Annotated in this window: 53 protein-coding genes and 1 tRNA gene (2 of these 54 cut by a window edge); 36 read left to right on the top strand and 18 right to left on the bottom strand. The window is 69.2% G+C overall.

The genetic code is table 11. The annotated features are described in order from the left end of the window. The 6 genes from ncot_RS18415 to ncot_RS18390 all read left to right on the top strand — a co-directional run. Positions 1-979, top strand: the 3' portion of a protein-coding gene (locus ncot_RS18415; RefSeq protein ID WP_168618911.1) for an acyl-CoA desaturase. The gene continues 263 nt to the left of window position 1, outside the view; 979 of the gene's 1,242 nt are visible here — the last part of the coding sequence; its start codon lies beyond the left edge, outside the window; it ends in the stop codon at positions 977-979. A gap of 65 nt (positions 980-1,044) precedes the next feature. Then, positions 1,045-2,475: an NAD(P)/FAD-dependent oxidoreductase gene (locus ncot_RS18410; RefSeq protein WP_168618910.1), complete on the top strand. Its 1,431-nt coding sequence runs from the start codon at positions 1,045-1,047 to the stop codon at positions 2,473-2,475. Positions 2,476-2,744: 269 nt separating this feature from the next. Next, on the top strand, positions 2,745-4,262 hold the full coding sequence (locus ncot_RS18405; protein ID WP_240937971.1) for a DEAD/DEAH box helicase: 1,518 nt from the start codon (positions 2,745-2,747) through the stop codon (positions 4,260-4,262). 205 nt (positions 4,263-4,467) lie between these two features. After that, the gene (locus tag ncot_RS18400) at positions 4,468-4,662 is read left to right on the top strand and encodes a CsbD family protein (protein WP_168618908.1); all 195 of its coding nucleotides are present in this window, start codon (positions 4,468-4,470) and stop codon (positions 4,660-4,662) included. Between the two features lie 148 nt (positions 4,663-4,810). Next, positions 4,811-5,986 (top strand): acyl-CoA dehydrogenase family protein, encoded by a 1,176-nt coding sequence (locus tag ncot_RS18395; protein WP_168618907.1) that lies wholly within the window; start codon positions 4,811-4,813, stop codon positions 5,984-5,986. A 99-nt stretch (positions 5,987-6,085) separates the two neighbouring features. After that, positions 6,086-7,687, top strand: coding sequence for a DUF222 domain-containing protein (locus ncot_RS18390; protein WP_168618906.1), 1,602 nt, complete (start codon positions 6,086-6,088; stop codon positions 7,685-7,687). A 54-nt stretch (positions 7,688-7,741) separates the two neighbouring features. Here ncot_RS18390 and ncot_RS18385 read toward each other — a convergent pair whose 3' ends face one another. Then, complete coding sequence (locus ncot_RS18385) at positions 7,742-8,584, bottom strand: prephenate dehydratase (protein ID WP_240937970.1); 843 nt, start codon at positions 8,582-8,584, stop codon at positions 7,742-7,744. Positions 8,585-8,735: 151 nt separating this feature from the next. On the opposite strand from ncot_RS18385, the gene ncot_RS18380 reads away from it, so the two are divergent. Next, positions 8,736-9,875, top strand: coding sequence for a luciferase family protein (locus ncot_RS18380; RefSeq protein ID WP_168618904.1), 1,140 nt, complete (start codon positions 8,736-8,738; stop codon positions 9,873-9,875). Between the two features lie 152 nt (positions 9,876-10,027). On the opposite strand, the gene ncot_RS18375 is transcribed toward ncot_RS18380, so the two are convergent. Continuing rightward, the gene (locus ncot_RS18375; protein WP_168618903.1) at positions 10,028-10,765 is read right to left on the bottom strand and encodes a MerR family transcriptional regulator; all 738 of its coding nucleotides are present in this window, start codon (positions 10,763-10,765) and stop codon (positions 10,028-10,030) included. Between the two features lie 167 nt (positions 10,766-10,932). Here ncot_RS18375 and ncot_RS18370 point away from each other — a divergent pair, with 167 nt between their 5' ends. Both ncot_RS18370 and ncot_RS18365 read left to right on the top strand, forming a co-directional pair. Beyond that, a complete protein-coding gene (locus tag ncot_RS18370; RefSeq protein WP_168618902.1) occupies positions 10,933-12,144 on the top strand; it encodes an acetyl-CoA C-acetyltransferase in 1,212 nt (403 codons plus the stop codon). Positions 12,145-12,172: 28 nt separating this feature from the next. Next, positions 12,173-14,383 (top strand): 3-hydroxyacyl-CoA dehydrogenase NAD-binding domain-containing protein, encoded by a 2,211-nt coding sequence (locus tag ncot_RS18365; protein WP_168618901.1) that lies wholly within the window; start codon positions 12,173-12,175, stop codon positions 14,381-14,383. A gap of 85 nt (positions 14,384-14,468) precedes the next feature. On the opposite strand, the gene ncot_RS18360 is transcribed toward ncot_RS18365, so the two are convergent. Continuing rightward, a complete protein-coding gene (locus ncot_RS18360; RefSeq protein WP_168618900.1) occupies positions 14,469-15,008 on the bottom strand; it encodes a hypothetical protein in 540 nt (179 codons plus the stop codon). Between the two features lie 66 nt (positions 15,009-15,074). On the opposite strand from ncot_RS18360, the gene ncot_RS18355 reads away from it, so the two are divergent. Genes ncot_RS18355 through ncot_RS18340 form a run of 4 tightly spaced genes read left to right on the top strand, consistent with a single transcriptional unit; the run spans position 15,075 to position 18,931 of the window. Next, positions 15,075-16,322, top strand: a complete 1,248-nt coding sequence (locus tag ncot_RS18355) for an acyl-CoA dehydrogenase family protein (protein ID WP_168618899.1) — start codon at positions 15,075-15,077, stop codon at positions 16,320-16,322. Next, complete coding sequence (locus ncot_RS18350) at positions 16,319-17,167, top strand: SDR family NAD(P)-dependent oxidoreductase (RefSeq protein ID WP_168618898.1); 849 nt, start codon at positions 16,319-16,321, stop codon at positions 17,165-17,167. The genes ncot_RS18355 and ncot_RS18350 overlap by 4 nt, the downstream gene beginning before the upstream one ends. Position 17,168: 1 nt before the next feature. After that, complete coding sequence (locus ncot_RS18345) at positions 17,169-18,251, top strand: phosphotransferase family protein (RefSeq protein ID WP_168618897.1); 1,083 nt, start codon at positions 17,169-17,171, stop codon at positions 18,249-18,251. Continuing rightward, the gene (locus tag ncot_RS18340) at positions 18,251-18,931 is read left to right on the top strand and encodes a histidine phosphatase family protein (RefSeq protein WP_168618896.1); all 681 of its coding nucleotides are present in this window, start codon (positions 18,251-18,253) and stop codon (positions 18,929-18,931) included. Before ncot_RS18345 ends, ncot_RS18340 begins: the two co-directional genes overlap by 1 nt. 165 nt (positions 18,932-19,096) lie before the next feature. Here the strand turns inward: ncot_RS18340 and ncot_RS18335 are convergent, their stop codons facing one another. Next, entirely contained in the window at positions 19,097-19,846 is a 750-nt protein-coding gene (locus tag ncot_RS18335) for an SDR family oxidoreductase (RefSeq protein ID WP_168618895.1), read from the bottom strand. 29 nt (positions 19,847-19,875) lie between these two features. Here ncot_RS18335 and ncot_RS18330 point away from each other — a divergent pair, with 29 nt between their 5' ends. The 9 genes from ncot_RS18330 to ncot_RS18290 all read left to right on the top strand — a co-directional run bounded on the left by ncot_RS18330 (position 19,876) and on the right by ncot_RS18290 (position 30,222). After that, a complete protein-coding gene (locus ncot_RS18330; RefSeq protein ID WP_168618894.1) occupies positions 19,876-20,250 on the top strand; it encodes a VOC family protein in 375 nt (124 codons plus the stop codon). 81 nt (positions 20,251-20,331) lie between these two features. Next, entirely contained in the window at positions 20,332-20,976 is a 645-nt protein-coding gene (locus tag ncot_RS18325; protein ID WP_240937969.1) for a TetR family transcriptional regulator, read from the top strand. Further along, positions 20,973-21,788, top strand: coding sequence for a TIGR03084 family metal-binding protein (locus ncot_RS18320; protein WP_168618893.1), 816 nt, complete (start codon positions 20,973-20,975; stop codon positions 21,786-21,788). The genes ncot_RS18325 and ncot_RS18320 overlap by 4 nt, the downstream gene beginning before the upstream one ends. After that, positions 21,785-23,530 carry an acyclic terpene utilization AtuA family protein gene (locus tag ncot_RS18315; protein WP_168618892.1) on the top strand — a complete coding sequence of 582 codons (1,746 nt, stop codon included), beginning with the start codon at positions 21,785-21,787 and terminating at the stop codon, positions 23,528-23,530. The genes ncot_RS18320 and ncot_RS18315 overlap by 4 nt, the downstream gene beginning before the upstream one ends. Then, on the top strand, positions 23,527-24,669 hold the full coding sequence (locus ncot_RS18310) for an acyl-CoA dehydrogenase family protein (protein WP_168618891.1): 1,143 nt from the start codon (positions 23,527-23,529) through the stop codon (positions 24,667-24,669). The genes ncot_RS18315 and ncot_RS18310 overlap by 4 nt, the downstream gene beginning before the upstream one ends. After that, positions 24,666-25,136, top strand: coding sequence for an SRPBCC family protein (locus ncot_RS18305; RefSeq protein ID WP_206065039.1), 471 nt, complete (start codon positions 24,666-24,668; stop codon positions 25,134-25,136). The genes ncot_RS18310 and ncot_RS18305 overlap by 4 nt, the downstream gene beginning before the upstream one ends. Beyond that, positions 25,133-26,779: an acyl-CoA carboxylase subunit beta gene (locus tag ncot_RS18300; protein ID WP_168618890.1), complete on the top strand. Its 1,647-nt coding sequence runs from the start codon at positions 25,133-25,135 to the stop codon at positions 26,777-26,779. The genes ncot_RS18305 and ncot_RS18300 overlap by 4 nt, the downstream gene beginning before the upstream one ends. Before the next feature lie 153 nt (positions 26,780-26,932). Next, positions 26,933-29,056 carry a biotin carboxylase N-terminal domain-containing protein gene (locus ncot_RS18295; protein ID WP_168618889.1) on the top strand — a complete coding sequence of 708 codons (2,124 nt, stop codon included), beginning with the start codon at positions 26,933-26,935 and terminating at the stop codon, positions 29,054-29,056. Then, the gene (locus ncot_RS18290) at positions 29,053-30,222 is read left to right on the top strand and encodes an acyl-CoA dehydrogenase family protein (RefSeq protein WP_168618888.1); all 1,170 of its coding nucleotides are present in this window, start codon (positions 29,053-29,055) and stop codon (positions 30,220-30,222) included. Before ncot_RS18295 ends, ncot_RS18290 begins: the two co-directional genes overlap by 4 nt. Positions 30,223-30,486: 264 nt before the next feature. Here ncot_RS18290 and ncot_RS18285 read toward each other — a convergent pair whose 3' ends face one another. Then, complete coding sequence (locus ncot_RS18285; protein WP_168618887.1) at positions 30,487-31,863, bottom strand: HNH endonuclease signature motif containing protein; 1,377 nt, start codon at positions 31,861-31,863, stop codon at positions 30,487-30,489. Between the two features lie 483 nt (positions 31,864-32,346). Between ncot_RS18285 and ncot_RS18280 the strand changes: the two genes are divergently transcribed. Continuing rightward, positions 32,347-32,901 carry a protein-L-isoaspartate O-methyltransferase gene (locus ncot_RS18280; protein WP_168618886.1) on the top strand — a complete coding sequence of 185 codons (555 nt, stop codon included), beginning with the start codon at positions 32,347-32,349 and terminating at the stop codon, positions 32,899-32,901. Here the strand turns inward: ncot_RS18280 and ncot_RS18275 are convergent. The 10 genes from ncot_RS18275 to ncot_RS18230 form a co-directional block, all read right to left on the bottom strand. Beyond that, the gene (locus ncot_RS18275; RefSeq protein WP_168618885.1) at positions 32,877-33,290 is read right to left on the bottom strand and encodes an MmcQ/YjbR family DNA-binding protein; all 414 of its coding nucleotides are present in this window, start codon (positions 33,288-33,290) and stop codon (positions 32,877-32,879) included. The two genes, ncot_RS18280 and ncot_RS18275, sit on opposite strands and share 25 nt — an antisense overlap. 79 nt (positions 33,291-33,369) lie before the next feature. Continuing rightward, positions 33,370-34,482, bottom strand: a complete 1,113-nt coding sequence (locus ncot_RS18270) for a hypothetical protein (RefSeq protein WP_168618884.1) — start codon at positions 34,480-34,482, stop codon at positions 33,370-33,372. Between the two features lie 49 nt (positions 34,483-34,531). Then, entirely contained in the window at positions 34,532-35,299 is a 768-nt protein-coding gene (locus ncot_RS18265) for a DUF1295 domain-containing protein (protein ID WP_240937968.1), read from the bottom strand. Further along, entirely contained in the window at positions 35,293-36,534 is a 1,242-nt protein-coding gene (locus tag ncot_RS18260) for a cyclopropane-fatty-acyl-phospholipid synthase family protein (protein ID WP_240937967.1), read from the bottom strand. Before ncot_RS18260 ends, ncot_RS18265 begins: the two co-directional genes overlap by 7 nt. Next, positions 36,531-37,832 carry a cyclopropane-fatty-acyl-phospholipid synthase family protein gene (locus ncot_RS18255; RefSeq protein WP_240937966.1) on the bottom strand — a complete coding sequence of 434 codons (1,302 nt, stop codon included), beginning with the start codon at positions 37,830-37,832 and terminating at the stop codon, positions 36,531-36,533. The genes ncot_RS18260 and ncot_RS18255 overlap by 4 nt, the downstream gene beginning before the upstream one ends. Positions 37,833-37,905: 73 nt before the next feature. Then, a complete protein-coding gene (locus ncot_RS18250) occupies positions 37,906-39,888 on the bottom strand; it encodes an FAD-dependent oxidoreductase (RefSeq protein WP_168618882.1) in 1,983 nt (660 codons plus the stop codon). Next, positions 39,885-40,628 carry an anti-sigma factor gene (locus ncot_RS18245; RefSeq protein ID WP_168618881.1) on the bottom strand — a complete coding sequence of 248 codons (744 nt, stop codon included), beginning with the start codon at positions 40,626-40,628 and terminating at the stop codon, positions 39,885-39,887. The genes ncot_RS18250 and ncot_RS18245 overlap by 4 nt, the downstream gene beginning before the upstream one ends. Beyond that, positions 40,625-41,224, bottom strand: a complete 600-nt coding sequence (sigK, locus tag ncot_RS18240; RefSeq protein WP_206065038.1) for an ECF RNA polymerase sigma factor SigK — start codon at positions 41,222-41,224, stop codon at positions 40,625-40,627. Before sigK ends, ncot_RS18245 begins: the two co-directional genes overlap by 4 nt. Before the next feature lie 30 nt (positions 41,225-41,254). After that, positions 41,255-41,938 (bottom strand): fasciclin domain-containing protein, encoded by a 684-nt coding sequence (locus ncot_RS18235; protein ID WP_168618879.1) that lies wholly within the window; start codon positions 41,936-41,938, stop codon positions 41,255-41,257. 136 nt (positions 41,939-42,074) lie between these two features. Continuing rightward, positions 42,075-43,700, bottom strand: coding sequence for a molybdopterin-dependent oxidoreductase (locus tag ncot_RS18230; RefSeq protein WP_168618878.1), 1,626 nt, complete (start codon positions 43,698-43,700; stop codon positions 42,075-42,077). A gap of 60 nt (positions 43,701-43,760) precedes the next feature. Between ncot_RS18230 and ncot_RS18225 the strand changes: the two genes are divergently transcribed. Genes ncot_RS18225 through ncot_RS18205 form a run of 5 tightly spaced genes read left to right on the top strand, consistent with a single transcriptional unit; the run spans position 43,761 to position 48,235 of the window. After that, on the top strand, positions 43,761-44,906 hold the full coding sequence (locus ncot_RS18225; RefSeq protein WP_206065037.1) for an aminotransferase class I/II-fold pyridoxal phosphate-dependent enzyme: 1,146 nt from the start codon (positions 43,761-43,763) through the stop codon (positions 44,904-44,906). A gap of 23 nt (positions 44,907-44,929) precedes the next feature. Further along, positions 44,930-45,679 (top strand): enoyl-CoA hydratase family protein, encoded by a 750-nt coding sequence (locus ncot_RS18220; RefSeq protein ID WP_346766627.1) that lies wholly within the window; start codon positions 44,930-44,932, stop codon positions 45,677-45,679. 46 nt (positions 45,680-45,725) lie between these two features. Next, entirely contained in the window at positions 45,726-46,274 is a 549-nt protein-coding gene (locus tag ncot_RS18215) for a SigE family RNA polymerase sigma factor (protein ID WP_168618875.1), read from the top strand. Beyond that, a complete protein-coding gene (locus ncot_RS18210; RefSeq protein WP_168618874.1) occupies positions 46,271-47,566 on the top strand; it encodes a hypothetical protein in 1,296 nt (431 codons plus the stop codon). Before ncot_RS18215 ends, ncot_RS18210 begins: the two co-directional genes overlap by 4 nt. A 39-nt stretch (positions 47,567-47,605) precedes the next feature. Further along, positions 47,606-48,235, top strand: a complete 630-nt coding sequence (locus ncot_RS18205) for a rhomboid family intramembrane serine protease (protein ID WP_168618873.1) — start codon at positions 47,606-47,608, stop codon at positions 48,233-48,235. A gap of 16 nt (positions 48,236-48,251) precedes the next feature. Here ncot_RS18205 and ncot_RS18200 read toward each other — a convergent pair whose 3' ends face one another. Then, positions 48,252-48,665: a DoxX family protein gene (locus ncot_RS18200; protein WP_168618872.1), complete on the bottom strand. Its 414-nt coding sequence runs from the start codon at positions 48,663-48,665 to the stop codon at positions 48,252-48,254. 149 nt (positions 48,666-48,814) lie between these two features. Here ncot_RS18200 and ncot_RS18195 point away from each other — a divergent pair, with 149 nt between their 5' ends. After that, positions 48,815-50,965 (top strand): UvrD-helicase domain-containing protein, encoded by a 2,151-nt coding sequence (locus ncot_RS18195; protein WP_168618871.1) that lies wholly within the window; start codon positions 48,815-48,817, stop codon positions 50,963-50,965. A 197-nt stretch (positions 50,966-51,162) separates the two neighbouring features. On the opposite strand, the gene upp is transcribed toward ncot_RS18195, so the two are convergent. Next, complete coding sequence (gene upp, locus ncot_RS18190; RefSeq protein ID WP_168618870.1) at positions 51,163-51,804, bottom strand: uracil phosphoribosyltransferase; 642 nt, start codon at positions 51,802-51,804, stop codon at positions 51,163-51,165. A gap of 113 nt (positions 51,805-51,917) precedes the next feature. Between upp and ncot_RS18185 the strand changes: the two genes are divergently transcribed. Beyond that, positions 51,918-52,400 (top strand): tRNA adenosine deaminase-associated protein, encoded by a 483-nt coding sequence (locus ncot_RS18185; RefSeq protein WP_168618869.1) that lies wholly within the window; start codon positions 51,918-51,920, stop codon positions 52,398-52,400. Between the two features lie 34 nt (positions 52,401-52,434). Then, a complete protein-coding gene (locus tag ncot_RS18180) occupies positions 52,435-52,878 on the top strand; it encodes a nucleoside deaminase (RefSeq protein ID WP_206065418.1) in 444 nt (147 codons plus the stop codon). A gap of 77 nt (positions 52,879-52,955) precedes the next feature. Here ncot_RS18180 and ncot_RS18175 read toward each other — a convergent pair whose 3' ends face one another. After that, entirely contained in the window at positions 52,956-53,747 is a 792-nt protein-coding gene (locus ncot_RS18175; RefSeq protein ID WP_240937965.1) for a helix-turn-helix transcriptional regulator, read from the bottom strand. Between the two features lie 87 nt (positions 53,748-53,834). On the opposite strand from ncot_RS18175, the gene ncot_RS19760 reads away from it, so the two are divergent. From ncot_RS19760 to ncot_RS18145, 5 genes are all read left to right on the top strand, one after another. Next, on the top strand, positions 53,835-54,251 hold the full coding sequence (locus tag ncot_RS19760) for a hypothetical protein (protein ID WP_168618867.1): 417 nt from the start codon (positions 53,835-53,837) through the stop codon (positions 54,249-54,251). Between the two features lie 499 nt (positions 54,252-54,750). Next, positions 54,751-54,840: transfer RNA gene (locus ncot_RS18160), tRNA-Ser, on the top strand. Positions 54,841-55,038: 198 nt separating this feature from the next. After that, a complete protein-coding gene (locus ncot_RS18155; RefSeq protein ID WP_168618866.1) occupies positions 55,039-56,220 on the top strand; it encodes a glycoside hydrolase family 6 protein in 1,182 nt (393 codons plus the stop codon). Between the two features lie 35 nt (positions 56,221-56,255). Continuing rightward, positions 56,256-57,134: a MoxR family ATPase gene (locus ncot_RS18150; protein WP_168618865.1), complete on the top strand. Its 879-nt coding sequence runs from the start codon at positions 56,256-56,258 to the stop codon at positions 57,132-57,134. 3 nt (positions 57,135-57,137) lie between these two features. Continuing rightward, a protein-coding gene (locus ncot_RS18145; RefSeq protein WP_168618864.1) for a VWA domain-containing protein crosses the window boundary here: on the top strand, positions 57,138-57,456 show its 5' end (the start). Its footprint extends 1,064 nt past the window's final position; only the first 319 of its 1,383 coding nucleotides appear in the window; the start codon lies at positions 57,138-57,140; its stop codon lies beyond the right edge, outside the window.

The following is a 57,456-nucleotide window of genomic DNA, read 5'->3' as shown; positions in this document are numbered from 1 at the left end:
CATGGAGATCGGGCACAACGTCATGCACGGCCAGTGGGACTGGATGCGTGACCCGAAGATCCACTCCACCACGTGGGAGTGGGACAACGCCTCGACCGCCGAGGGCTGGAAGCACTCGCACAACCAGGTGCACCACACCTACACGAACATCGTCGGCAAGGACAACGACCTCGGCTACGGCATCATGCGCGTCGACGAGGACCAGCGCTGGTCGCCGTTCCTGCTCGGCCAGCCGCTGTGGAACTTCGTCAACGCCTGCTTCTTCGAGTACGGCATCGCGGCCTACGACCTCGAGCTGGGCAAGAACCTGCGGATCCCGAAGCAGAAGCGGAGCGACGCGTTCAAGCGCAACGCGAAGAACACGCTGAACAAGATCCGCAAGCAGGCCACCAAGGACTACGTCGTCCACCCTGCGCTGTCGATCCCGACCGGCTCGTTCCTGCCGACCCTGGCCGCCAACTTCACCGCCAACCTGGTCCGCAACCTGTGGACCCACTCGGTGATCATGTGCGGTCACTTCCCCGAGGGCGTCGAGACGTTCGAGAAGAAGGCGATCCCCGCCAATGAGACCCGCGGTGAGTGGTACGTGCGCCAGATGCTCGGCTCGGCCAACATCTCCGGCTCCAGGGCGATGCACCTGATGACCGGCAACCTGAGCTTCCAGATCGAGCACCACCTCTTCCCGGACCTGCCCTCCAACCGGTACGCCGAGGTGGCACCGAAGGTGCAGGCGCTCTTCGAGAAGTACGACCTGAACTACCACTCGGCCTCGCTTCCGAAACAGGTCGCCAGCGCCTGGCACAAGATCGTGCGCCTCTCGCTGCCGAACGGCTGGCTGGCCGAGACCAACGTGAAGAACGCCCCCAAGCAGGTCGCGCTCCTCTACAAGCTCTCGACCGGTGGCCCCAAGGTCCGTCGGGCGTACGACGCGATGCAGCGCCGCGCTGAGAACCAGAAGCGCGAGACCGTCGCCGCCTGACGACCTCAGGTGGTCGGGTCGGTCGGGCCTACCGCAATTGAACAATATTCAGTAACCTCGACCATGTGACGGAACATGTCGACGTACTGATCATCGGAGCCGGCCTCTCGGGGATCGGTGCCGCGGCAACGCTCGCCTCGCGGCAGCCCGGCAAGAGCTACCTCGTGCTCGAGGGGCGTTCGGCCAGCGGTGGCACCTGGGACCTCTTCCGCTACCCGGGCGTGCGCTCCGACTCCGACATGTACACGCTCGGCTACCGGTTCAAGCCGTGGCTGGGCGACAAGGCACTGGCCGACGGTGCCTCGATCCTCGACTACGTGCGCGAGACCGCGGTCGAGCACGGCGTCGACGAGCACATCCGTCATGACCAGCACATCTCTGCCGTCGACTGGGACTCCGAGACCGCCACGTGGACGGTCACCGCCGAGAGCGGCGAGGTCTGGACGTGCTCGTTCCTGTGGTCGTGCACCGGCTACTACAACTACGACCAGGGCTTCACACCCCACTTCGAGGGCCGCGAGCGGTTCCGTGGCGAGATCGTGCACCCGCAGCACTGGCCCGAAGATCTCGAGTATGCCGGCAAGAAGGTGGTCGTGATCGGCTCGGGTGCGACGGCGGTGACCCTGGTGCCGGCCATGGCTGACGAAGCCGCCAAGGTCACGATGCTGCAGCGCTCGCCGACCTACATCCTGTCGCTGCCGGCCAAGGACCCGATCGCGCTCGGGGTGCGCAAGGTGCTGCCGCGCCAGGTGGCCTACAACGTGACCCGGTTCAAGAACATCGCCCAGGCCAGCGCGCTCTACAACGTGAGCCAGAAGCAGCCGAAGCTGGTGCGCAAGGCGATCCGCAGGATGACGATGAAGCAGCTGCCCGAGGACTATCCGGTCGACGTGCACTTCAAGCCGAAGTACGGCCCCTGGGACCAGCGCCTCTGCCTGGTGCCCAACGGTGACCTCTTCAAGGCGATCCGCTCCGGCAAGGCCGACGTGGTCACCGACACCATCGAGACGTTCACCGAGACCGGCATCAGGCTGGCGTCGGGTGACGAGCTCGAGGCCGACATCATCATCACCGCGACGGGGCTCAACCTGCAGCTCTTCGGGGGCATCGAGGTGACCATCGACGGTGAGAAGCTCGACGCGCCCAACACGATGGCCTACCGCGGGCTGATGCTCAGCGACCTGCCCAACTTCGCCTACACGATCGGCTACACCAACGCGTCGTGGACGCTGAAGGCCGACCTGGTGGCGGAGTTCGTGTGCCGGGTGCTCGAGCACATGGACGAGGTCGGGGCGCGCACCGTCGTGCCGGTGCGCCAGGAGGGTGTCGCCGAGGAACCGTTCATGGACTTCGAGGCCGGCTACGTGCTCCGCTCGCTCGACGATCTGCCGAAGCAGGGCGACGTCGAGCCGTGGAAGCTGAAGCAGAGCTGGTTCCACGACGTACGAGCCATCCGCAACAGCAGGATCGACGACGGCGTGCTCGAGTTCAGCTGAGCCCTGGTCGCGGCCCGGGCCCGGCCTTCCGGGGCGTGGGGGCGAACGTGTGACTGGTCACTGAATGCAACGAATGGGGTTGCTGTGCCCTACAGTTGTAGTCAGCAACCCGTTCAGTCTTGCCTCGGGTCGCCGGCGCGCAACTCGCGCAGTTGCCGATGCGCCGCCTTCGCAGATCCCGTTCTTCGGGTCCGCGATCGCATGGTTTCCTTCCCCGTCGACCGACGGGACGGCTTGGTGAGACACACCAACGGATTGCGACTTCTCTCTTGTCCACAGACACACTTGCGCCCACGTCCTTCGGCGCCCTCGGCACGCCCAAGAACCTCGTGGCCGTGCTCGACCAGCTCGGCATCACCACCCCCACCCCGATCCAGGCAGCGACCCTGCCCGACTCGTTGGCCGGCCGCGACGTGCTCGGCCGAGGCCGCACCGGCTCCGGCAAGACGTTCGCGTTCGCGCTGCCGCTGGTCGCGCGCCTCGAGCTGACCGGCCGCAAGCCGCGCAGCAAGGCGCCGCGTGCGCTGATCCTGGCCCCCACCCGTGAGCTCGTGGGCCAGATCCACGACGTCATCAAGCCGCTGGCCAAGGCCGCCGGCCTGACCACGCAGACCGTCTTCGGTGGCGTCGGCCAGAACCCGCAGGTCCAGGGCCTGCGCAACGGCGTCGACATCGTCCTGGCCTGCCCCGGCCGGCTCGAGGACCTGATCCAGCAGGGCCACTGCACCCTGGGCGACGTCGAGGTGACCGTGCTCGACGAGGCCGACCACATGGCCGACCTCGGCTTCCTGCCCGCCGTACGCCGCCTGCTGAAGGCGACGCCCACCGACGGACAGCGCCTGCTCTTCTCGGCCACGCTCGACAACGCGATCGACACGCTGGTCAAGCAGTTCCTGCACGACCAGGTGACCCACCAGGCCGACTCGGCGCAGTCGCCGGTCGCCAAGATGAGCCACCACGTGCTGCACCTCAACCGTGAGCACCGGGTGCCCGTGCTGGCCGACCTGGCCAGTGCCCCCGGCCGCACGGTGATCTTCACCCGCACCAAGCACGGTGCCAAGGCGTTGGCCCGCCAGCTGAACAAGAACGGCATCCCGACCGTCGACCTGCACGGCAACCTGTCGCAGAACGCGCGCACCCGCAACATGGACGCGTTCCACTCCGGCAAGGCCACCACGCTGGTCGCCACCGACGTCGCCGCTCGCGGCATCCACGTCGACGACGTCGCGCTGGTCGTCCACGCGGACCCGCCGGCCGAGCACAAGGCCTACCTGCACCGCTCGGGCCGCACGGCGCGAGCTGGTGCCGAGGGCACAGTGATCACGTTGATGACCGACGAGCAGGTGCGCGACGTCCGTGCGCTGACCCGCGCGGCCGGCATCAAGCCGACCACCACGCGCCTGAATGGTTCGGCCCACCCGATCCTCGTCGAGCTCGCTCCCGGCACGCGCTCCACGCCCGGTGGCCTGGTCATCGAGGCTCCGAAGCAGACCGGCGGTGGCGGCAAGTCCACCGGTGCCAACGCCCAGCGCAAGCGCGCCCGCAAGAGCGGCCAGACCAACGGCCAGTCACGTCGTGGCAACCCGACAGGTGGCGGCAACGGTGGCGGGGGCCAGCGCGCTGAGGGCGACAGGGCCGGTTCGCGCTCCGGTGGCTCGCGCAACGGCGGCGGCAACGGTGGCGGGAACCGCTCGCGCGGTGGCCAGGGTGGCGGCGCCAACCGCTCCCGTGGCGGCCAAGGTGCCGGTTCACACAGCGCCGCCTCGTTCAGCAGCGGTCGTCGCTGACCCTCGCTCCACTCCTCGACGACGTCCTGCGTCGCGGTTGCTCCGGCAGCCGTGACGCAGGACGTTGTGCGTCGTGGCCTGCGTGGCGGTCGTTCTGGCGGCCGCGTCACAGGACGTCGTGCTTCGGTCGGACCGCCGTCGCATGAGCCGGAACGGGATGGGTACTGGCATGGCCCACCGAGTGACGCGACGAGAGGAGCCAAGGATGAGCTTCGCGGACAAGGCCAAGAACACTGCTCAGGATGCCAAGGGCAAGGCGAAGGAAGCCACCGGCAAGGCGAGCGACGACGAGAGCCTCGAGGCCGAGGGCAAGGGCGACCAGGCCGAGGCCAGCTTCAAGAACGCGGGTGAGAAGGCCAAGGACGCCGTCGACGACGTCAAGGACGGTTTCAAGTCCTGACCCGCTGACTTCGTTCCACTCCTTGACGGCGTCCTGCGTCGCGGCTGTTCCAGCGGCCGCGACGCAGGACGTTGCGCGAGCACCGCTCGAAGCGGGGTCCCAGCCGGCTGACTCGGGGGGCGACGAGCCTCGGTGAGATGCTGGGAGCGTGACCACGCCCCTGGAGTTCTTCGACACCGATTCCCTGCTCTCCGATGAAGACAAGGCGATGCGCGACACCGTGCGCAAGTACGTCGAGTCGAAGGTCAAGCCGCAGCTGGCGGGGTGGTACGAGTCGGCGTCGATCCCGGCCCGTGAGCTGGCGCGTGAGCTGGGCGATCTCGGGGTGCTCGGCATGCACCTGGAGGGCTACGGGTGCGCGGGCACCAGCGCCACGGCATACGGCCTGGCCTGCATGGAGCTGGAGGCGGGCGACTCCGGGCTGCGGTCGCTGGTGTCGGTGCAGGGGTCGTTGGCGATGTTCGCGATCTGGAAGCACGGATCCGAGGAGCAGAAGCAGGAGTGGCTGCCGCGGATGGCGGCCGGTGAGGCGATCGGTTGCTTCGGGCTGACCGAGCCGGGCTTCGGCTCCAACCCGGGTGGGATGATCACCCGCGCCCGCCGTGACGGCACGGACTGGGTCATCAAGGGCAACAAGATGTGGATCACCAACGGCTCCGTGGCCGACGTGGCGGTGGTCTGGGCCCGTGTCGATGACGGGGCCGACGAGGGCGTGCGCGGCTTCGTGGTGCCGACCGATACTCCCGGTTTCGAGGCTCCGGAGATCAAGCAGAAGATGTCGCTGCGGGCGTCGGTCACCTCTGAGCTGGTGCTCGACGACGTGCGACTTCCGGCCGATGCAGTGCTGCCGAACGTGGTGGGACTCTCCGGCCCGCTGTCGTGCCTGAACGAGGCGCGCTTCGGGATCGTCTTCGGTGCACTGGGCGCGGCCCGCGACTGCCTGGAGACCGCGATCGCCTACGCCAAGGAACGTGACATCTTCGACAAGCCGTTGGCCGGTTTCCAATTGACGCAGGCGAAGCTCGCCGACATGACCCTCGAGCTGGGCAAGGGGATGCTGCTGGCCATCCACCTCGGCAAGCTCAAGGACGAGGGCAGGCTGGACCACCGCCAGGTGTCATTGGGCAAGCTGAACAACACCCGCGAGGCGATCGCGATCGCCCGCGAGTGCCGCACGATCCTCGGCGCCGCCGGGATTACGCTGGAATACCCCCTGATGCGGCACGCGAACAACCTCGAGTCGGTGCTGACCTATGAAGGCACCTCGGAGGTGCACCAGCTGATCATCGGACAGGCGGTGACTGGCGAGTCGGCCTACCGCTGAGGCCGCTCGCCGGAACTGTTTTCCGCAGTTGTCAGCATGCTGAGACCACGGGGTGGTTTCCGCGCTGCGTTGTCGGTGGTCAGGTGTTGGGTCGAGGACATGACGACAGCGATGGCAGGTCTCGACACCGGTGACACGCTCACCGTGGTCGATGCTGCCGTGGCTGCACGTCGCGGTGCCGAGGTGAGCGTGCTGCACAGCGCGGCCCACTGGGCGGACCTGCACGGCGACCACGAGGGCGTCACCCGTGGGCATGGTGCCACCGATGAGCCCGGTGCGCGGCGGGAGCACCCAGTGTTCCGGCGCTGGGGCGGTGAGGGCACTCCGGTGGTGGCACAGTTCGCCACGGCCGAGCTGGCGGTGTCCTTGGGGGTGCACCCGGAGTCGGCGCGCAGGCTGATTGCCGATGCCCTCGACCTGCGTCACCGGTTGAGCCCGTTGTGGCAGCTGACGTGCACCACCACCACGGTCGAGGTGTGGGTGCTGCGCCGCATCGCCGCGCTCACCCGTCACCTCACGCCCCAGTCGGCTCACCTGATCGCCACCGACCTGGTCGACCTGGTCGGGTCGCTGCCGACCGGGCGTCTGCTCGAGCGGCTCGAAGCGCTGGTGCTGCTCGCCGAGACCGCCGAGGCCGAAGCAGCCGATGCGGGGTCCGGCGCTGAGGGCTCCGGTGACGAGGGCTCCGGGGACGACGAGGGTGCCGGTGGTTCCGGGGGTGATGGTGACGGGGGTGGGTCCTTTTCCGGGGACGAGCGCGACGAGCCGGACCCGCGTTTCGTGACGTTCAATCCCTCCACGCGGCGCGGCTTCAAGGGCCTGTATGCCAAGCTCACCGCGGCCGAGGCCATCGTGGGTGATGCCCAGGTCCAGCGGCTGGCCGAGAAGTTGCTGGCCACCGACCTGGCTGCCGGTGTGCCCCGCCGAGACCTCGACTCCATCTCGGTGGCCCGGTCCCGGGCGTTGGGCCTGCTGATCGGCAGCCCGGAGTCCGCGCTGGCCATCCTGGCCGACTCGACCGAGCCGGTGCCGTCGCGTGCCAGGGCCACCACCATCGTCCACCTGCACCTGTCCGAGGATGCGGTGCAGGCGATGGCCCGGGCGAGCACGAGCGGCACCGTTGCTGGGGGTGTGGCCAAGGTCGAGGGCCACGGCCCGGTCACCCTGGCCGAGGCACTGGCGGTGCTGCGGCTGACCGAGGTGAGCATCCGACCGGTGCTCGACCCCTGGGCAACCCGACCGGTCGACTCCTACGCGTTCACCGGGGCCCTTCGTGAGGCCGTGCTGACCCGGTCGCCCGCCGATTGCTACCCGCACGCGGTCAACACCACCCACCACATGGACATCGACCACACCATCCCCTACGACCCGCACGGCCCGCCGGGTCAGACCCGGGTCGACAACGCCGGCCCGATGAGCCGACACCACCACCGCATCAAGACCGCCGGAGTCCTGGCCGTGCGACAACCCGTGCCCGACCTCTACGTCTGGCGCACCCGACATCACCGCTACCGACTGGTCGACCAGACCGGCACCCACCACCTGCCGCCGTGGCTCGGCGCACTGGTCTTCTCAGACCACCACGACGACCACGAGCTCGCCATCGACCTGCTCACCACCGGTGACGACCACGGCCTCGGAGCAGACCTCGGCCTTGTGCACCCCAACCAGCCACCGACCTCCTTCACACTCACAGCGTGATCCCGGCCGCCCGACACAGCGCGTGATCCCGGTCGCCTGACCCAGCGCCTGGCCTCAGCGTTGGGCGCGGAACGGGTGGGCCCGATAGACGCCGAGGATCCGGATCTCGGTGGTGAAGAACTCCAGCTCCTCCAGTGCCCGAGCCAGCGGGGCTTCGTCGGGGTGGCCCTCGACGTCGGCCAGGAACACGGTGGCGTTGAACTCACCGTCGACCATGTAGGACTCCAGCTTGGTCATGTTCACGCCGTTGGTCGCGAAGCCGCCGAGCGCCTTGTAGAGCGCGGCCGGCAGGTTGCGCACCCGGAACACGAACGTGGTCACGGTCAGCTCGTCGGAGACCGGTGGCACGACGTACTCCCGGGAGAGCACCACGAAACGCGTCGTGTTGTGCTCCTCGTCCTCGACGTCGGTCGCCAGGGTCTCGAGGCCGTAGATCTCGCCGGCGAGAGCGGTCGCCAGTGAGGCGCGGGTCGGGTCGCCGGATTCGGCGACCTCGCGGGCAGACCCGGCCGTGTCCCCAGCGGTCACCGGCTTCGCGTCGAGCTCGTGGATGATCCGGCGGCACTGGCCGAGCGCGTGGATGTGGCTGTGCACGGTCTTGATCGATTCGCGGGTGGCCCCCGGGACGGCGAGCAGCTGGAAGTGGATCGGCAGGAAGTACTCGCCCACGATGTGCAGGCCGGAGCCCGGCAACGCGTGGTGGATGTCGGCCACCCGGCCGTTGCTCGAGTTGTCGATCGGGATCATCGCCAGGTCGGCGTACCCGTCCTGAAGAGCTGCGAAGGCATCCTCGAACGAAGCGCAGGGGAGCGGCTCCCAGTCGGGGTGGACGTCGCGGCAGGCGATGTCGGAGTTGGCGCCGGGCTCGCCCTGGTAGGCGATCTTCTTCGCAGTCACCCGGGGCATTCTTCCAGCCCGCTTCGGTCCACGCCCGGAATGTTCACCCAGTGCACCTGCGGCTCCCTGCCGGTGCGGCGCCGCGTAATCTGACCCCGGAGTCCGGTTGCCCCGGCTCCCACCGTCGCGCAGAGAACGAGGAATCCACCAGATGAGCTTCGAGGCACCAGTCGTCACCACCGCCGGATCCACCGACCCGTCCGCACCGCTGGTGGTGCTGCTGCACGGTCGTGGCGCCGACGAGTCCTCGATCCTCGCGCTCTCCGAGCAGCTCCCCGAGGGCCCGGCGTACGCCGCGGTGCGGGCGCCGATCGCCGAGGGCGGCGGCTACGCGTGGTTCGAGAACCGCGGCATCGGCCGTCCTGTCGAGGAGTCGCTGAGCGAGGTCATCGCCTGGTTCCGCACGTGGCTCGACGAGGTCGCCCCCCAGGGACGCACCGTCATCCCGGTCGGCTTCAGCGGTGGCGCCGCGTTCGCCGGGGGTCTCGTGCTCAGCGACCCGAAGCGCTTCTCGGGCGTGGCGATCCTCAACGGCACCCTGCCCTTCGACGCCGGAGTCCCGGTCGACGTGGCCCGCCTCGCCGGGCTGCCCGTCTTCGTGGTCCAGGGCGAGCAGGACCACGTCATCCCGGCCGAGCTCATGGGCCGGACCTGGGACTACCTCACGGGTGACTCGGGCGCCTCCACCCTGGCGCGTCGCGACCCGGATGGTCACACCATCTCCCACGAGACCGCGAACGACCTCGCCGACTGGATCTCCCGTCGGTTGCACCACCTCGAGACCGTCGGAGCCGCCGCGGTCGGCGTGCCTGACACCGCCGCCTGGCCCACGATGCCCGACGGGCTGCCGGTCCGTCCGGGTGCGCGTCCGCTGGTGAGCTGGGCCTACCCCCAGCAGCAGTTCTCCGACCAGTCCTCCCACGAGCTCCAGACCGCGCTCTTCGAGCGGATCGAGCGCAGCGAGGGCGTCAGCGTGGGCGAGTCGCAGGTCGCCGTGCCCGGCTCCCGCGCGTTCTTCCTGGCGGGTGCGGCGGGCCCGGCCGAGGCATTCGTGGTCGAGGACGACAAGGAGTTCGCCCACCTGCACCCGCTTTACGACACGTCGCTGCACCTCACCCTGCCCACGGACCTCGCGGCCGACGCGATCGCCAAGGGCTGGGCGCAGCCCCACATGCACGCCGGCACCCGCAAGTCCCCGGGCTTCGTGCTGGTCTATGCCCCCCGCACCGAGGCCGAGGTCGAGACCGTCGCCGGCATCGTCGAGGCCTCGCGGCTCTACGCGCTCGGCTGAGCCGGCCTCGGGCCGCGATTCCGAGACTTACGCGCGATTCACTGTCATGTGGTGACAGTGAATCGCGCGCAAAGGGCGCGGGCCTCGGTGTGGTCTCGGCCGACGGGGTGGTTTCGAGACGGCTCGTTCCTCGCCTCCTCAACCACCGGGGGCTAGGTGCCTTCGTCGCCGGCCCGGCGGGCGATCTCCTCGCGCATGTTCTCGTTGACCGCGCGTTCGTACGACGACACGAGGGCCGCGATCGACAGTGGCTTGAGCAGCTCGACGGCCTCGGTGAGGTCCTCGTCGCTGGCGCCGGACTGGCGCAGGGCGGGCCAGATCTTCTTGCGGAACAGGTCGAGCATGTCGCTGGCCATCGCGTGCGCGTGCTCGTCGTAGAGATCCTTGGCTGCCTCGGCGGACTCGTGCGGATAGCCGAACCGGACCAGCCGCAGGCCGGCATCGAGGTGGGCCACCGCCACGTCGTACGCGCCGTCCGGGCCAGGGGTGATCGCGCCGAGGACGGCCAGGGTCTGCAGCTCTTCCTCGGTGAGCTCGCGTGAGGCACGCTCGTTGAGCTGCGCGAGGGTCATCCGCTCGGGGTGCTCGGCCATCCACGGAGCCAGCAGGGCGCGGTGCAGGCTGATCTTCCCGGCTGGTGCCTCGTCCGGGATGCTGGCGACGTAGCGCTCGATCGCAGCCAGGGTGAAGCCGTGGGCCTGCAGCTCGGAGACCAGCTCCAGACGGGCAGCGTGGTCGTTCGTGTAGTAGCCGGAGCGGCCGCGACGAATGGGGGACGGCACCAGGCCTCGGGTGGTGTAGAAGCGCACGTTGCGGACGCTCATCCCGACGCGCTCGCACAGCTCGTCGAGGGTCATCAGCCCCGACAGGGAATCGACTGATTCCTGCATTCGTCACCGTCCTCCGGAAGGTATGAGTCGAATCACATGGTGGTCCGTCTTGACCACCATGACAGTAATGGTGTCACAATCAAGGTGTCGACCCACGCACCCGCCACGGGTCGGCGACCACGCAGAACTTACCCAGACACGAGACTTACGTAGAACAAGGGACGGTCATGGCTGAAGCATTCGTGTACGACCACATTCGTACGCCGCGCGGCAAGGGCAAGGCGAACGGCTCACTGCACGAGGTGAAGCCGGTCGACCTGGCTTCCGGGCTGATCGAGGAGATCCAGAGCCGGAACCCCAACCTCGACCCGAACCGCATCGACGACGTCGTGCTCGGCGTGGTCTCGCCGATCGGTGACCAGGGTGGCGACATCGCCAAGACGGCCGCGCTCAAGGCCGGTCTGCCCGACACGGTTGCCGGCGTCCAGCTCAACCGCTTCTGCGCCTCCGGCCTGGAGGCCGTCAACCAGGCCGCCTCCCGCGTGCGTGGCGGCTTCGAGGAGCTCATCCTCGCCGGCGGGGTGGAGTCGATGAGCCGTGTCCCGATGGGCTCCGACGGTGGCGCCTGGGCCATGGACCCGGCCACCGCACTGGCCACGGGCTTCGTGCCGCAGGGCATCGGCGCCGACCTGATCGCCACCATCGAGGGCTGGAGCCGCGAGGACGTCGACGCCTTCGCCGCCGAGTCGCAGGCACGTGCCGCCAAGGCCCAGGCCAACGGCTACTTCGACAACGCGATCATCCCCGTCAAGGACATCAACGGCCTGACCATCCTCGAGAAGGACGAGTTCATCCGTCCCGGCACCACGGTCGAGAGCCTCTCGGGACTCAAGCCGAGCTTCGCCTCGATCGGCGCCGACGCCGGCTTCGACGACGTGGCGCTGGAGAAGTACCACTGGATCGAGAAGATCAACCACGTGCACCACGCCGGCAACAGCTCCGGCATCGTCGACGGCGCCGCCCTCGTTGCCATCGGCAGCGAGCAGGTCGGCACCGACCTCGGTCTCGAGCCACGGGCGCGCATCGTCTCCGCCGCCGTCTCCGGCGCCGACCCGACGATCATGCTCACCGGCCCCGCCCCGGCCGCTCGCAAGGCCCTCGCCAAGGCGGGCCTCGAGGCCAAGGACATCGACCTCTTCGAGATCAACGAGGCGTTCGCCGCAGTCGCCATGCGCTTCATGCGTGACATGGGCATCAGCCACGACATCACCAACGTCAACGGTGGCGCGATCGCGATGGGTCACCCGCTCGGCGCCACCGGCGCGATGATCCTCGGCACGCTGATCGACGAGCTCGAGCGCCGCGACCAGAAGCGCGGCCTCGCCACGCTCTGCGTCGGCGGCGGCATGGGCATCGCCACGATCATCGAACTCGTCTGACCGCGACCTCTCGAACAGGATTCCTGAAATGACTGAAACCCAGACCCAGACCGCGGTGCGCTACGAGCGGGACGCCGACGGCATCGTCACCCTCACCCTGGACGACCCGACCGCGGGCGCCAACACGATGAACGAGCTCTACCAGGAGTCGATGGCGGCTGCCGTCGAACGACTCCACGACGAGCTCGACTCTGCCGATGGCGGGGTCACCGGCGTCGTCATCGCCTCGGCCAAGAAGACCTTCTTCGCCGGCGGCAACCTCAAGAACATGGTCACCACGACCAAGGACCAGGCTGCGGACGTCTTCGCCATGGCGGAGGAGATCAAGGCCGGGCTGCGCCGGATCGAGACCTACCCGCGTCCGGTCGTGGCGGCGATCAACGGCGCCGCCCTCGGTGGTGGCTTCGAGATCTGCCTGGCCAGCAACCACCGCATCGCCGTGGACGGTTCCTACAAGGTCGGCCTGCCCGAGGCGTCGCTCGGCCTGCTGCCCGGCGGCGGCGGCGTGACCCGCATCGTGCGCCTGCTCGGCATCCAGTCCGGCCTGATGGACGTGCTCCTGCAGGGCGTCCAGTTCTCCCCGGCCCAGGCCCTGGAGAAGGGCCTCATCGACGAGGTCGTGGCCAGCCAGGACGACCTGGTCCCCGCCGCGAAGGCGTGGCTGAAGGACAACAAGGACAACGCCGAGGCCGCCTCCAACCCGTGGGACCGTGCCGGCTACAAGATGCCCGGCGGCGCCCCGTCCAACCCGAAGCTCGCTGCCTTCCTGCCGGCCTTCCCCGCGCTGCTGCGCAAGCAGCTCAAGGGTGCCGACTACCCGGCGCAGAAGGCGATCCTCTCGGCTGCCGTCGAGGGTGCCCAGGTCGACTTCGACACCGCTTCGCGCATCGAGTCGCGCTACCTGACGAACCTGATCATCAACCAGGGCTCGAAGAACATGATCCAGGCGTTCTTCTTCGACCTCCAGGCGATCGGCTCCGGCTCGCTGCGCCCCGACGGCTTCGAGCGCTTCAAGGCCACCAAGGTCGGCGTGCTCGGTGCCGGCATGATGGGCGCCGGCATCGCGTACTCGTGTGCTCGTGCGGGCATGGAGGTCGTGCTCAAGGACGTCTCCGACGACAACGCGGCCAAGGGCAAGGCCTACTCCGAGAAGCTGCTCGACAAGGCGATCTCGCGTGGCAAGTCCACCGAGGAGAAGAAGGCCGAGCTGCTCGGTCGGATCACCGCCACCGCCGACCCGGCTGCGCTCAAGGGTTGCGACCTGGTCATCGAGGCCGTCTTCGAGGACCCGTCCCTGAAGGCCAAGGTGATCGGCGAGATCATCGATCACGTCAACCCCGATGCCCTGCTCTGCTCGAACACGTCGACGCTGCCGATCACCGAGCTCGCCGAGGGGGTGGCCCGCCCCGCCGACTTCATCGGCCTGCACTTCTTCAGCCCGGTCGACAAGATGCCGCTGGTCGAGATCATCCGCGGCAAGGAGACCTCCGACGAGGCGCTGGCCAAGGCCTACGACGTGGTCCAGCAGATCAAGAAGACCCCGATCGTGGTCAACGACAGCCGCGGCTTCTACACCTCGCGCGTCATCGGCGTGCAGATCAACGAGGGCCTGGCCATGCTCGGCGAGGGCGTCCACCCGGTCTCCCTCGAGCGTGCCGCGACCCAGGCCGGCTTCCCGGTCGGTCCGCTGCAGATCAGCGACGAGCTCAACATGGAGCTGATGACCAAGATCCGCAAGGCCAACAACGACGCCGCCGCGAAGGCCGGCATCGAGGTCGGCCCGGACCCGGCCGGAGACGTCATCGCGAAGATGATCGAGGCCGGGCGTCCCTCGCGCCTGAAGGGTGCCGGTTTCTACGAGTACGTCGACGGCCGGCGGCAGGGCCTCTGGTCCGGCCTGGCCGAGGCGTTCCCGGTGGCCGAGGAGCAGATCCCGTTCGAGGACATCAAGGACCGGATGCTCTTCGCCGAGGCGCTCGAGACCGCGAAGACCTTCGAGGAGGGCGTCATCACCTCGGCGGCCGCTGCGAACATCGGCTCGATCATGGGCATCGGCTTCCCGGCCAACACCGGTGGCGCCGCGCAGTTCATGACCGGCTACGTTGGCGCCGACGGTGAGGTCGGGCTGGCCGCCTTCATCAAGCGCGCCGAGGAGCTGGCTGCGTCCTACGGCGAGCACCTTGCCCCGACGCAGTACCTCCAGGACATGGTGGCCAAGGGCGAGTCCTTCCCCGCCTGATCCGTCCACGAGGGCCCGTCGACCACGTCGGTCGGCGGGTCCTCTGCGTTGCCGGGAGGGGCTGAGCCGCTCGGCAAGCGGGGGGCTACTTCCTGCCGGGCTGGCCGAGGACCTCGGCGCACCTGCGGGTCTTGGCGGCGTAGGTCCTGGTGGCGGGGTCGGGGGAGTGCATGGCGGAGGCGACCACCGCGTTCTTGAGCAACGCCTTGTCGATGTCCTCGACGCAGGTCACGTAGTCGTCGACGTCGGCGTCGGTGGCCTTGGGGTAGCGATCGCGTCGGCTCTCGACCTCGCCACGCACGTCGCGGCACGCGAGGACCGCTTCGGCGTACGCCTCGGCAACCTGCTCGTCCTTGACACCGGACCGGGACTTCCGAACGGTGAGGTCGTCGTGGAGCATTCCGCCGGCGACCAGCCTGTCAGTGCCCAGGTCGTTGACCAGGTGCTTGCCCATGCAGACCCCGACGTCGCGCTCGAAGTCGGACGGATCCTCGCCCCGGAACTCGACGGAGAGTGCTTGGGCGGCCTGCTGCTCGTCGTCGTCCAAGGTCTGCGCGGAGTCGTTGCCACAGCCGGCCAGTGCCAGCATGACGGCAACGCCCGTGAGCATCCGTCGCATCCGCATGCGCTCCATGATGGCAGGAATGGGGAGGCGGCGTGCCGACCGTGACCTGCGCGGTAGTTTCACGGCATGGACTTCTCACCCTCGCCCCGTGCCGCCGACCTCATTGCACGGGTGGCAGCGTTCATGCGCGACGAGATCAGCCCCGTCGAGGCCGACTACGAGCGTGACCTCGCCGAGGCGCGCCGGACGGGTGATCCGTGGACGCCGCTGCCGATCCTCAAGGAGCTGCAGGGCAGGGCTCGTGCCCAGGGTCTGTGGAACCTCTTCCTGCCCAAGGAGCACGCGGGCGAGTACGCCGCCCGGTTCGGCACCGTTGGCGGCGAAGGACTGACCAACGTCGACTACGCGCCCATCGCAGAGCTGACCGGTCGCTCGGCGATCGCCCCTCTGGTGTTCAACTGCAACGCGCCCGACACCGGCAACATGGAGGTGCTGCTGCGCTACGGCACCGACGAGCAGAGGGCCGAGTGGCTGGAGCCGCTGCTGGACGGGCGGATCCGCAGTGGGTTCGGGATGACCGAGCCGGCCGTGGCCTCCTCCGACGCCACCAACATGGCCGCGACAGCGGTCGTCGACGGCGACGAGGTGGTCATCAACGGCACCAAGTGGTTCACCACCGGCATCGGCAACCCGGACTGCAAGGTGATCGTGTTCATGGGCCTCACCGATCCCGACGCAGACCGCCACCACCGGCACACCATGGTGCTGGTCCCGCGGGACGCCCCCGGCGTGAAGGTGGAGCGGATGCTCACCACGATGGGCATCCACGACGAGCCGCTCGGCCACGGCGAGGTGTCGTTCACCGACGTACGCGTCCCGATCGGCAACATCATCTCCGGGCCCGGGGAGGCCTTTGCGATCGCGCAGGGCCGCCTCGGGCCGGGACGGGTGCACCACTGCATGCGGTTGATCGGGCTGGCCGAGGCCGCCCTCGAGCTCGCCATCCGCCGAGGGCTCGAGCGGACCGCCTTCGGCAAGCCGATCATCAACCTGGGCGGCAACCGCGAGCGCGTCGCCGATGCGCGGATCGCGATCGCCCAGACCCGACTGCTGGTGCTGGACGCGGCGTGGAAGCTCGACCAGGGCGGGCCGGTCAACGCCCTCTCCGAGGTCAGCCAGATCAAGGTCGCGGCCCCACGGATGGCCCAGCAGGTCATCGACTTCGCGATCCAGGTCCACGGCGGAGCCGGGATGACCGACGACTTCCCGCTGGCCGCGGCCTGGACCGGAGCCCGGTCGCTGCGTCTGGCGGACGGACCCGACGAGGTGCACCAGGGCATGGTCGCGCGCCTCGAGCTGGGCCGGTACCTGTGAGGGTCCTGGTCACCGGCGCCGCTTCCGGGCTGGGTGCGGCGCTGTCGGATGCCTTCGAGGCGCGAGGCGACGAGGTGCTGCGGACCGATGTGGTGGCCGAGAGTGGTTTCGAGATGCTCGCTGGCGCTCGCTCCTCAACCACCGAAGGGACCTCGGTGGTTGAGGAGGGCGAGGAACGAGCCCGTCTCGAAACCACTCGCCCCACGATGAAGCTCGACGTCACCTCGGACGAGGACTGGGCGGCGGCCCGCGGGTGGGTCGAGCAGGAGTGGGGCGGGCTCGATGTCCTGGTCAACAACGCCGGTGTGGCCGGTGGGGGACGCCTGGACGTGGCCACCCTCGACGAGTGGCAGTGGATCACCGAGATCAACCTCTTCGGCGCGGTCCGTGGCACGCGCACCTTCGTCCCGATGTTCAAGTCCCAGCGCTCCGGGCACATCGTCAACATCGCCTCCCTCGCCGGGCTCGTCCACCCCGCGGGCATGGCGTCGTACAACGCGGTCAAGGCGGCGGTGGTGGCGCTCAGCGAGACCACCGGCCACGAGCTCGCGTCCTACGACGTGCGCTGCTCGGTGGTCTGCCCGTCGTACTTCCGGACCAACCTGATCGACGGCATGAGGGGCTCCGACGAGGCGCTCGGGGCGGTGATCGGGCAGCTGATCGAGAGCTCGCCCTTCAGTGCCGCCGACATTGCCGCGGCCGTGCTCGAGGGGATGGAACGGGGCGAGGACGTGATCATTCCTGACGAAGCCGCACGCGAAGCATGGAAGCTGAAGCAGAATGACCGCCGGGGGTACGACGCGGTGATGCGCAAGCAGGCCGCACGACTCGACCGGATGGGATGACGTGACCGAGAGCGACGCGGGCAACCCGGCCCGTTCCGTGCGTGACGAGGACGCCTTCGACGTCGAGGCGGTCTCGGCCTGGCTGCGTGCGAACGCCGCCCCCGAGTTCGCCGACACCGTGGCTGCCGACCCTGAGGTGCGCCAGTTCCCCGGTGGTGCGTCGAACCTGACCTACTTGCTGCGCTACCCCGATCGCGACCTGATCCTGCGCCGTCCTCCCGTGGGGCGCAAGGCGGCCGGAGCCCACGACATGGGTCGCGAGTTCCGGATCCAGTCGGCGCTGGCACCGGTCTTCCCCTACGTCCCGGCGATGGTCGGGCTCTGCCGGGACGAGTCGGTCCTCGGCTCCGACTTCTATGTCATGGACAAGGTCGAGGGCACGATCCTGCGCCAGGACTTCCCCGACAGCATCGAGCTGGAGCCCGCTGCGGTCACCACGTTGTGCCGCAACGCGGTCGACGTGCTCATCACGCTGCACCAGGTCGACGCCAGCCGTCCGGACCTGGCTGCCTTCGGCAAGGGCGAGGGGTACGTCGCTCGCCAGGTCGCCGGCTGGTCGACCCGCTTCCGCGCGGCCCGCACCGAGGACATCGGCGACTTCGAGCAGGTGATCGCCTGGTTGGACCGGCACCAGCCCACCGACGTCGCCACCTGCGTGATCCACAACGACTTCCGCTTCGACAACCTGGTGCTCGACGCCGACGACCCGCTCCGCGTGGTCGGCATGCTCGACTGGGAGATGGCCACGCTCGGTGACCCGCTGATGGACCTCGGGGGCGCGGCGGCCTACTGGGTACAGGCCGACGACGACGAGTTCTTCCAGCTGTTCCGTCGGCAACCGACGACGGCTCCGGGGATGTGGTCCCGGCAGGAGCTCGTCGACCACTACTGCGAGCAGATGGGCTTCGAGATGACACCCGAGCGCTGGCGGTTCTACGAGGTGTTCGGGCTGTTCCGGCTGGCCGTCATCGCCCAGCAGATCTACTACCGCTACTTCCACGGCCAGACCCACAACGAGGCCTACGCCGTGTTCGGGGACGCCGCCAGGTACTTGGAACGACGCTGCCTGGAGGTCCTTCGCTGATGGGTCAGATGCTGTTGGTGCGCCACGGGCAGGCTTCGTGGGGAACCGAGGACTACGACGTCCTCTCGTCGCTGGGCTGGGAACAGGGTCGACTGCTGGGCAAGGCCCTGGGCGGACGCGGCCTGGTCCCGGACCTGGTCGTGCAGGGCGGCATGCGCCGCCACCGGGAGACCGCCGAGGCCATCGTCGAGGCGGCCGGCTGGGGAGCGGTCGAGGTGGTGACCGACCCGGGCTGGGACGAGTTCGACCACATCGACATGCTCGCCAAGCATCCCGCCCCCGAGGGCGAGGAGCTGGATCGAGTCCAGTTCCAGGCGTGGTTCGAGCGGGCTTCGGCCCGGTGGACCAGCGGCGGGAACGACCATGAGTACGCCGAGTCGTTCCCGGCGTTCGCGGCCCGGATCGATGACGCCCTGGCACGCACCGCGGCCCGCGTGAGCACGAGCAGCACGGTCCTCGTGGTCACCTCGGGCGGGCCGATCTCGCTCGCCGCCTCGGCGTTGCTGACCGAGCGGGCCGCCGACCTCTCCGCGACGTCGTACGCCGTGATCTGGGGCGAGCTCAACAAGGTCGTGGTGAACTCCTCGATGACCAAGGTGGTGGTCGGGCGCGGAGGCACCAGGCTGGTCTCCTTCAACGAGCACTCCCACCTCGAGGGCGACGGCCTCACCTACCGCTGAGCACCGCCCCGCTCCTGCCCCCACCGCTATCGCTCCCACCCCCACCGGCCCCGAGCAACGCGGTGTCCACGTCACCTCACCCGCGACCGGTCACGTGCGCAGTGACCCCAGCACCGCGCAAGTGCCGGTTGGGGGCGGGAGCCGCACGCCCGGACGGCCGGCGGCTCAGACCATCTTCCTGAACAGCGGCAGGGGTGCGTGCTTCATGACCACGCTCATCGGTGCCCACGGCAGGGGTGGCACGCAGGCCGACTCCTTCTCCTTCTCGATGGCGTGCACGATCGACTTCACGCCCTTCTCGGTGGAGACCTGCAGAGGGTTCTTGTGCTCGGCCTTCTCGTTCATCTCCGAGGCGATGAAGCCCGGGTAGATCACCGAGACCTTGATCGGCTTGCCGTGCAGCTCTGCGCGCAGTCCCTCGGCGAGGTGGGCCACTCCGGCCTTCGTCGCGGCGTACGTCGTCATCGCCTTCGGCAGGCCGCGCATGGCCGACATCGACGAGATCATCACGAAGTGCCCGGACCTCTGGGCCCGGAAGATCTCCATGGCTGCCTCGGACTGGGCGAGCGCTGCGACGAAGTTGGTCATCGCCGTCTCCCGGTTGGCGGCGTAGCGGCCGGTGCCCAGAGGGGCGCCCTTGCCGAGGCCGGCGTTGATGACGATGCGGTCAATCGTGCCGAAGTCCGCGGCGAACCCGCGGAAGACCTCGAAGACCTGCTCGTCGTCGGTCACGTCGAGCGTGCGCAGCTCGACGCGACGATCGGGGTGCTTCGCCACGATCTCGTCCTTCAGGTCCTCGAGCTTGTCCATCCGTCGCGCACAGAGCGCGAGGTCGTGGCCGAGGTGGGCGAACTGGCGGGCCATCTCGGCACCCAGTCCGGCGCTTGCTCCGGTGATCAGAATCGTCTTCGCCATGCTCTGAGTGTCGCGTACTGTTCGGAAACATGAGTGGACGCGTGGTGCATTTCGAGATTCCGTTCAGTGACGGCGACCGGGCCCGGGCCTTCTATGCCGAGGCATTCGGCTGGCAGCTGAACACCGATGCGGGTCGCGCCTACTCGATCGCCACCACGGGCCCGACCGGTCCCGACGGCCCGAGCGAGCCGGGGTTCGTCAACGGTGGCCTGCGTCGCCGGGAGAGCCCGGACGACCGGCCGATGGTGGTCATCGACGTGGACGACATCGACGAGGCGCTGGTGAGGATCGAGTCGCTCGGTGGCGCGGTCGTGCTCGCCAAGCAGGCGGTCGGCGACTTCGGGCACACGGCCTACTTCAAGGACGTCGAGGGCAACATCCTGGGGCTCTGGCAGGACCGCTGACCGTCGGACCATCAAGGATTCCGCGGTCCGGACAAAAAGACAGGCTTGACTGTTTGTTGTTGATGGTGGACTGTTGCCGGTGTGAACACGTCGACGGCCCGCGTTCCGCAGGAGGAGCGCACCCGCGCCATGCGGCAGCGCCTGCTCGAGGCCACCGTCGACTGCCTCGTCGAGGTCGGCTTCGCGCGCACGTCGACGACGCTGGTCTCCCGCCGCGCCGGCGTGAGCCGAGGCGCCCAGCTGCACCACTTCCCCAGCAAGAACGACCTCGTGCTGGCCGCCGTGGAACACCTGACCCGGCTGCGTGGGGACGAGCTGGCGGCTGCCGCGGTCAAGCTGCCGACGGGTGAACGACGTACGCGTGCGGTGCTGCGCATGCTCGGCGACCACTTCGCCAGCCCGGTCTTCACCGCGGCCCTCGAGCTGTGGGTGGCGGCCCGGACCGATCCGGGACTGCTCGAAGCCGTCGGTCCGCTGGAGCAACGCGTCGGGCGTGAGACCCATCGGCTGACGGTCGAGCTCCTCGGCATCGACGAGTCGCAGCCGGGGAACCGGGAGCTGGTGCAGGCCACCCTCGACCTGGTCCGTGGGCTGGGCCTGGCCAACACCATCTCCGACGACAGGCGTCGACGCGGCCGGATCCTCGACCGCTGGGCCATCCAGCTCGACGAAGCCGCCGTCACCGCGTCAACGCGCGCCGTCACGGCGAAGAAGGAGCAAGCATGAACGACGTCCTCGAAGGAGTCCTGGCGGACCTGGCGGCCCAGAGCAGTGAGCTGGAGCAGCAGCTCGTCGCGCTGGGCGACGACCAGTGGCGAACGCCGACCCCGGCCGCCGGCTGGGACATCGCGACCCAGGTCGCCCACCTGGCCTGGACGGACGAGGCGGCGCTGGCAGCGGCGCACAGCGTCGAAGGGGACAAGGGACCCTGGGACGAGCTGGTGCTCGAGGCGATGTCGGACCCCAACCACGTGGTCGACAACGCGGCACTGGCCGGTGGCCGGGCACCGTCAGAGCGGCTCCTGCAGCGGTGGCAGTCCGGCCGGACGGCCCTGGCCGAGGCGCTCCGGGCGGTGCCGGACGGGGCGAAGATGCCGTGGTTCGGTCCACCGATGTCACCCACCTCCATGGCGACCGCACGCTTCATGGAGACCTGGGCCCACAGTCTCGACGTCCACGACGCCCTGGTCGCGGCCGGCCTGGCCGAGCAGGTGCCCGAGCCGACCGACCGGATCAGGCACGTCGCCCACCTCGGCGTGCGCACCCGCAACTTCTCCTTCATGGCCCGCGAGCTGCCGGCGCCCACCGAGGAGTTCCGGGTCACCCTGACAGCACCCTCCGGCGTGACGTGGTCCTACGGACCCGAGGACGCGCGGCAGACGGTGACGGGGTCGGCCCACGACTTCTGCCTGCTGGTCACCCAACGGATCAACCGTGCCGACACCGACCTCGTCGCCACAGGTCCGGACGCCGATGCGTGGCTCGACATCGCCCAGGCCTTCGCCGGCAACCCGGGCTCGGGGAGGGCCGCGAAGTGATCCGCATCGGCAACTGCTCCGGGTTCTACGGCGACCGGCTCTCCGCGATGCGCGAGATGCTCGAGGGCTGCCAAGAAGATGGGCAGAGTCTCGACGTCCTGACCGGTGACTACCTCGCCGAGCTGACCATGCTGATCCTCGGCAAGGACACCCTGCGCGACCCCTCGTTGGGCTACGCCCGCACCTTCGTCCGCCAGGTCGAGGAGAGCCTCGGCCTCGCCCTCGAGAGCGGCGTGAAGATCGTCTCGAACGCGGGCGGCCTCAACCCCGCCGGACTGGCCGAGAAGCTCCGCGAGGTGGCCAGGGGCCTCGGCCTCGACCCGGCGATCGCCCACGTCGAGGGTGACGACCTGCGTGGCGCCGACCTCGAGCTGGGAGCCAACGCGCTCACTGCGAACGCCTACCTCGGCGGCTTCGGCATCGCCCGGGCCCTCGATCGCGGTGCCGACGTCGTGGTCACCGGCCGCGTCACCGATGCGTCCGTCGTGGTCGGCCCGGCGATCTCCCGCTTCGGCTGGAGCCCTGAGCAGTACGACGAGCTCGCCGGCGCCGTCGTCGCCGGTCACGTGATCGAGTGCGGGACCCAGGCCACCGGGGGCAACTTCTCCGGGTTCCGTTCGCTGTTCTCGTCGGGCACGATCGCCGATCCGTTGCAGCCACTCGGCTTCCCGATCGCCGAGGTCTCCGCCGACGGATCCGTGGTGATCACCAAGCACGACGCCACCGGAGGGGCGGTCACCGTCGACACGGTCACCGCGCAGCTGGTCTACGAGATCCAGTCGACCCGCTATCTCGGGCCTGACGTCACCACCCTCCTCGACAGCCTCCGACTCGAGGAGGTGGGACGCGACCGGGTCTCGATCACGGGGGTCAGGGGCGAGGCACCTCCCTCGCAGCTCAAGGTCTGCGTCAACGAGCTCGGTGGCTTCCGCAACACGGTCGAGTTCGTGCTGACCGGGCTCGACGTCGACGCCAAGGGCGACTGGGTGCACCAGCAGATGAGCGCAGCGCTCGCCGCCAGTCCGCCAGCCGAGGTCACCTGGTCCCGGACCTCCCACCCCCAGAGCGATGCCGAGACCGAGGAGTCCGCGTCCTGCCTGCTGCGCTGCACCGCCAAGGACCCCTCGCCCGACCCCGTCGGCAAGCCGTTCACCTCGGCCGCCGTCGAGCTCGCGCTGGCCTCCTACCCGGGCTTCACGATGACCGCGCCGCCCGGCAAGCCTGCGCCCTACGGCATCTACCGAGCGACGTACGTCGATCGCGGCCAGGTCGCGCACACGGTGGTGCATGCCGATGGTTCTCGTGAGGTCATCGCCGATCCCGTGGAGTTCGTGGACCGCGACCAGGAACCGGGCGCGCGTCCCTCGCCGTATCCCGCACCGCGGGACAACCTCACCCGGCGCATGCCGCTGGGCACCTTCGTCCACGCGCGCTCGGGTGACAAGGGTGGTGACGCCAACCTCGGGCTCTGGGTCTTCAACGACGGTTCGTCGAAGCGGGCCGATCGGGTGACCTGGTTGACGAAGCTGATCACACCGAAGCGGATCCGTGAGCTGGTCCCGGAGGCGGCCGACCTCGAGGTCGAGGTGTTCGTGCTCCCGAACCTGGGGGGCGTCAACGTGCTGATCCGTGGCCTGTTGGGTGACGGCGTCGCCGCCTCCACCCGGTTCGACCCGCAGGCCAAGGGCCTGGGGGAGTGGGTGCGCTCGCGGATGGTGAGCATCGAGGACGCACTCCTGTGAGCGCCGAGCACGAGGCCCTGCGCGCCACGGCCACCGAGTTCGTCCGCCGGGAGGTGGCACCGCACCTGCAGGAGTGGGAGGACACCGGCTCCATCCCGCGGTCGCTGCACCCGGCAGCCGCGAGGCAGGGGTTGCTCGGCGTCTCGTTTCCCGAGGAGGTGGGCGGGCAGGGTGGCGACATCCTCGACTCGATCGTGCTGCAGGAGGCGATGTTCGCCGAGGGCGCCTCCAGCGGCCTGATGGCCGGGCTCTTCACCGGTGGCATCGCGCTGCCCCACTTGGCCGCGAACGGCTCGGCTGATCTCGTCGACCGCTTCGTGCGTCCCACCCTGGCCGGCGAGAAGATCGGCTCGCTCGGGGTCACGGAGCCCGGCGGCGGGTCCGACGTCGCCGGCATCACCACTCGCGCCGAGCGCTCCGGCGACCACTTCGTCGTCAACGGCGCCAAGACCTTCATCACCTCCGGCGTGCGCGCCGACTTCGTCACCACCGCCGTCCGCACGGGCGGCCCGGGCCACGCGGGTGTCTCGCTCCTGGTGATCGAGAAGGACACCCCGGGCTTCACCGTCGACCGGTCGCTGCGCAAGATGGGCTGGCACTGCTCCGACACCGCCGAGCTGTCCTTCGTCGACGTGCAGGTCCCGGTGACGAACCTGGTCGGTGAGGAGAACTCGGGGTTCGTGCAGATCGCCGAGCAGTTCGTCGTCGAACGCCTGGCACTCGCCGTGCACGGGTACGGCGTCGCCGGACGCGCGCTGGCTCTGGCTGCGGCGTACGCGAAGGAACGCCAGACCTTCGGACGCCCGCTCGCGGACCGGCAGGTGATCCGGCACAAGCTGGTCGACATGCATCGTCGCGTCGAGACGGCGCGGGTCTACACGCACCACGTCGCCGCGAGGCACGCCGCCGGTGAATCGGTGATTGCTGAGGCCTGCTTGGCGAAACAGACCGCGGTCGAGACCGCGGAACAGGTCTGCCACGAGGCCGTCCAGGTCTTCGGAGGGGCGGGCTACATGCACGGGACCGAGGTGGAGCGGCACTACCGCGACGCGCGCATCCTCGGCATCGGTGGAGGCGCGACGGAGGTCCTCACCGACCTTGCCGCACGACTGCTCGGCTATGCCGGGGAAGGACGATGATGAAGCTGATGACCGACCCGGGCGGCTCGGTGACGCTGCACATGAGGGCCACGCCCAAGCAGGTGTGGGACCTGGTCAGCGACGTCACCAGGATCGGAGAGTTCTCCCCGGAGACCTTCGAGGCCGAGTGGACCCGCGGGGCGACCGGCCCCGAGAAGGGGGCGACCTTCCGCGGGCACGTGAAGCGCAACGGCGTGGGCCCGACGTACTGGACACCGTGCAAGGTGACCGAGTGCGTGCCGGAGCAGCAGTTCGAGTTCGCCGTGATGCTGGGCGGGCCGGCCAACCACTGGGGCTACCTGCTGACGCCGGAGAACGAGGGCACCAGCGTCACCGAGTACTTCCGGCTGACCCCCACGCTGCCGATGCGGGCCTACTGGACCCTGCTGGGCAGGCTGCGCGGGCGCACCAACGAGCGGGGCATGCGAACAACCCTGGAGCGGATCAAGAAGGTGGTCGAGGCATGAGCGCCGGGACAGTGGAGACAGTCGGGACACCGGCCGAGCCGACTCGGCGCGAGGCGATGCTGGCGAAGATCGACGAGCTGCACGCCGAGCAGACCAAGGCGGTCGAGGCCGGCGGGAAGTACGTCGCGCGACACAAGGAGCGTGGCAAGCTCACGGCCCGCGAGCGCATCGAGCTGCTCGTGGACGAGGGCTCGGCCTTCCTGGAGCTGATGCCGCTGGCAGGTTGGGGCAGCGACTTCGCGGTGGGCGCCTCGCTGGTGACCGGCATCGGTGTGGTCGAGGGGGTCGAGTGCATGATCGTCGCCAACGACCCGACGGTGAAGGGCGGGGCGCTCAACCCGTGGTCGGTGAAGAAGTCGTTCCGTGCCGCCGACATCGCTGCCGAGAACCGGTTGCCGACGATCAACCTGACCGAGTCCGGTGGCGCCGACCTGCCGACCCAGAAGGAGATCTTCATTCCCGGTGGACGCGGGTTCCGTGAGCTGACCCGCGCGTCGGCGCGCAAGGTACCCACCGTGTCCGTGGTCTTCGGCAACTCCACCGCTGGCGGCGCCTACGTGCCGGGCATGAGCGACTACGTGATCATGGTCAAGGAGCAGGCCAAGGTGTTCCTGGCGGGTCCGCCGCTGGTGAAGATGGCCACCGGTGAGGAGACCGACGACGAGTCGCTCGGCGGTGCCGAGATGCACTCACGTGTCTCCGGTTCGTCGGACTTCCTGGCCGTCGACGAGCGCGACGCCCTGCGCATCGCGCGGCGCGTGGTGGCGAGGTTGAACTGGCGCAAGCAGGGCGTGACGTCATCCGTCCCGGTCGCCCTGGGCGCCGGTCCGTATGACGTTGCGGGCTTTGCGGAGCCCGACCTGGACCCGGACGACCTGCTCGACCTGATCCCGACCGACCTCAAGGAGCCGTTCGACCCGCGCGAGGCGATCCTGCGCATCGTCGACGGCACCAGTGCCGGCAACGCGGTCCCGTTCGACGAGTTCAAGCCGCTCTACGGCTCGTCCCTCTGTGTGGGGTGGGCCAACCTGCACGGGCAGCCGATCGGCATTCTCGCCAACGCCCGGGGCGTGCTGATGAGTGAGGAGGCGCAGAAGGCCGCCCAGTTCATCCAGCTGGCCAACCAGAAGGACACGCCGCTGCTGTTCCTGCACAACACCACCGGCTACATGGTCGGCAAGGAGTACGAGCAGGGCGGCATCATCAAGCACGGCGCGATGATGATCAACGCGGTGAGCAACTCCACCGTCCCTCACCTCACGGTGATCATGGGCGCTTCCTACGGCGCCGGCAACTACGGCATGAACGGGCGCGCCTACGACCCGCGCTTCCTGTTCACCTGGCCGAGTGCCAAGTCGGCGGTGATGGGTCCGCAGCAGCTGGCCGGCGTGCTCGAGATCGTGGCGAAGCAGTCCGCCGAGTCGAAGGGCAAGGTCTTCGACGCCGAGGAGTTCCAGGGCGTCAAGGACATGGTGGAGGCGATGGTGGAGGAGCAGTCGCTGCCCTACTTCCTCTCCGGGATGGTCTACGACGATGGCGTCATCGACCCGCGTGACACCCGCACGGTGCTGGGCATCTGCCTCTCCGTCATCAACAACCAACCGATCGAGGGCGCGATGAACTTCGGCGTCTTCCGGATGTAGGAGGTCCGGTATGAGCTTGCGAATACCGGAAGGTCGACTAGGTCGAGCAGCGCCACGGCTGAGGAACGAAGCCGTGTTGCGCGTGTCGAGACATCAGCGACCGAGGTCGCAAGGGGCGGGTCGAAACCAGAGGGACCCAGCAAAGGGGAAGAAATGATCAAGCGCATCCTTGTGGCCAACCGTGGCGAGATCGCGCGTCGCATCTTCACCACGGCTCGTCGCGTCGGCATCGAGACCGTTGCGGTCCACTCCGACGCCGATGTCGACCTGCCGTTCGTCCGCGAGGCCGACGCCGCCGTGAGGCTCCCGGGCAACACGCCGGCGGAGACCTACCTGCGCGCGGACCTCGTGCTCGAGGCGGCTCGTCGCACGGGGGCCGACGCGATCCACCCCGGCTACGGCTTCCTGTCGGAGAACGCCGACTTCGCCCGGAAGGTGATCGGGGCCGGGCTGACCTGGATCGGCCCCGCGCCCGAGTCGATCGTGTCCATGGGTTCCAAGATCGAGTCGAAGAAGCTGATGGCCGCGGCCGGCGTACCGGTCCTGCCCGACCTGACGGTCGACACGGCGACGGAGGACGACCTGCCGCTGCTGGTGAAGGCGTCCGCCGGTGGCGGCGGCCGCGGCATGCGGATCGTGCGCACCCTGGCCGACCTGCCCCGCGAGATCGCCGCGGCACAGGCGGAGGCGGAGGCCGCGTTCGGCGACGGGACCGTCTTCGTCGAGCCGTACGTCGAGCACAGCCGCCACGTCGAGGTGCAGGTCGTCGGCGACCGGTTCGGCGAGGTCGCCGTCCTCGGTGAGCGCGACTGCTCGGTGCAGCGTCGTCACCAGAAGGTGATCGAGGAAGCGCCCGCGCCGAACATCGACCCGACCGTGGTTGCGCAGATGCACGAGGCCGCTCGCAACGCCGGCAGCGCCATCGACTACCTGGGAGCCGGCACCGTCGAGTTCCTCTATGACCCGGACAAGGAGCGGTTCTTCTTCCTTGAGATGAACACCCGACTTCAGGTCGAGCACCCGGTCACCGAGGCCGTCTTCGACGTCGACCTGGTCGAGCTGCAGTTGGCCGTGGCCGAGGGGCGGAGCCTGGCTGGTCTCGATACACCCCGCTCGTCCCTCGCAGGGCACTCGACCAGCGAAGCCGGAACTGCGGGGCACTCGACCAGCGAACCCGGAACTGCGGGGCACTCGACCAGCGAAGCCACTTTCGGTGGTCGAGTAGGCGCCGAGGGACGAGGCGACGTATCGAGACCTGCTGGCCACGCGATCGAGGTGCGGCTGTATGCCGAGGACCCGGCGCACGACTGGCAACCGCAGAGCGGCAGGTTGACCAGCTTCGAGATCCCGGGCCTGACCGAGTTCGAGCGGGCCGGTCGTGCCGGCGTACGCGTCGACTCGGGCTTCGAGTCGGGCAGCGAGGTCTCCACGCACTACGACGCGATGCTGGCCAAGGTGATCGCCTGGGCGCCCACGCGCGCGGAGACCGCACGGATGCTGGCCGGCGCCCTGCGCCGAGCGCGGCTGCACGGCATCGTCACCAACCGGGACATGTTGGTTGCCGCGCTGATGAACGAGTCGTTCCTCTCCGGCGAGGTGAGCACTGCCTTCTTCGACCGCGAGCCGGCGGTGCTCGACGCGGGCACCGGCGACCCGGATCCCACCACGCTGTTCGCCGCGGCCGTGCTCCGCGCTGAGCAGGTCGCCGCCCGTCGCAAGGTCCAGACCCGGATCCCCGTGGGCTGGCGCAACGTCGTCTCCCAACCGCAGCGAACGACCTTCAGCGTCGGCGAGACCGAGCACGTCGTGGAGTGGACGACGGGTCGCTCCGGCTACGAGGCTGCCTCGAGCGACACCGGCATCGAGGTGCTCGAGGCCTCGCCGCACGCCGTACACCTGCGGGTGAACGGCATCTCGACGCGCTTCGACGGCGTGGTCACCGATGACCACGTGCACGTCGACGGCCCGCTGGGAGCGGTGAGCCTGCGGGTCGTGCCACGCTTCGTGGATCCTGCCGACCAGGTCGCCGAGGGATCGCTCCTCGCGCCGATGCCCGGCACCATCATCTCGGTCGGGGCCTCGGTCGGTGACCAGGTCGACGAAGGCCAGACCATCCTGGTGATGGAGGCGATGAAGATGCAGCACACCATCGCTGCGCCGTACGCCGGGACCGTCACCGAGCTGCCGGCGACCGCCGGCCAGCAGGTCGAGGCAGGCGCCGTGCTCGCCGTGGTCTCGACCGACCAATCCACCGACTCCGAAGGAGAACCCGCATGACTGTCACGATGTTCAGCGAGCCGGAGGAGCGCCTCGCGCTGCGCGAGTCCGTGAAGAAGCTGGCCGGGAAGTATGGCCGTGAGTTCGTCGAGAAGCAGGCTCGCGAGGGCGGCAAGATGACCGACATGTGGCTCGAGATGGGTCGCAACGGGTTCCTCGGGGTCAACATCGAGGAGCAGTACGGCGGCGGTGGCGGCGGGATGGCCGATCTCGCGGCCGTGCTCGAGGAGTGTGCAGCTGCGGGCGCGCCGTTGCTGATGATGGTGGTCAGCCCCGCGATCTGTGGGTCGATCATCGGCCGCTGCGGCACCGAGGAGCAGAAGAAGGAGTGGCTGCCCGGCATCGCCGACGGCACCCACCTGATGGCCTTCGGCATCACCGAGGCCGACGCCGGCTCCAACTCCCACCAGATCACCACCACCGCCACCCGCGACGGTGACCACTGGGTGCTCAACGGCCAGAAGACCTTCATCTCCGGCGTTGACGAGGCGCAGTCGGTGCTGATCGTCTCGCGCACCGCGGACGCGAAGACCGGCAAGCTGAAGCCGGCACTGTTCGTCGTGCCCACGGACGCCGAGGGCTTCGAGAAGCAGCCGATCCCGATGTCGTGGCAGGCGCCGGAGAAGCAGTTCACGTTGTTCCTCGACAACGTGCGGGTGCCGGCCTCGGCGCTCGTCGGGGACGAGGACGCCGGTCTGTGGCAGCTCTTCGCCGGGCTAAACCCGGAGCGGATCATGGGCGGTGCGTTCTCGTGCGGGATGGCCCGCTATGCCCTCGAGAAGGCCGTCGCCTATGCCAAGGAACGCTCCGTCTGGAAGGACCAGGCGATCGGCGCCCACCAGGGCATCGCGCACCCGTTGGCCAAGACCAAGATCGAGCTCGAGCAGGCCAGGCTGCTGTGGCAGAAGGCCGCCGCACTCTATGACGCCGGCGACGACATGGCCGCAGGCGAGTACGCCAACATGGCCAAGTACGCCGGTGGCGAGGTCGCCTGCAACGCCACCGATGTCGCGGTGCACACCCATGGCGGCAACGGGCTCACCCAGGAGTACGGCCTGGGCAACATGCTGGTCGCGGCTCGTCTGGGTCGGATCGCGCCCGTCTCGCGGGAGATGATCCTCAACTTCGTCGCGATGCACTCGTTGGGTCTGCCCAAGTCCTACTGACCGATGACCACCGGGACACCGAACCCCGCCATCGTGCACTGGCCTGATGTTCGGTGGTCGAGTGGCCGCGAGGTACGAGCGGTTGTGTCGAGACCGGTGCCGGGCGTGGCAGTAGGCCCAGTCACCGGGTTGTTGTCCTCGGTGTGGGCCTGCTGTCGTGGTGCTACGTGTTTGGCCGGTGCTTGATGTGTCGGTGCCCTGACTGGGAGTTGGTTTCGAGACGGTCGCTGGGCGACCTCCTCAACCAACGCTGATTCAGGGTTCTTAGGTGAGCTCGACTGTTCCGCTGTCGGTGACCAACCAGCTCCGGCCGTGCTGGTTGGTCCAGGTATACGTCCCGTCGCGGTTTCGTTGATAACGCCAGCCGCCGTGGGTATTCAACAGATGATGTCGACGACACAACGGCGCCAAATTCTCCGGGTTCGTCTGGCCCGACGGACCGGTGTCATCAAACGGCACGATGTGGTCGAGATCGCAGGTCTTCGACGACCGGCCACAGTGTGGATGCACACAGTGCCGATCACGTTCGGTGACCTGGTCCCGCATCGCCTGCGGCGGATCATGGACATCCACCGCCCACACCTTGGTGGTGTCGATCACCGGCGTCACCCGGGCATCAGCACCGAGCTGCTTCAGATAACCGGCGATCAGGTGCGTGGTGGCCGGCCCGAACAGGTTCGACTCCACCACCCCGACCCCACCTGACTCCACGGCGGCGGAGGCGGCGCACATGGTGGCCAGGTCCGTGAGGGACAGGTGCACGAACAGGCGCGCCCTCAAGTAGGACTTGCGCGGGATGACCGGTTCCCCGGTCTCCGGGTGGACCGGCGGGTCCTGGTCGAGGACCCCCAGCAGATCCAACGATGCTTGCCGGTCGGCGATGACCCCGAGGGCCTTGGCCTTGCGTTGGCCCAACGTGTCGGTGTCACCGAGCCGGCCCATCGTGGTCGCCTCATCGGAGACGAGATCGTGGAACTTCACCAGATCCAACGAAGATCCGATGGCCTCGAGGGTGCTGGTGCCCTCTGCGCCCTGGTTGTGGTCGACGCTGACGTCCCAGTCGACCTTGCCGGGGAGCCCGTTGTCGTCCTCGAGCTTCTCGGGGTGGAACTTCGCCACCCCGAGCTTCACCGCCTTCGCGATCGCGTTGAACGAGTACGACCCGACTTCGGCAACGCGGGCATCGATCCACCGGGCTGCCTCAAGTGAGAGGTCGTGGGTTTCCTCGGCGAGGCGGAAGGCTTTCCACAGCTCCAGCTCGAGATCCTCGAAGCGGGCGTGGGTCCGTGGCAGCCGGTGGTGCAGGTCGAGGGTGTTGGCCAGGAACTGCTGGCCCGAACCACGTGACTTCCGGGTCGCCGCAGCCCAGTCCTCCACCACGAACCGCGCCACCAACGGTGTGCCCTCGCCACCCAACGTGGCGTCGTAGTCACCCGCCATCCCGGGGAGCCCGTCACCCCACGTCGCCGGGTCGATGCCAGGGCCAGCAGGGTTGGTCACACAGAGCTGATAAGCCAACCTGACCTTGCGACGGTCGCTGCGGAACTCAGCATCGCGGGCGTCGGAGATGAGATCGAACAGCGCTTCACCGCCGAGGTCAGAGACCTCGAACGGGTGGAGTGCGGCATCGACTTCGAGCATGAGTCCATTGCATCACTGAGAACTGACAGCCGACACCCGGAAATGGGGTTCTCCACAGGCTTCGGAGAAAGAATTTTCAGAATCTTTGCCAGGTGGTCTGCCGGTGGTGTGATCTCGGCCCGGCGGGGGCGACGTACGGGGCGGTTTCGAGACGCTCGTTCCTCGCTCCTCAACCACCGCCGGGGGCGACGTACGGGGCGGTTTCGAGACGCTCGTTCCTCGCTCCTCAACCACCGCCGGGGGCGACGTACGGCGCGGGGCACGGTTTCGAGACGCTCGTTCCTCGCTCCTCAACCGCCGTCGGGGACGGCGTACGGCGCGGAGGACGGTTTCGAGACGCTCGTTCCTCGCCGGCACTCGACCGACGACCAGCGGCCGGCACTCGACCGACGATCAGCGGGTGGCAGTCAACGGCGCGAGCTGCTGGCCGTCACGGTGGAGGGGGTCTGTTCGCTCAGCCGTCGTGGTGGTTGACTCGGAGGCGTGGATCGGGTTGCGGAGGCATTCGCGGCAACACCCCGGGCTGACTTCCTGCCGGCTCGGGAGCGATCACGGGCGGTTCACGACGGTCCGCTCTCGATCGGCCACGGCCAGACCAACTCACAACCCCGAACGGTCGAGGCGATGCTGCGCCTGCTCGACGTACGACAGGGTCAGCGCGTCCTCGACGTGGGAGCAGGATCCGGCTGGACCACGGCCCTGCTGGGCCACCTCACGGGATCCGGGGGACGGGTCGCCGGAGTGGAGCTCGTGCCGTCAATCGCCAAGCAGGGCAGGAAGAACCTGGCCCACAGACACATGCCGTGGGCCACGATCGTCGAGGCGACCGCAGGTGTCCTGGGCCTTCCCGAGCAAGCGCCGTTCGACCGGATCCTGGTCTCGGCCGAACCGGCCCGCCTGCCCGAGGAGCTGGTGGCGCAGCTGGCTGACCCCGGTCGCATGGTCATCCCTGTGGCCGGCGTGATGAAGCTGGTCGTGCGCGACGGCGCAACGACATCGACGGACCACGGTCACTACCGTTTCGTACCGTTGCGCTGAGCGGCCTCAGTCGCGCTTGTCCGGCGGTCGACCCGGGACGCGAGGCTGGCGGGCGCACGGAGGCAGTAGGAGTCGACGAGCAGCTCGCGCACCTCGGTCCAGTCGGTCGACTCGTCGAGCAGCATGCCGATCGTGTCGCCGCCCCAACCCGCCTTGAAGTAGGGATCGCCCAAGTGTGCGAACGCCGCGACCTCATCGGGTTCGCCCCGGAACACGATGCGGAAGAGCTGGTCCTCACCGCCGAAGGCGTGCACGACGGTTCGCTCGCCCACCCGCCATCGCACACCGACCCACGCCTCTTCCTCATGGATGCTGGGCAACGGCTGCATGATCTGGCGCAACTGCTCGAGCATCCACCCCGGGACGGCAGGGCGATCCTTCTTGGCCATGGATCAGAGCCTGCCACGAGGTGCCGACACCCGGCTGCTCGCCCACAGGGTCGGACTCGACCCTCCGGACCAGGGCGGGCTACTTCCGGCGCAACCTGTCGAGCAGTGAACCGGCGGATTCCTGCTCCGTGTCACCTGGGCCGGAAACCGCGCGCCGCAGCTCGTCGTTCTCCTCGGTGAGCCGTCGGATCTCGGACAGCATCGCGGCCACCAGCCGGGTCGAGCTGTCGAGCATCTCCCCGTCACGCACGTGGTCGGGGTGGCGGCGCGAGGAGTGATCGCGTGGCTGCAGGGCTTCGAGGGAGCCGATCAGGTCGAATCCGCCGTCGGACAGCATCGCCACGGCCCGGTCGCTGCGTGCCTCCAGCTCCGCCCGCTTCTCGGGACCCACCTTGAACGGCGCGCGGTTGCGCGGCATCCAGTCGCCTTCCCCCAGATGGCCACGGATCCAGCGGCCACGGTCACCGGGCGACCGGAAGTCGGTGAGGTGCCGGTTGATCCGTCGGAGCAGCTCCACCTCGACCACTCCGAGCGTGGTGTTGACCGACTCGTCGATCTGCTCGATCTCCGCGCCGCCGACCCCGACGACCGAGGCGAAGCGCTCCCACAGCAGACCGGGATCGTCGGCCGGATCCACGGCGATGACATGGATCCGGGACGGGTCGACGACTTCGGACCATCGGGACAGCACGTCGGCGAGGTCGAAGCTGCCCCACCCCCAGTTGTCCTGCGGCCGGTAGTCCTCGCGAGGTGGGTAGGCATCGATCGGCCTGCGGCCGCCGTTCTTCACCCACTCCTGCCACCGCGAGGGGAACAGGTTGGCGACGGACCTGGCAGTGACCACGACGTGCACGTCGTACCCAGCGAGGTCGTGCGTCATCCGCTGCACCTGGGCGGGGCTCGCGGAGGCGAAGAACTCGTGGGTGATCAGGATGTCGCCCCGCCAGCCCCGGCACTCGTCGAGCAGGTCCTGCCACGGGTGCTCCGTGTTGCCGGGGCGGTTGGCCAGCCCGGGCACTTCGCGGACGTCGAGCGAGGCCAGCAGGTGACGGCGGTGGTTGCCGGGCAGCAGCAGGCCGTGCTCGCGCCACACCTCCGTGTGTCCCCACAGGGTGGACTGCAGGTAGGTGGTTCCGGTCTTGGGCAGGCTGATGTGGAGGAACGCGCGAGGCGTGGCGACCTGGTCGTTCATGGGCCAGCAACTCCTGTGACTCCGGGTCGGACGAGGCTACCGAACCGGGTCAGCGCTTCGGCGGCAACGGCACGAACATCGACGTCCGGGCGGCGTACTCGGCCCAGCCGGGACGCCCCTCCATGTGCTGGTCCAGGAGTCGTGCGCCCGTCGCCCAGACCAGGAAGTAGGTCATGGCCACCGGCGACAGGACGGTGAGGACACCGGGCCAGGCGGAGGCCGCGACCAGGAAGACTCCCCACCACACGCACGCGTCGCCGAAGTGGTTCGGGTGCCGGGTCCACGCCCACAGCCCTCGATCCATCACCGGGCCACGGTCGGGATCGCGCTTGTACGCCGCCAGCTGGGCGTCGCCGACGGACTCGAAGACGAGTCCGACCAGCCAGAGGGCCACTCCGACCACCGCGACCGGGACGAGCCCCGACCCGGCAACCGCGGAGACCTGCACCGGCAACGACACGAACCACAGGGCGAGCCCCTGGGTGACGAACACCTTGCGCACCGCGACGGCGTACGACGCCCCCGCGAGCATCCGCGCATAGCGCGGGTCCTCGCCCTTGCCGTGGTTGCTGCGGAACATGTGCCAGGCCAACCGCAGTCCCCACACCGCGACGAGCAGGAACAGCACCCACCGTCGCGGCGTGGATCCGTCACCGAGGAGAGCGGCCACCAGCGCGACCACCACGAAACCGAGGCCCCAGGTGGTGTCGACCACCGAGACCTTGCCCAGGCGGTGACCGATCACCGCGGTGACCGCCATCAGGAGGGCGGCCGCAGCCAGCGAGACGCCGGAGACCAGCAGGAAGGAGGTCACCACGTGCGCACCGGTGGCACCGTGTGCGCGCCGGGACGCACCGCGAGGATCTGGTCGACCCCCATCCGGCCGTCCCGGAAGGCCATGCCCCCGCCGACGAGGTAGAGGCGCCACACCCGGGCAACCTCCTCGCCGACGAGGGCAGTGATCCGATCGATGTTCGACTCGAAGGCCTCGATCCATGCCTGCACCGTGCGGACGTAGTGCTCCCGCAAGGCATGGACGTCGCGCACCTCGAGCCCCCCGTTCTCGAAGAGCGCGACGGTCTCACCGATCGGACGCATGTGCATGTCGGGCGCGATGAACGACTCGATGAACGGACCGCCTCCCGGATGCCTGCCGCGACGCGACATCTGCTGGACCAGCACGCGCCCGCCGGGCCTCACGGAACGGCGCAGCACCTCGACGTACGTCGGGTAGTTGCGCTCGCCCACGTGCTCACCCATCTCGACGGACGCGACCGCGTCGAACTCGCCCTCGACGTCGCGGTAGTCCTGCAACCGGATCTCGACGCCGTCCTCGAGCCCGTAGGCGAAGATGCGGTCGTCGATGAACTTCTTCTGCTCCGCAGCGATCGTCACGCCGACCACCCTGATGCCCCGGGCGGCGGCGTGCAAGGACAGCGAGCCCCAGCCGCAGCCGACGTCCAGCATCGTCATCCCGGGCTCGAGCCCGAGCTTGTCGAGGATCAGCGACAGCTTGTCGCGCTGCGCGTCGGCCAAGGTGTACGCCGGGTCGTCGGAACGCCAGTAGCCCGAGGAGTAGGCCATCGAGTCGTCGAGGATCAGCGAGTAGAACTCGTTGGACAGGTCGTAGTGGTGGCTGATCGCGCGCCGGTCTCGCAGCTTGCTGTGCAACCGGCCACGCACGCGGGCCTGGGAGGCGGGCGGCGACGGTGGGCGCCCCACCTCGCGGAGGACCTTCAGCAGGGCGCCGGCGACCGCCGGGGTCGGACGGATGCCCTGCAACCCGCGCTCGTCGGCGACCGACCACACGTGGGTGAGTGCCCGGTCGAGGTCGCCGTCGACGTCGATCTCCCCGGAGACGTAGGCCTGGGCGGCGCCCAGCTCACCGGGGCGCCAGAAGAGGCGACTGATCGCCTGCGGCGAGTTCAGCGTGACCAGCGGTGCACCGGCCGGACCGGACTCGGATCCGTCCCAGGCGCGCAGCCGCACCGGGAGGTCGCCGCCGACGATCGGGCGCAGGGTGTCAGCCAGCCGCCCGGCAACGCCGCTCACACGGATTCCTTGGCGAACGTGAGCTGCTGGACGTCGAGGTAGCGCGCCGCGAACCCGGCCCGCGAGTAGGCCAGGTAGAAGTGCCACATCCGCTCGAAGACGGCGTCGAACCCGAGACGCCGTACGTCGGCGCTCGCGGCGCCGAAGGCCTCGTCCCACTGGCGCAGCGTCTCCGCATAGTGCAGCCCGAACGACAGGCGATCGGTGATCCGCAGTGCGGTGTGCTCACGGGTGACCTGGTCGATCGCCTCGGTCGAGGGCAGGAAGCCGCCGGGGAAGACGTACTTGTTGATCCAGGTGAACCCGCCGCGGGTGGCCAGCATCCGGTCGTGCGGCATGGTGATCGCCTGGATCGCCACCCGCCCCTCGGGTGCCAGCAGCGAGTCGATCTTCGCGAAGTAGGTCGGCCAGAACTCGTGGCCCACGGCCTCGATCATCTCCACCGAGACCACGGCGTCGTAGGTGCCGACCACCTGGCGGTAGTCGAGCAGGTCGACCTCGACCCGGTCGGCGAAGCCGGCCTCGGCGATCCGCTCGCGGGCGAGCTCCTGCTGCTCGACGGACAACGTGACCGAGCGCACCGTCGCGCCACGACGGGCGGCGCGGATGGCCAGCTCGCCCCAACCGGTGCCGATCTCGAGGACCCGGGAGCCCTCGACGACGCCAGCCCGGTCGAGGAGGCGCTCGATCTTGCGCGCCTGGCCCTCGGCCATGTCGTCGGAGGTGGGAACGCCGGCCGACGAGTGCGCCGACTCCTGCACGACCTCACTCTCGAAGAGCGCCGACGAGTAGCTCAGCGTCTCGTCGAGGAAGGTCGCGAACAGGTCGTTGGACAGGTCGTAGTGGTGGCTGATGTTGTCGCGGGTCTGGTCCTCGCTGTTGCGGTGGGAGCTCGGCATCCGGGCCTGCCACACCGAGCGCAGGCGCTGCATCCAGTCGGGCACGATGGTCGCGATCTCGGTGGCCATCGTGGTGAGCAGGAGGTCGAGGTCGGGAGAGTCCCAGGCGCCCGACAGGTAGCCCTCGCCGAAGCCGATCAGGCCGTCGGCGCCCACGCGCGCAAAGAACTCCTCCGGCCTGTGCAGGACGATCGTGGGCCGACCGTCGGTCGTGCCGACCACGCCTCCGGTCTCCACGCGGACCTCCAGCCTGCGCATGGCATGGGCGAAGATCCGCTTGGCGACGACGGCGGCGACCCGCGTGCGGGGTCCGGACGGTACGTCGTACAGGCCCGGCCACGCATCGGGCTCGGGCGACCGGGCGTCGGCCCGGACGATGGCGGAGTCAGTGATGGTCACGAAGCGCCCCTCGGTGGAAGTGGTCGGTCGTCCAGTCATTCGGAGCCGCCCCCGAGACGGATTGCGGACTTCCTCACTGCGTGCGTGACCCCGGCCGCGGCTGGACCGGCAACCGCCGCAGCCACAGCCCGATGCCCTGCACACGGATCAGCACCGTCGTCAGCAGCGGAGCCAGGGCGGCCCGCCACGGACGACGACCGGCGGGCAGCGCCTCGCCGACGACCGAGGCGGTGAACGCGGGGTGCCCGGGACGACGCAGCGTCACCGACACCGCGACCTTCTCGCCCGGCGGCGGGACCGACACCTCGTAGCGTCCGGAGGTGTCGTTGAACGGGGAGACGTACATCGCCTTGTCGATCCCCGCATGACCGTGCTCGTCGGGGCGTACGACGTACGCGTGCCGGTCGCCGTAGGTGTTGTGCACCTCGAGCACGGCGCACACCTGGGCGCCGGATGCGTCGTGGCACCAGAAGACCGACAACGGGTTGAAGCAGTGCCCGAGGGCCCGCGGGTTGGCGAGCATCAGGATCCGACCGCCCTCGAGGTCGATGCCCTCGGCGGCGAGGAGCTCGTCGACGTTGCGGCGGATCGAGGAGGACGGGGAGCCGATGTGGTCGCGCGCCTCGAAGGAGGCAGTCGGGCGCGGGTGGGGAAGGTCGTCGAGATCGACCAACCAGGCCCACGACTGGTTCGTGAACGCGTGCTGCAGCGGGCCGCGACGCTCGTGGCGCACGGTGGTGCGGTAGACCCGCCCGGCGGCGAGCCCGACCGGGGCCGCAGCAGGGGCCGGGGCGTCCCACGTGAAGCCGAGGTGCTCGGCCGCCCGGACCCCCGAGGCAGCACCGTCCTCGTGGAAGCCCCAACCGTGGTAGGCGCCGGCGAACGCGATGCGCGCGGTGTTGATCGACGGCAGACGGCCCTGTGCCGCCACGGACTCGGGCGTGTAGAGCGGGTGCTCGTACTCCATCGTCTCGATCACCGTCGCTGGGTCGATCCGGGTGGCGCCGCCCAGCGTCACGAGGTAGCGGGTCGCGGTCGGCAACGACTGCAGCCGGGTCAGGTCGTAGGTCACCGTCACCTCACCGTTCGGGGTGGAGGGACGCAGGAAGTTCCAGGAGGCCCGCGCGCGCTGCGCTCGCGGCAGCAGCGAGGTGTCGGTGTGCAGGCGGGCGGTGTTGCGTGAGTAGGGCATCGCGCTGAGCACCTCACGCTGACCAGCCGTCGGCGTGGCCAGCATCGAGAGGGCCTGGCTCGGGTGGATGGCGATGACGACCGCGTCGAAGGTGGAGACGAGACCGTTGCCGTCGGTGATCCGCACACCCCCAGCGGTCTCCTCGACCGAGGTCACCTTGGTGCCTGTCCGCACGTCGTCGAGGCCGGCAGCGACCTTGGCGACGTACTCGCCGGAGCCTCCGGTCACCGTGCGCCACTGGGGCGAGCCGAAGACACCCAGCATGCCGTGGTGCTCGAGGAAGGCGAAGAGGTAGCGCGCCGGGTAGTCCAGCGAGGTCTCCGGGTCGCACGACCACACCGCGGCGACGAGCGGCTCCATGAAGTGACGGGTGAAGTAGGCCGAGAAGCCGCCCTCGGCGAGGAAGTCGCGCAGGGTCTGGCCATCCGTGGAGGTCGAGGCGGTGGAGGTCGAGGCGGTGGAGGCGAGCAGACGCTTGGCGCGGCGGTGGAAGCGGGGGATCTCCACGAGCATGCGCAGGTACGCCGGCCGGCGAAGGTTGGCGGCCGTGGGGAACAGCCCGCTCGCACCCAACGCCCCGGCGTACTCCAGGCCGGAGGCCAGGTCGCGCACCGACATCGACATGTCGGACGCCTGGGTCTCCACGCCCAGCTCGGCGAAGAGGCGCAGCAGCGTCGGGTAGGTGCGCTCGTTGTGCACGATGAAGCCGGTGTCGATGCCCAGCCCGTCGACGACGTGCGTGTCGGCATGGCCCCCGAGTCGGGGGTCCGCCTCGAACAGCGTGACCTGCGCCGTCCGGGAGATGGCGTGCGCGGCCACGAGACCGGCCACACCACCTCCCACGACGGCGACCCTCCGGGTCACGCCCCCTGCTCGAGGTCGAAGAGCGCGATCGGGTCAGAGGTCGGTGCCTGTGATCCTCCCGCGGGCTCGACGGTGATGCCGGCCGCGGTGGCCTCGGCTGCATCACCCTTGAGCAGCACCTTCTGGTTGGCGCCCCGGGGCATCAGGCCAGCGGGCACCATCGCACCCTCGGGGGACTGCAACCACAGCTGGTAGACCTTGTCGTCGGGTGCAGCAGGCATGTCGTGGGTGACCAGCACGGCCTTGCCCAGCGACACCGAGCGAACCAGCTCGGCCCTGGCCCCGCCGGGAAGGTCGAGGCCGACCTCCTGGGCGTCGTCGGCGCCGATCACCTGGTCAGCCGCGCTCAGCTGCTGGGTGGTCTGCTCGTCGTCCCACGGCTGGAGAGCGACGGTGGTGCCTGCGCCGATGGCGACGACGGCCGCAGCAGCGGCCAGGAGCGCCGGAAACCGACGCCGGCGTCGGGGCGCCAACGCGGTCACCCCCGAACCCCCGGTGGGAGGAGTGACCTCGGGAGGCAACGGCCGAACCGTCCGGATCTCGGCCAGCAGGCGGTCACGCATCGCTGGAGGTGGGGCAACCGGGGTGATCTCGGCCATCAGGGCGGAGGTCTCACGGAGGCTCTCCACCTCGGCGCGACAGTCGGCGCAGTCGGCCAGGTGCTGCTCGAAGAGCGCGCGCTCGTGCTCGTCGAGGGCGTCGACGGCGTAGGCGCCGGAGAGAGCGTGGATGTCGCTCACAGTGTCACCCCCAACGTGTCGCGCAGACGGATCAGCCCGTCGCGTATTCGAGTCTTGGCCGTGCCGACCGGCAAGTCGAGCATCGAGGCCACCTCCGTGTGTGTGTATCCGCCGAAGTAGGCGAGCTCGAGGGCTTCGCGCTGCACTTCGGTCAAGCTCTGCATGGCTGTGCGGACCCGTTGCGCCTCGATCGCGGTGGTCGCAGCCTCAGCAGTGGAGTCGTGGGGGAGAGTCTGGCTCTGGTCGTGGTAGCTGCTGTCGCGGCGGCTGGTCGCCTCCGCGGAGCGGACCCGGTCGACGCTGCGCCGGTGGGCGATGGTCATCAACCACGAGAGTGCGCTGCCGCGGGACGGGTCGAAACGGGACGCCGTGCGCCAGACCTCGAGGTAGACCTCCTGGGTGACCTCCTCGGCCTGGGCCGGGTCCCGGACGACACGCAGCACCAGGCCGTGGACACGAGCCGCAGTGGCGTCGTACAGCTCGGCAAAGGCCGACTCGTCGCCGCGGGAAGCGCGACGGAAGAAGGCGGCCAGGTCGGGCGCACCCGCCCCCTCCGGCGACGAGTCGCCGGAGGGAACGGGCACGGGACCTCTCATGGGTGTCATTGTGTCGCCTGGACGGTCAGCTCAGGAAGCCGGCATCAGGACGGAGTCGATGACGTAGACGGTGGCGTTCGCGGTGGGGATGTTGCCACACAGCACCGCGGCGCTCTCGTCACCGACCGTGAACTCTTCGCCGGAGCCCTTCACGGTGACCGTGTCACCCGCGAGCGTCTTGTGCTTGCCGGCGATCTCGTCCGGGCCGAGCTGGCCGGCGACCACGTGGTGGGTCAGGATCTTGGTGAGCAGCTTCTTGTCGGCGAGCACGCCGTCGAGGTCAGCCTTGGGGATCTTGCCGAAGGCGTCGTCGGTGGGCGCGAAGACGGTGATGCCCTCGGCCGAGTTCAGCGTGTCGACGAGGTCGGCCTTGCCGACCGCAGCGACCAGGGTCTTGAGCAGCGGGTTGGCGCTGGCCGCGGTGGCAACCGGCTCGGTGGCCATGCCGTTGAAGGAACCGGCACCGGACTTCGGGATCGCCGAGCAGCCGGGACCGAAGGTGTCGGCAGCAGCGCCGGCCTTCGAGTCGTCGGCCATCGAGTCGTCGGACATCGAGTCGTCGGACGACATGTCGCTCGACTGCGAGGTCGACTCGCTCGAGTCGCCCTTGGCGGTGCTGTCGCCGTCGTCCTCGGATCCGCAGGCAACCAGGGACACGGACAGGGCGAGGGCCGCGGCAGCGACACCGGACTGGCGAATGATGGAGCGCTTCATGAGAGAGCCTTTCGTGGGGGCTGTTGCTTTCAGGAGTCATTCGCTGCGGATGGTCGACCGGATTGGAACTTCTGAGAATTGTTTTGTGATGCGCCTCCCGGCCTTTTCCTGCTCACCCGAGATCGGCGGTGGCGCATCACTCCACGTTCACGACGATCTCCTGGATGCCGCTCGAGCCCTCGGGGAACGGCGTCATGCGGGCCGCGGTCTGAACCTCGTCGTCCAGGCCGGTCGCCCGGACGGCGAGCATGTGCGAGCCACTGGAGGCATCCCAGGGCAGGAACCACTGGCGCCAGTAGTCGATCCCGGCGTCAGGGCCGAGCTCGGCCTCCTGCCAGTCGCCGCCGTCGATGCGCACCTCGACCCGGCCGACGCCGACGTGCTGCGCCCAGGCCACCCCACCGATCACCGTCCGGCCCTTCTTCAGGCTGGCCAACGGCTTGGGGGTGTCGATGCGCGAGGAGATCTTGATCGGGGCATCCGTCGCCCAGTCGCGGTCGGTCCAGTACGCCGACTCCTCGGCGTACGTCGTCAGGGTCAACCGGGTCAGCCACTTGGTGGCGCCGACGAAGCCGTAGATGCCGGGGGTGATCAGCCGTGCCGGGAAGCCGTGCTCGGCGGGCAGCGGCTCGCCGTTCATGCCGATCGCGACCATCGCGTCCCGCCCGTCGCGGACCACCTCGAGCGGCGTGCTGATCGTGAAGCCGTCCGTGGCCGTGCTGAGGACCTGGTCGGCCCCGGAGCCGACGCCGGCACGGTCGAGCAGGTCGGTCAGGCGTACGCCGATCCAGCGGGCTGCGCCGATGTAGCGCCCACCCACCTCGTTGGAGACGCACGTCATGGTGATGTCCCGCTCGATCAGCGGCATCGCGGCCAGCTCCTCGAAGGTGAGGCTGAAGGACTCGTCGACGTCGCCGTCGATGGTCAGCTTCCAGTCGTCGACCGGCACCACGGGGATGGTCAGGTTGGTGTCGACCCGGTAGAAGCTGCCGGTGGAGGTCTGGAAGTCGGAGATGCCGCTGAACCGACCCTCCAGCCCCTCGGGGAGGGGCGGCAGCGGGTCGGCGACGGGGGGCAGGGTGACGTTGCCGATCCGGGTACGGAAGGCGATCACCTTCTCCCCGGCGAATCCCATGGCGGCCGCAGCGACCGCGACCAGGCCCGAGGTGAGCAGGACCACGCGGCGTGAGGCACGTGGGCCGGACCCGGGTGTGGTGTCCGTGGTGTCGCTCGAGACGCGGTCGGTGTCAGCGGCGTCGACGCCGCTCTCGTCGCCGCCGACCGGGGACCCGGTGTCGCGCGGGTCGAGGCGTCGCAGCAGGACGATCGCCCCCGGTGGGCGGATCATCAGCGCGAGTGCCGTCAACCCGACCACCGCCGCGGCGAGCGAGGGCACCACGTGGCTGGCCGTCGCCAGGGGGCGGGAGAGCGCGGCTGCCCCAGCCAGCGCCACGAGCACGAGGAGCAGCCCGGCGCCGGCCGCGAACCAGCGCCTGGCCAGCACGCCGGCGACGGCCGCGACCAGCAGCGTCACGGCCATCACGCTCCCGACGAGGATGGCCTTGTCCTTCGTGCCGAACTCGCGGACGGCGTACTCCTTCAGGGGAGTCGGCGTCAGGTCGATGACCGTGGAGCCGACGGCCAGGACGGGTGACGACGAGGGAGTCAGCAGCGCTGCGACGAGGTGACCGGCGGCCATCCCGCACAACGTGGCGAGTGCGCCCGCGAGGGCGCCGGAGAGAAGTCTGCGCAGTCTGCTCATGCAGGTGATTCGGAACGGACCCGTCCCCGGATGGCTCGGCTCGTGGGGCAGGATGCTGGCATGACCTCGAGTACGCGCATCCTGGGCAGCAGCCTCGACGACCTCCGGTCGACCCGGAGCAGCGTCAAGTGGCGACTCTTCGAGCCGGACGTGCTGCCGGTGTGGGTGGCCGAGATGGACGCCCGTCCCTGTGAGGCGGTCGTCGACGTCGTCACCCGGGCGATCCGGGACGGTGACACCGGCTATGCGTGGGCGCCGCCCTTCGTCGATGCGTTCACCGGCTTCGCCGACCGGCGCTGGGGCTGGCGCCCCGACCCGGAGCAGGCGCTGCTGCTGCCCGACGTGATGATCGGGATCGAGGAGATGCTCCACACGCTCACCGAGCCGACGGCCGCGGTCGTGGTCAGCCCACCCTGCTACGACTCCTTCCACGGCTTCGTCGAGGCCGTGCGGCGGCGCCCGGTCCACGCTCGCCTCGACGCCGCGGGGCGCCTCGACCCGGAGACCCTGGCCCGCGCGTTCGCTGATGCGGGCCCGGGCTCGGCCTACCTGCTGGCGAACCCGGCGAACCCGACCGGTGCAGCGCACACGCGTGACGAGCTGGCGATGCTGGCCCGACTGGCCGACGAGCACGGCGTGCTGGTGCTCTCGGACGAGATCCACGCACCGCTGGTGCGGCCCGGCGTCGAGTTCACTCCCTACCTCTCCGTGCCGGAGGCGGCCAACGGTATCGCGCTGGTCTCTGCGTCGAAGTCGTGGAACCTGGCCGGGCTCAAGGCGGCGCTGGCCTTCCCCGGGGCAGGTGCCGTCGACCGGCTCGCGTCGGTCCACGAGGTGGTCACCCACGGCGCCAACCACCTCGGCGTCCTGGCCCAGACCGCCGCCTACGAGCACGGCGAGCCGTGGCTCGACCAGCTGCTGGGCGAGATCGACGACAACCGCGACCTCCTCGGCAAGCTGCTGGCCGAGCACCTGCCCGGCGTACGCCTGATGCCGGCCGATGCCACCTACCTGGCGTGGCTCGACTGCAGCGCCCTCGGCCTGGCCGACCCGGCGACCGAGTTCCTCGAGCGCGGACGGGTCGCGCTCTCCGCGGGCACGCGCTACGACCCCGAGCACGGCTCCCAGTGGGCACGGTTCAACCTCGGCACCTCGCCGGAGGTCATCGAGGAAGCCGTACGCCGGATGGCCCGCACCGTCGCCTGACGGCGTACGGCAGGATGGCGGACATGACCGAGCTCGTGAAGTACGCCGTTGCCGAGGGCATTGCCACCCTGACCTTCGACTCGCCGCACAACCGCAACGCGTTGTCGCGCCAGCTCGTCACCGAGCTCTACGAACGCCTCGACCGCGCCGAGGCCGACCACGAGGTCAAGGTGGTCGTGATCGGCGCCGAGGGCCGGGTGTTCTGCTCGGGTGCCGACCTCTCCGAGGCAGCGGGCGGATCGATGGAGGAAGGCGCTCGCGGCCTGGTCGACCTGCAGCGCAGGATCGTGGCCTTCCCCAAGCCGGTCGTGACCCGGTTGTACGGCGCAGTGCGCGCCGGCGGCATCGGCATCGTGGCCGCCTCCGACATCGCGATCGCCAGCGACGACGCCACCTTCGCCCTCACCGAGGTGAAGCTGGCCCTGGCCCCGGCCGCCATCTCGCTGACCGTGATCCCGCGGATGACCTCGCGTGCGGCAGCACTCACCTTCCTGACCGGTGAGACGTTCAGCGGGGCCGAGGCCGCCGAGCACGGACTGGTCACCAGGGCGGTCCCGGCCGACGAGCTGGACGACGCCGTGGCCGCGGTCTGTGCCGCGCTAGTCACCGGTGCGCCCCAGGGCCTGCGCGAGACCAAGGCGCTGCTGGCCCGTGACCTGGTTGAACGCATCGACTCGCGCGGCGACGACCTCGCCGCGCTCAGCGGACGTCTCTTCGGTTCCGAGGCGGCGAAGGAAGCGATGCTCGCCTTCCTGAACCGCAAGAAGAAGTAGCCAGCCCCGGGCAACCTGAGGGTGGCTCCAGTCGGTAACTACTGGCATGACCACCATGAGAGTCGAGCCGGCGGGGGTGCCGATGACTGATCGCGTCGACTTCGACGACTTCGTGGCCGCGCGCTCCAGCGGTCTCCTGCGTACGGCGTACCTCCTCACCCACGACCATGCCCTGGCCGAGGACCTGCTCCAGACCGCGTTGACCAAGGCCTGGTTCGCGTGGTCGCGCATCGACGGGAACCCCGAGCCCTACATCCGCAAGATCCTGGTCAACACGTACGCCACCTGGTGGCGCCGCAAGTGGAACGGCGAGCTGGCCTCCGACCAGCTCCCGGAACGACCGGGCGCCGGCAGTTCCGACGCGGTCGACGACAACCACGACCTCTGGCAGGCGATGGAACGGCTGCCACGTCGGCAACGCGCCGTAGTCGTGCTGCGCTACTTCGAAGACCTCAGCGAGGCCGACACCGCCGAGCTGCTCGGCTGCTCGCGCGGCACCGTGAAGAGCCAGCTCAGCAAGGCCCTGGCGAAGCTGCGGATCGACCCCGCGCTCGCCTCCACCGACCCCACCACCGACGAGGGGGCACAGCGATGAACGACCTCAGAGACCTACGCGAGACCTTGCACAGCCACGCCGACCTGCACGACACGGCGAGCACCACCCGTGCGGCCGCGATCCACGACCGGGTTCGCGGCGTACGCCGTCGTCGTCGTGCCGTGGTCGGTGGCGCCGTGGTGGCGGCGGTTGCTGCCATTGCGGTCGGCCTGAACCTGCCCGACTCCGGTGACAAGCCCGAGCCGGCCAACGGCCTCGATGCGCCCAGCACGATCAAGTCGCTCGGCTACACCTACGAGCTCGAGTCGACCACGACGCACGAGCACAGGGCGACGGTGAAGATCCCGAGGTCCGACCAGCCCGTGTTGGTCGCGTGGGGCACTGCGGTCGGTGCCGACGACCCGGTGCGGGTGGACACCCGGGACGGCGAGCCCTTCACGTCGGCCGACGACGCCTTCAAGGACTTCTACATCGTCCATCCCGGCCACACCGCCACGATCAGTGTCTCCGGCGCGGAGGGTGACGTCTCTCTGGCGACGTACTCACTGGGCGCTGCCCGCCCGCGGGGCGTGACCAAGGACCGGATCACCTTCCGGTCCGACGTCGAGGCCTGGAACCTGGTCGAGGCCAGGATCGGGGACCTGGGGGCTCACGAGGTGACCTTCGACGTGAAGATCCCGACTGACGGGATGGTGAGGTTGGCGAGTCTCTGCATGGGTCTGCCCAAGGGCCTTTGGGTGAACACATCGATCGACGGCAGGGGCCAGGAGTTCGGGAACAGCAGCACGTGCGACGACTCCGGGTTCGATCCGGCTGCTGGCTCCTACACAGTCACCCACTGGGGCAGCTTCGGGAAGCCCGGCGACAAGGTCCGTGTCCGCATGTGGGTGTCGCGTTCGATGGAGGGCGAGGAGCCGGTGGACGCCGCTGACCTGGCCGACCTCCGGCTGGGACAGGCGTTCTACACAGCCCCCAATGGAGACGTTGACGCAGCCTTGGCAGGCTTCGTGCCCGATCCCGTCGTTGAGTCCGGTGGACGCACCTGGCGCCAGACGCAGAGCTTCATGACCTCCGGCACCGACGACGTCGTCCAGAAGGTGAACGGGGCGGGGCCACACCTCGTGATGGTGAACTACCGCTCTCCGGTGATTGCCACCTTCCGGTTCGCCGCGGATGGTCGAGAGATCCAGGAGTTCATGGGGGACAAGGGTTCCGGTGGATTCGGGGAGTTCTTGATTCCGCTGGATTCCAAGTCCTTGCGCCTGGAGATCGGTTCGGGAGGCTCCGACCGCACCAGGACCGCAGTCGGCATCTACGAACGGGTCGACTGAGCGCCGAACCGGCACTCGACCGCTGGCTAGGCTGACGGCATGAGCCTGCCCGAACCCCGCACGTCACCCACCGAGGCAACGCCCCGGTGGGTGACGGCCGCCGTGGTGATCGGCAGCTTCGTGGCGTTGCTCTATGCGATCGAGTTCGTCGACACGTTGATGAGCAACCGACTCGACGCCGAAGGCGTGCGGCCCCGCGAGACAGACGGTCTGCTGGGCATCGTCTTCGCTCCGCTCCTGCACGCCGGCTGGGGGCACCTCATCGGCAACACGATCCCGACGCTGGTTCTGGGCTTCGTGATCCTGTTGTCCGGGGTGCGCACCTGGCTCGTGGTCACCGCGATCGTCTGGGTGGTCGGCGGCCTCGGCACCTGGCTGATCGGTCAGGACAACTCGGTGCACATCGGAGCATCGGTCCTGGTCTTCGGTTGGCTGGTCCATCTTCTGGTGCGCGGGTTCTTCGCCGCCAAGGTCGGCCAGATCGCGCTCGGTGTCGTCATCCTGGTCATGTACGGCGGGATCCTGTGGGGTGTGCTCCCCGGCCAGGAGGGGGTCTCCTGGCAGGGGCACCTGTTCGGGGCGATCGGCGGCGGGCTCGCGGCCTGGCTGCTGGCCGGCCGGGCCAAGCCACAGCCTGAGGTCGAGAAGCGTGATCCGCTGGCCTGGTGACGCCCCGCGTCGACGGTCAGCGGGTGTAGAGCACCTTGACCCGGTCGTCGCGAAGCCACAGGCCACCCCATGCCAGCACGGCCACGATGAAGGCGAATGCGGCACCGAAGACGGCTTGGTCGTTGATGAAGATGTTCACTGCCATCGCTCCACCGAGATAGCCGGTGAGCAGGACAGCACCGAGCACGGCGGTTCGCGGCACCAAGTAGGTGATCAGGCTGATCGTCAGAGCGATCCCGAGCGGATAGGCGAACCACCCCGGGGCGCCGTACTTCTGGTTCCAGTCCTGAGCCGTCTGCACGTTGAGCAGGTGGCTGATCGCATCCACGGCCAGGAAGAGGGACACCAGGCCGGTGAGAACCAGGCCGAAGGTTCGGGAGGTGTCGCGGGTGCTGGATGTGGTGCTTCCGGTGAGGGTCTGCGTGCTCATGATGAACTCCTGTGTGAGTTGGACGACGACATGAAGACCGGTGCCGTTCCCGGGAATCATCGTTCGTGCACCGTCGTTGCAACCGGAGCCGTCGTGGGCAGGTAGAGTTGCCTGCTTGTTGTTCGTGTTCTCCGAGGGGTGGTCCTGCGTTGTCCGATGAGGTTGCTGAGCGCGAGGTCGCCACCGAACAGGCCTTCGTCGACCGGGTCTACCGGCAGCTCGAGTCATCCACGGCTGCGGCTCGACAACTGGCCCGCGAAGGACACGACCGTGGCCGGCTCGGCCATGAGGGCGGCCTCGTCGAGCGAGACGCGATGGTCTTCCAGGCCGCCAAGCGGATGGCCCAGCTCGACGCGGCCCACGAGGGCCTGGTCTTCGGACGCCTCGACCTGACCCCCGAGCTCGACCCGGAACCGCGCTACGTCGGCCGGATCGGGCTGCGCGACGACAACCGCGACTCGCTCCTGATCGACTGGCGAGCCCCCGCGGCCGCGGTGTTCTACCAGGCCACGGCGGCGGAGCCGCACGACGTCGTACGCCGTCGGGTGCTGCGCTGCACCGGCCCCACCGTGGTCGGCGTCGAGGACGAGCTGCTCGACGACTCCGTGGAGACCGACCTCCCGATCGTCGGCGAAGGTGCACTGATGGCGCAGCTCTCGCGGGCTCGCGACCGCTCGATGCACTCGATCGTGGCCACCATCCAGGCCGAGCAGGACAAGGCGATCCGGGCGCCGTCCAAGGGTGTCGTCACCATCTCCGGCGGCCCCGGGACCGGCAAGACGGTCGTCGCGCTGCACCGTGCGGCGTACCTCCTCTACACCGACCGTCGGCGCTATGAAGGCGGCGGCGTGCTGATCGTCGGCCCGTCCGGAGTCTTCATGCGCTACATCGAGCGCGTGCTGCCCTCCCTCGGTGAGACCGCGGTCGCGCTGCGGTCCCTCGGTGAGGTCGTGGACGGGGTCCGTGCCACGCGCCACGACGACCCCGCGGTGGCCGACATCAAGGGCGCCGAGCGGATGGCCGAGGTGGTCCGTCGAGCCGCCCGGCAGGCGATTCCCGGCGCCCCCGACGAGTTCCGCCTGTTCTACCGCGACGACGTGATCCGGCTCGACCGGCAGCTGCTCGGTCGGCTCCGCAGGGACCTGCTCCGGCAGGGACGCCGCAACCGGATGATCCCCAAGGTGGCCTCCACCCTGCTCGACGCGATGTGGCGCCAGGTGCGCAGCGAGCGTGGCCGCGACCGTGGCCGCGAGGAGTTCAACGACGAGATGCTCGGCAACGACGAGTTCCTCGCCTTTGCCCTCCGGTGGTGGCCACCGTTGGCCGCCCCCACCGTGCTCGAGTGGCTGCGTGACGCCGACTTCCTGGCCCGGGTCTCCGACGGGATCCTGAGCCAGCACGAGCAGGCCACCCTCCTGAAGAGCTGGGACGGATCCCTCTCGATCGAGGACATCCCGCTTCTCGACGAGGCGCGCTACACGCTCGACGACGTCCCGGAGAAGACCGGTGAGCAGAACGACTTCACCGACCACCTCGGTGGTGACCTCCAGGAGCTGACCACCGCGGCCGACCGCGAGTTCGCGACCGGTCCGTCGTGGCGACCGCCCACCCACCGCATCGAGGACGACCCGTTCGCGCACGTGCTGATCGACGAGGCGCAGGACCTCACCCCGATGCAGTGGCGGATGGTCGCCCGACGCGGCCGCGCCGCCTCGTGGACGATCGTCGGCGACCCGGCGCAGTCGTCCTGGCCGGTGCCCGCCGAGTCCGACGCGGCCCGCGCCGCCGCGCTCGAGGGCAAGCAGGTGCATTCCTTCCACCTCTCGACGAACTACCGCAACTCGTCCGAGATCTACGAGTACGCCGCGGCCTACGCCGAGCGCGTCGGTCTCGACGCCGACCTCCCCACCGCGGTCCGTTCGACCGGGGTCGGCCCGACCGTGCTCGGACCGGTCGACGACCTGGAGGCCTCGGTTCGTGCGGAGGTGGCCCGCCTCTCCGGCGAGGTGGCCGGAACGGTCGGCATCGTGGTGCCGGCCGCGCGTCGTGCCGAGGTGAATGCGTGGCTGGCCTCGTGGCCCGAGTTCGCCGACGACGCTCCGTCCGCCGCTGCCCCCGGCGTCAACCCCAGTGGCGACGACCGCATCGTCGTGCTCACCGGACTGGACACCAAGGGCCTCGAGTTCGACGGGATCGTGGTGGTGCGTCCCCAGGAGATCGAGGACGAGTCCCAGACCGGCCGCGCGGTCCTCTACGTAGTGCTGACCCGCGCCACGCAGCTGCTCTCGATCGTCTCCTGACCAGCTCCACACCCCCCTGCCGTTTCACCGGGTTCCGGGCGAAGCGGAACCTCCCGACCGACATTCCGGCCGGGAGGTGGACGCCCCGGCCGGGAGGTCCGCTACGAATCGCGTGGGTGGTCCGGGTCTCGTGGATGGTCCGGGTCTCGTGGGTAGTCCCGGTCTCTGGGGGGTCCCGTCTCGTGGTGAAGCCAGCGTCAGTGCGCGACGCCGTACAACCGGTCGCCGGCATCGCCGAGCCCGGGGACGATGTAGCCCTTCTCGTTGAGCTTCTCGTCCATCGCGGCGGTCACCACGGTGACCGGCACCTCGAGGTCCGCGAGCTCCTCCTCGAGACGCTGGCAACCCTCGGGGGCGACCAACAGGCAGATCGCGGTGATGTGGTCGGCGCCGCGCTCGGTCAGGAAGCGGATCGCCGCGGCCAGGGTGCCGCCGGTGGCCAGCATCGGGTCGAGCACGTAGCACTGGCGCCCGGACAGGTCGTCGGGCAGCCGCTCGGCGTAGGTCGAGGCCTCGAGGGTCTCCTGGTTGCGGATCATGCCCAGGAAGCCGACCTCGGCGGTGGGCAGCAGCCGCACCATGCCGTCGAGCATCCCCAGGCCGGCGCGCAGGATCGGCACCACGAGGGGCTTCGGCGAGGCGAGCTTCACCCCGTTGGCACCGGAGACCGGCGTCTGGATGGTGACCTCGTCGACCCGCACGTCGCGGGTCGCCTCATAGGCCAGGAGCGTGACGAGCTCGTCGGCCAGGCGTCGGAACGTCGGGCTGTCGGTGTCCTGGTCGCGGAGGGTGGTCAGCTTGTGGGCCACCAAGGGGTGGTCGACGACGTGGGTACGCATGGGGAAAACCTAGTCGAGTCTGCGTGACGTTTGGGGAAACAGGGTTGGAACCGCCCCTGACCTCTGTCACTCTGGAGTCTGGATCCGAGCGCGTGAACCCGAAGGGGAGCCTCATGGTCGAGGAGTTGGACATCGACTTCGCCCTGGCCGCCTACCGCGAAGACGGTCGCTGGCAGCTGGCGGAGCTGGCCGACGAGGCGCTCCAGGACATCGAGACCCTGGCCTCCGGATTGCGGCGCTTCCCGGGAGAAGGCGGCACGATCGCACTGATCGGCTTCGACGAGGACGTGTTCCTGATCGTCCGGGTCAACGGGTCGATCCTGCAGGTGCTGCTCTCCGACATCACCGCGGCCGACGAGTGGGAGCTGGCGCGCACCGCCATCGAGCACCTGGCCCTGCCCTTCCCGGAGGAGGACGACGACTCCGCACCCGCCGGTGACCTCAACATCCTCGGTGACCTCGGCATGCACGCGATGGACATGGGGCTGCTGATCGACGACCACGACCTCTATCCTGACGAGATGCTCTCCGACGTTGCCGGCCGCCTCGGCTTCGGGCCCGCGTTCGACGACGCGGTCGACCTCACGACTGCGTGAGTCTCCGTCGATGACACGTGCGTACGACGCGGCGATGCGTGCCGCCCTCGACGAGGCCCGCGCCGCGCTGGCGACGGACGACGTACCGATCGGAGCCATCGTCCTGGACGAGTCCGGTGCGGTGATCGGCCGCGGCCGCAACACCCGCGAGGCCGAGGGCGACCCGACCGGGCACGCCGAGGTGGTCGCGATCCGTGAGGCCGCCCGGGCGCGCGGGGAGTGGCGCCTGGGCGGTTGCACCCTGGTCGTGACGCTGGAGCCGTGCACCATGTGCGCCGGGGCGATCGTGCTGTCCCGCCTCGACCGCCTGGTCTTCGGGGCGTACGACGACAAGGCCGGCGCCGTGGGAAGCCTCTGGGACGTCGTGCGTGACCGACGGCTGAACCACCGCCCCGAGGTGGTCGCCGGCGTCCTCGCGGAGGAGTCCGCCGCACTCCTCGACACCTTCTTCCGTTCTGCGCGAACGGGCGATTCTTGATGCGCGAACGGTGGATTCTTGACGCGCGAACGGGCGATTCTTGACGGGCGAACCGTCAGTTCTTGATGCGTGAACAATCAGTCCCGGCCCCGTAGCGCGGCAGCGGTCGCCGCATCGGCCGGGAGAAAAGCTTCGACGGTGAGCTCGGCGACCGAGATGTCCACAGCAGTGCCGAAGGTGGTGACCGTGCTGATGAACGAGAGCTCTCCGGCGTCGGTGCGCAGGCGCATCGGCACGGCGATCCGTCCGTCCGGCGGGGGATGCGAGATCCCGCCCGGATAGTCCAGCAGCTCGTCGTGCAGTGCCCTCGTCGAGGTCGACCCGGTCACCGCGTGCTCGCGGGCCAGTCGGTCGAGCAGGTGGCCCCGCCACTCGGCCAGGTTGACGATCCGGTTGCTCATCCCATCCGGGTGGAGGCTCAGGCGCAGCACGTTCACCGGTGCCTCGAGCAGCTCTGGCGCCACGCCCTCGAGCAGCGGAGCCACCGCCGCGTTGGCCTGCACGAGGTTCCAGTCCCGGTCGACGACCAGCGCGGGGTAGGGCGCATAGCCGGTGAGGATCAGGTCGAGCGCCTCGCGGATGGCTGACATGTCGTCGTCCGCGAGGGTGCGTTCGTCGTACGCCGGGGCGTAGCCGGCCGCGAGCAGCAGGGTGTTGCGTTCCCGCAGCGGCACCTCGAGCTGGTCGGCGATGCGCAGCACCATGTCGCGGCTGGGTCGGGAGCGACCGGTCTCGACGAAGCTCAGGTGTCGCGTGGAGATGCCCGACTGGTTGGAGACCTCGAGCTGGCTGCGGCGGCGACGTTGCCGCCAGTCCTTGAGGAGCACGCCGACTCCGCCGGCACCCGGACGCGCTTGGGTCATCGTCATGACGTCCATTGTGGCCGAGCGAGGTAGTGGGCTCCATTACCTCCGACGTCATCGACAAGCCTCCACCGCCGGGCCACCGTTGGGGCCATGAACACACGAATCCACACCCAGTCCCTGTCCACCACGACCGCCGAACGGTCCCTGATCTCGAAGCTGCTGCTCCTCGACGCCGGCGTCTCCGGCCTCAACGGCGTCGCCTACCTGGCCGGCGCCACACTGCTCGACGACCTGCTCGGCCCATCGGTCCTGACCCTCGAGATTCTCGGCGCGGTACTCCTGGTCTGGGCGGGCGCCCTGGCCTGGATCGGCACCCGTGATCCGGTGCCCACCGGGCTCGCCCGGGAGGTGGTGGTCGGCAACGCAGCATGGGTGGTCGGGTCCGTCGCTGTCGCGTTCGGGCTGCTCTCGTTGACCGGCATCGGCCTGGTCTGGTGCCTCGTGCAGGCGGTCGTCGTGGCGGCCTTCGCCATCGAGCAGTACGTCGTGCTGCGGGCCCGGCGATGAGTGCACCCACCGATCTGGTCAGTCTCATGCCGTTTGCCGATGCCAGCGGCGTGGTGATCGACTCCGGCGATGCCGACCGAGTGATCGGACACCTCGACTGGTCGGCGAACCGCTGCACGGCGGGGGGCGTCATGCACGGCGGCGCGCTGATGACCCTGGCCGACAGCATCGGTGCGGCCTGCGCCTTCCTCGGCCTGCCGGATGGTGCGACGACCGCGACGACCTCGAGCAGCACCCAGCTGATGCGGGCGGTGTCGGACGGCACGGTGACCGCCACCGCACGCCCACTGCACCGCGGCCGCAGCCAGGTCGTGGTGCAGACCGAGCTGCGGGACGGCGAGGGTCGGCTCGTGGCGCTGACGGTGCAGACGCACGTTGTGCGCCCTGAGCCGTGCAGACCGTGCCGTGCTGACCTGAGCCGTGCAGACCCAAGCGGTGCTGACCTGGGCCGGTGTGGACGATTTAGGCCTCGCGGGGCAGATCTAGTAATCTCTCCGGCGGTGGCGTGTCCGAGCGGCCGAAGGTGCTTCACTCGAAATGAAGTGTGGGGTCAAACCCACCGAGGGTTCAAATCCCTCCGCCACCGCCAACGGGTCCTGACGAAGGTCCCAGGCCGAAGTCCCGCCCAGGGATCCTCCCGGGCGGGACTTCGTGCGTTGAGTCCCCGGAACCCATGACCGGGGGTGATGACCTTCGTCATTCCACCTCCGGGACCGGCCCTGCGTCGTTAGGCTTCGTTCGGTCGCGCGAACGGGAGCCGCGCGAGCGGACTCTGGAGGGTTGGGCGATGGTCGGTTCGCGGCGTGCGCGGAGCAGGCTGTTGGTGTGGGGCGCCTCGTCCCTGCTGGCGGCGACCCTGCTCAGCACTCCGACGGGTGCCACCGCCCAGCAGTCCGACGACCTCAGCATCGGCACACCGAGCACCGAGGTCTGGCAGGTCCCCGAGGCGCCACACGCGAAGAACAGGTCGAACCCGTTGGCGGGCCGAGTGTGGGGTGTCTACCAAGGCCCCCAGGACCAGGTGTGGGCGCCGTACCGCGCGGCGACGGGAGCGGAGAAGGCGGCGATCGGTCGCATCGCGCTGCGACCGCGCACCAAGTGGTACGGCTCGTGGATCGCCCCGAACCAGATCGACGACAAGGTGCGTGACTACATCCGCTCCTCGCTGGCCGGAGACGACGAGGCGCTGGTGCAGCTGGCGGTCTTCCGGATGAAGCCCTGGGGCGGGGAGGCATGTCGTCGGGTGCCCACCAAGGAGGAGCGCTCGGCCTATCGCCGCTGGATGCGCTCCCTGGCCGAGGGCATCGGCGACGCCCACACCTTGGTGGAGATGCAGCCCGACGGCCCGTTCTTCTGGTGCGTGCCGAACCGGGAGCTGACGGGACGTCTGCTGCGCTATGGCACCAAGCTGTTGAGCTCGCTGCCCAACACCAGCGTCTACATCGACGCCGGTGCCGCCGACTGGTGCGGGAACGGCAGCGGCAACGACCCCGAGATGTGCGCCCAGACCCTGGAGCACACCGGCATCGAGTTCGCGCGAGGCTTCGCCCTGGACTCGACCCACTACACCGGGCCGTCGGACAACATCCGTCACGGGACCAGGATCGTCAAGATCCTGCGTCGTGACGGCTACGGCGACAAGCACTTCATCATCGACACCGCCAAGTCCGGGGTGCCGACGAACTGGCGCGACATGATCCCGTCGGAGCCGGGCGGCATCACCGACAACGCCCGGACCTGCACCACCCCCACGATGACGCGGTGCGTGACCCTCGGGATCCCGCCCACCGCCCGCGCGGGCGTTGCGACGTGGCAGCTGTCGGACAGGGACCGGGCCAAGGCCCGCAAGTGGGTCGACGGGTTCGTCTGGTTCGGCCGTCCGTGGCTCTACAACCAGGCAGACCCGTTCGTGAAGCAGCGCGCCCTCGACATGGACCAGTCCACCAAGTATCCCGCGCCCCTGCCCTGACCCGGAGGGAGAGCGTGCCCACTAGGCTCGCCGGTGTGACCGCCCTCGACGACACCTGGTTCTCCTCACCCGATGACGCCCTCGAACGCCTGAGCGCGACCGGCTACCTGGCCGACCCGGCCACCACCACGACTGCCTTCCTCGCCGGAACCCTCGGCAAGCCGCTGCTGATCGAGGGACCGGCCGGCGTCGGAAAGACGGAGCTGGCGAAGGCGGTCGCCGCCTCCAGCGGCGCCGAGCTGGTGCGCCTGCAGTGCTACGAGGGCCTCGACGAGGCTCGCGCGCTCTACGAGTGGAACTACAAGAAGCAGCTGCTGCGCATCCAGGCGACCGGTCCCGACCAGGCGTGGGAGCAGACGCACGACGACATCTTCACCGACGAGTTCCTGCTCAGACGCCCGCTGCTGACCGCGATCCGTCGTGAGGAGCCGACCGTGCTGCTCATCGACGAGGTCGACAAGACCGACGTCGAGGTCGAGGGTCTCCTGCTCGAGGTGCTCTCCGACTTCCAGGTCACCATCCCCGAGCTCGGCACCGTCGAGGCCGTACGCCGGCCCTTCGTCGTGCTCACCTCCAACGCCACCCGCGAGCTCTCCGAGGCGATCAAGAGACGGTGCCTCTATCTGCACCTCGACTACCCCGATCCCCAACGGGAGCAGGAGATCCTCCTCTCCCGGGTGCAGGGCCTCGACGACAGGCTGGCCCACCAGCTGGTCGAGGTCGTGGCCCGGCTGCGTGAGCTGGAGCTCAAGAAGGCACCATCCATCGCGGAGTCCATCGACTGGGCTCGCACCCTCATCGCGCTCCAGATCTCCTCGCTCGACCCGGCTGCGATCAACGCCACGCTCGGTGTGGTGCTCAAGCACGTCTCCGACCACGACCGGGCGATCCGTGAGCTGAAGCTGAAGGCCTGAGCCATGTCCCTCCTGGATCGCCACGTCGAGTTCGTCGAGGCCCTGCGCAGCGCCGGGATCCCGGTGTCGCTGGCCGAGGACATCGACGCGGCCCGGGCGGCGACCGCGCTGGCGTGGGGCGACCGAGAGACGATCCGGACGGCGTACGCCGCGACGCTGGTGAAGCGAGCCGGGCACCGGCAGCCCTTCGACGAGCTCTTCGACCTCTACTTTCCGGCGCTCACCGGCGACGTCCGGCCGACCGGCCTCGACGACGATCCGGAGGTCGACGAGGCCCACAGCGGTCCCCGGGACACCGGGGAAGCGCTCAACACGCTGCGCG

This window comes from Nocardioides sp. JQ2195, assembly GCF_012272695.1.
Lineage (GTDB): Bacteria > Actinomycetota > Actinomycetes > Propionibacteriales > Nocardioidaceae > Nocardioides.
This window is presented reverse-complemented; position numbering and strand designations above follow the sequence as displayed.

Bases quoted from the DNA above. Each gene is read 5' to 3' on its own strand.
- ncot_RS18235 (WP_168618879.1), bottom strand. From the start codon at position 41,938: ATGAAGCGCTCCATCATTCGCCAGTCCGGTGTCGCTGCCGCGGCCCTC.
- sigK (WP_206065038.1), bottom strand. From the start codon at position 41,224: ATGAGAGGTCCCGTGCCCGTTCCCTCCGGCGACTCGTCGCCGGAGGGG.
- ncot_RS18390 (WP_168618906.1), top strand. From the start codon at position 6,086: ATGACGACAGCGATGGCAGGTCTCGACACCGGTGACACGCTCACCGTG.
- ncot_RS18285 (WP_168618887.1), bottom strand. From the start codon at position 31,863: ATGCTCGAAGTCGATGCCGCACTCCACCCGTTCGAGGTCTCTGACCTC.
- ncot_RS18185 (WP_168618869.1), top strand. From the start codon at position 51,918: ATGGTCGAGGAGTTGGACATCGACTTCGCCCTGGCCGCCTACCGCGAA.
- ncot_RS18300 (WP_168618890.1), top strand. From the start codon at position 25,133: ATGAGCGCCGGGACAGTGGAGACAGTCGGGACACCGGCCGAGCCGACT.
- ncot_RS18400 (WP_168618908.1), top strand. From the start codon at position 4,468: ATGAGCTTCGCGGACAAGGCCAAGAACACTGCTCAGGATGCCAAGGGC.
- ncot_RS18340 (WP_168618896.1), top strand. From the start codon at position 18,251: ATGGGTCAGATGCTGTTGGTGCGCCACGGGCAGGCTTCGTGGGGAACC.
- ncot_RS18360 (WP_168618900.1), bottom strand. From the start codon at position 15,008: ATGCGGATGCGACGGATGCTCACGGGCGTTGCCGTCATGCTGGCACTG.
- ncot_RS18205 (WP_168618873.1), top strand. From the start codon at position 47,606: ATGAGCCTGCCCGAACCCCGCACGTCACCCACCGAGGCAACGCCCCGG.
- ncot_RS18270 (WP_168618884.1), bottom strand. From the start codon at position 34,482: ATGAACGACCAGGTCGCCACGCCTCGCGCGTTCCTCCACATCAGCCTG.
- ncot_RS18175 (WP_240937965.1), bottom strand. From the start codon at position 53,747: ATGACGATGACCCAAGCGCGTCCGGGTGCCGGCGGAGTCGGCGTGCTC.
- ncot_RS18330 (WP_168618894.1), top strand. From the start codon at position 19,876: ATGAGTGGACGCGTGGTGCATTTCGAGATTCCGTTCAGTGACGGCGAC.
- ncot_RS18215 (WP_168618875.1), top strand. From the start codon at position 45,726: ATGACCACCATGAGAGTCGAGCCGGCGGGGGTGCCGATGACTGATCGC.
- ncot_RS18375 (WP_168618903.1), bottom strand. From the start codon at position 10,765: ATGCAGGAATCAGTCGATTCCCTGTCGGGGCTGATGACCCTCGACGAG.
- ncot_RS18220 (WP_346766627.1), top strand. From the start codon at position 44,930: ATGACCGAGCTCGTGAAGTACGCCGTTGCCGAGGGCATTGCCACCCTG.
- ncot_RS18335 (WP_168618895.1), bottom strand. From the start codon at position 19,846: ATGGCGAAGACGATTCTGATCACCGGAGCAAGCGCCGGACTGGGTGCC.
- ncot_RS18370 (WP_168618902.1), top strand. From the start codon at position 10,933: ATGGCTGAAGCATTCGTGTACGACCACATTCGTACGCCGCGCGGCAAG.
- upp (WP_168618870.1), bottom strand. From the start codon at position 51,804: ATGCGTACCCACGTCGTCGACCACCCCTTGGTGGCCCACAAGCTGACC.
- ncot_RS18230 (WP_168618878.1), bottom strand. From the start codon at position 43,700: ATGAGCAGACTGCGCAGACTTCTCTCCGGCGCCCTCGCGGGCGCACTC.
- ncot_RS19760 (WP_168618867.1), top strand. From the start codon at position 53,835: ATGAACACACGAATCCACACCCAGTCCCTGTCCACCACGACCGCCGAA.
- ncot_RS18180 (WP_206065418.1), top strand. From the start codon at position 52,435: ATGCGTGCCGCCCTCGACGAGGCCCGCGCCGCGCTGGCGACGGACGAC.
- ncot_RS18155 (WP_168618866.1), top strand. From the start codon at position 55,039: ATGGTCGGTTCGCGGCGTGCGCGGAGCAGGCTGTTGGTGTGGGGCGCC.
- ncot_RS18305 (WP_206065039.1), top strand. From the start codon at position 24,666: ATGATGAAGCTGATGACCGACCCGGGCGGCTCGGTGACGCTGCACATG.
- ncot_RS18365 (WP_168618901.1), top strand. From the start codon at position 12,173: ATGACTGAAACCCAGACCCAGACCGCGGTGCGCTACGAGCGGGACGCC.
- ncot_RS18225 (WP_206065037.1), top strand. From the start codon at position 43,761: ATGACCTCGAGTACGCGCATCCTGGGCAGCAGCCTCGACGACCTCCGG.
- ncot_RS18210 (WP_168618874.1), top strand. From the start codon at position 46,271: ATGAACGACCTCAGAGACCTACGCGAGACCTTGCACAGCCACGCCGAC.
- ncot_RS18275 (WP_168618885.1), bottom strand. From the start codon at position 33,290: ATGGCCAAGAAGGATCGCCCTGCCGTCCCGGGGTGGATGCTCGAGCAG.
- ncot_RS18295 (WP_168618889.1), top strand. From the start codon at position 26,933: ATGATCAAGCGCATCCTTGTGGCCAACCGTGGCGAGATCGCGCGTCGC.
- ncot_RS18290 (WP_168618888.1), top strand. From the start codon at position 29,053: ATGACTGTCACGATGTTCAGCGAGCCGGAGGAGCGCCTCGCGCTGCGC.
- ncot_RS18355 (WP_168618899.1), top strand. From the start codon at position 15,075: ATGGACTTCTCACCCTCGCCCCGTGCCGCCGACCTCATTGCACGGGTG.
- ncot_RS18320 (WP_168618893.1), top strand. From the start codon at position 20,973: ATGAACGACGTCCTCGAAGGAGTCCTGGCGGACCTGGCGGCCCAGAGC.
- ncot_RS18380 (WP_168618904.1), top strand. From the start codon at position 8,736: ATGAGCTTCGAGGCACCAGTCGTCACCACCGCCGGATCCACCGACCCG.
- ncot_RS18200 (WP_168618872.1), bottom strand. From the start codon at position 48,665: ATGAGCACGCAGACCCTCACCGGAAGCACCACATCCAGCACCCGCGAC.